This is a genomic window from Streptomyces sp. NPDC003635 (genome assembly GCF_053587635.1).
The window spans coordinates 164740-221463 of sequence record NZ_JBSFOK010000008.1; the positions used below are offsets into that span (position 1 = coordinate 164740).

Below are 56724 nucleotides of genomic sequence, written 5' to 3' on the forward strand. Positions count from 1 at the left end.
CGGCGGCCCGCCGCGGAGGGATTCGCCGCGGTGCGTTCATGTCACGAGGCACGTGGTACCCGCCAGGTCGAAGTGTCCGTGACCGGCCGCAAAACCCCCGAGGAGTCCGCTTCGGTGGCGCTCGGGCGGCTTGTCCCACACGACTGAGGCCGTGCGAGCCCGACCGGGAGATACGGCGGTCACATCATGACCGTCCGGGTTTACGCGGCTGAGGTTGCGTGACTACGGTGTCCCGGTGTCGCCACAAGGGCCGCACAGTTAACTCTTGTAAGAGGTGTTCTGCTCTGTCTGGGTTCCGTCAGGATGGGATCGCACAGCAAACGCTGCCCACGCGCAGCCTCGGACAGGCTCAGGCACCCCCCGGCGCTGACGCCGCCCCGGCCACGGAGGCCGGACGGACTGCTCGGTCGGTCAAGGAGCGGGACGCGTTCTTCGACAACGCCAAGTACCTGGCCATCGTGCTGGTGGCGATGGGGCACGCCTGGGAGCCCCTGCGCGACGGGAGCCGGACGGTCACGGCGCTGTACATGGTCGTCTACGCCTTCCACATGCCCGCGTTCATCGTCATATCCGGCTACTTCTCCCGGAGTTTCGACGCGGCCCCGGGACGCGTGAAGCGGCTGGTGACGGGCGTCGCCGTGCCGTACATCGTCTTCGAGGTGGCGTACACCTTCTTCACGCGCTGGACGGACAACGAGCCGGACCGCGACATCAGCCTGCTGGACCCGCTGTACCTGACGTGGTTCCTCGCGGCGCTGTTCATCTGGCGGCTGACGACGCCGATCTGGCGGGTCGTGAAGTGGCCGCTGCCCATCGCCCTGGGCATCGCGATGCTGGCCACCCTGACGCCGACCATCGGCAAGGAGCTCGACCTCCAGCGGGCACTGCAGTTCCTGCCCTACTTCGTGCTCGGTCTGGTCCTGAAGCCGAAGCACTTCGAGCTGGTGCGCCGCCGCGAGGTGCGGATGCTGGCGGTGCCGGTGTTCCTGTGCGCGGCCGTGGTGTCGTACTGGGCGGTCCCGCGGATGAACTACGCCTGGTTCTTCCACCGCACCAGCGCCGAGCAGTTGGGCGCGCCGCACTGGTACGGCCCGGTGATGACCCTGCTGCTGTTCGGCTGCTCGGTCGTCCTGGTCGCCTGCTTCCTCTCGCTGGTGCCCCGGCGCGGTACGTGGTTCACGGCCCTGGGGGCGGGCACGCTGTACGGCTATCTGCTGCACGGCTTCGTCATCCAGGCCGCCAACCACTGGCACTGGTCCCACCTCGAGAGCGCCCATACGCCGCTCGGGAAGATCGCGGTCACGCTGGTGGCCGGCGCGGTGGTGACGGCGCTGTGCACCGCGCCGGTGCGGCGGATGTTCCGGTTCGCGATGGAGCCGAAGATGGACTGGGCCTTCCGGCGCGATCCGGCGGACGTCGCCCGGTCCCGCTGAGACCGGGCGACGGGGGCGACGGCCACGCGGCCCGGCGGTCAGTGCCGGGCCGCGTCCTTGGTCTTCTCCTTGGCCTGCCTGACGTCGCCCTTCGCCTGTTCCACCCGACCCTCGTCGGCCATCCGCTCATTGCCCATCGCGCGGCCTGCCGCTTCCTTGGCCTTGCCCTTGGCCTGCTCCATCTTGGCCTTGGCCTTCTGCTGTCGCGCCATCTGCCTCACCCCACGCGGTGCTCTGGATCACTGTTCGGGCCCCGGGTGAACCGGCCCGCGGAACCTAAACGGGCGGATGGGGGCGTCAGCGCTCGTCGCTGACCTTGGCGACCGCCGCGGACAGCTGCTTCTGCACCGGTTCGCTCAACGCCTCGCCCCTGACCGTCGCCACCAGATCCTGGGCGAGGTGGTGGAGCTTGGTGTTGGTGTTCTGGGAGGCCATGACCAGGACCGCCCAGGCGTCCTCGGGCTTGAGACCGAAGGAGGCCATCAGGATGCCCCGGGCCAGATCGATCGTGGGGCGGGTCTGCATGGCCCGTCGCAACTGGACGACTTCGATCCGCAGGTCTTGCAGCATGATCTCGTCCTCCGTCTCGTCCGGGAAGGAGGACTCCGAATCGTCGGCGTCCTCCTCCGCCGGGGCGAAGAGGGAGAAGGTGTTGGTCAGCGTGAAGAGCCGTTCGGCCACGGGACCGACCGAGCGCACCAGGAGCGTCTTGCCCTCACGCAGGGCGCGCTGCCGCAGGCCGAGGAGGATGTTCAGCGCGGCGCAGTCCCAGAACTCCACCCCGCTCAGATCGAGGTCGACACCATGGACCGATCGGCCCATCGCCTCGCGCAGGGCGCGCTCGAGATCCGGGGCCACCTCGAGGTCGAGTTCACCTCTGACGACCACGGTCACACGGTCGCCGGCCGGCCGGAGCTGGATCTCCGGCACGTACGGCGAGCCCACCGCCGACGTCGTGTCTGTCATGACCGCCTCCCCCGGCCACCCGAGCCTTTCTCGCTTCCAGCGTCACCACTACCCAGGTAACACGTCAAGTGATACACGAAATTCTGTTCATGTTTTTGAATACGCGAATGCACAACCGTACAATCGCCGTATGGAGGGAGTCCAGGAACCACACAGCGGATGGACGTTCTTGACCAATCACGCCCGCGTCCTGGCCGCGATCGCAGACGACCACAGTGCTCGCATCAGGGACATCGCCGTGCACTGCCGGCTCACCGAGCGGGCCGTGCAGAAGATCATCGCCGATCTGGAGCAGGCCGGGTACCTCTCCCACACCCGGGAGGGGCGCAGCAACACCTACCGGATCGAACCAGGCAAGGGCCTGCGTCACCCGGCGGAAGCGGCGACGGGGGTGACGATCGCGTCCCTGCTCTCGCTGCTCGCCCAGGACGAGGCCACCCGCGCCGACCGGACTCAGTCGACGTCGACGGGCAGGACGTAGCGCCGTTTCTCCTTGGCGCGGGCGCCCAGACGGTCGTAGAACCGGATCGCGTCCGTGTTCCAGGGAGGCGTGTTCCACTGGACCTGAGCGAGTCCGCACTCGCGTGCCCGGTCCACCACCGCCTTCATGAGCAACGGCCCGACGCCCAGGCCCCGGTGGCCGTCGCGGAGGAAGAGACAGTCCATGTGGAGGTACTCCGTGCCGCCCCAGGTGGACACTTCGGGGGCACAGGAGGCGTAACCGATGAGCGCCCCGCCGTCGAGCTCCGCGACGAAGCAGGACAGCCGCGGCGGGCTCGGCGGGCCGAACAGGAGCGTTTCCAGGCGCCGGGCCAGGTCGGCCGGGGGCGGCGACGCCTTCTCGTAAGCGGCGTGCTCAGCGGCCAGGGCGGCGATGCCCGGGAGGTCTTCGGGGCGGGCGGCCCGCACCCGCACGGACCGGGCGGCCGTCACCGGACCTCACCTTCGAGCGTATCGGCGCGCCATGCGTCCAGCCGGGCGCCGAGAGCGCCGCCCCCGTCCAGCACATGGCGGCTGAACGCGTCCCGCTCATGGGCCAGTACGGCCGCCTCCCACACGCAGGGAGCCAGTCCCGCACGGCCGGGGCGCAGCGCGTCGAGGTCTCCGGCCGGGCCGGTGAAGACCGCGAGGTCGGACATGTGGCCCTCGATCCAGGTGTGCACCAGGACGTAGTCGCCATCGCCGCCCGCGTGCAGCAACAGGACGGCGAGGCCGAGGGAGCCGCGCAGACGCGCGGAACTCAGGTGGTCCTCCGCGATCCGCAACGCGGCCTGGGCGTCCCGGTCCGTCAAGGCACGTCCGGGCGCCTCGATCGCGTACGCCTTCACCAGATGCCCGGCGATCTCGTGTCCGCCCAGGGAGCGCACGGCACGCGCGTGGTGCCCCTCGGCCAGGGCCAGCAACCCGGCCGCCCGGGCGGAGGACCGCGCTTCGTCGATGTCCGTCATCCGATCATCATGCACTGCCGCTAGTCCCACCAGAAGTACCAGCTGCCCCCGAGCAGTTGGGCCTCCACCAGCGCCTCGACACTTCCGACGCCCTGGTCGACGACGTCCGAGCAGTACGCGTACTGCTCCAGCGCGGCGGTCGCCACGGACCGCGGGGTGCGGGGACGGCGGGTGATCAACAGCTCCAGGACGGAGCCCTCCAGGGTGACCAGCTCGGCCCCGTACAGCTCGTGGAAGTGGCTCAGCACCGCCTGATGCTCAGGGCCGGTGATGCCGTAGTTGCAGGCACCCAGCCAGTTCAGCAGGGCGGGCACCTCGTGGCCGTGCCGGGCCTGGGTCAGGCACAGCACCGTGCGCTCCTGGCGGAGAGCCGATATGCGGGTCCCGCCGACACGGTCGAGGTCGACCTCGGCCGCCACATGCGCCGCCAAGTGGTCCGCGGACACGGTGAAGTCGTCCGCTGCCCCGCTCGCCCAGCGGGCCAGCAGCTCGGGAGCGTCGGGCAGTTCGTCGACCGGGATGTCCTGGGCGAACTCCGGCTGGAGGCCGACCAGGACGTGGTGCAGTTCGTCGGGCGGCCCCGCGAGCACCGGCCACCAGCCCGTACGGTCGTGCAGCGCCCGGACAGCGCTCCAGATCCGGAAGGCGTCGACCCCCTCGACCTCGCCGGTGTGAACGGGCGTGCCGTCCGTCGCGAGGGCGGCGCGCCGGAGTTCGGGCAGTTCCAGGCCCTGCGCGGCGCAGAGGCTGCGTACCTCGGAGATCGTCATCGGCATGGGGGAACCGTAGCCGGTGCCAGGGGGTCCGCCGGGCTCGGTTACTCTGTGCCGCCGGGTTCGCGAGGGGAAGAAGAGAAGTGACAGTACGTCGTGCGGCTTGTGCCGCTGTGCTGGTCGCGCTGGTGACGGGGTGTTCGGAGTCGACGGCGGACAGCGGCGACGCGAAGGCGTCGGCCAGTGCGTCGCCGACCACGGCCGGCTCCTCCGCCGTCCGCAGTGGCGGATCCATCGGGGCCGAGGGCTCCGCGTGCGAGCTGCCGGTCACCTTCGACACCGCCGCGAAATGGACCTCGGAGGCCGTCGAGGCCCCGCTCGAGCAAGGCCCGGTCGCCCTGGCCTGTGAGATCGACGCCAAGCCCGCGGGCAGCATCGGCTTCCTCCGCGTCTGGACCGGCAAGCCGGGCGACGCCGACGTCCGTGGCGTTCTGCGGGCCTTCGTCGCGGCCGACGGCGAGGCGAGCGAGGAGAAGTACGCCACCTTCACCGTCGGCGGCCTCAAGGGCGTGGAGGTCTCGTACCTCTACACCAACGAGTTCCTGGACGAGACGAAGGAGGAGCGGGCCCTGGCCGTCGACACCGACCAGGGGCCCGTCGTCCTGCACCTCGGCGGCCTGGACACCGAGGAGCACCGCGCGATGCTCCCGGCGTACGAACTGGCCAAGAAGACGCTTCGCACCGGCGGGGACGCGTAGGAGCACTCAGCCCTTCTGCTCCACCCGCACCCAGTCCATCCGCCTGCACTCCCCCGGCCGCGATCCGGTCCACGCTGGACTGCGGCAGACCCCAGTAGGGCCCGTCACCTTGTTCCAGCCGGCCGGCTAGGCCCCGCCCAGGGCGAGGTTGAGGACGACGTACTGGTCGCGGTCGAGGACCCACTGACCGCGCGTGGACTCCAGCTTGTTGCGGGTCGTCTCCTCCCGCGGTCTGTGTCAGGCCGCCTTGCGGGCCTGGTTCCGGTGGTCCCGGATGATGTCGGCGTAGCGGCGTCCGGTGCCCTTGATCGTGCGCTTCTGGGTCCGGTAGTCCACGTGGATCAGGCCGAACCGCTTCTCGTAGCCGTAGGCCCACTCGAAGTTGTCCAGCAGCGACCAGGCGAAGTAGCCGGCCAGCGGGGCGCCCTTGCGGACCGCCGAGGCGCAGGCCGCGAGATGCTGGACGAGGTAGGCCTGGCGCTCGGGGTCGTCCACGGTGCCGTCGGGGCGCACCACGTCCGGGAACGCCGAGCCGTTCTCGGTGACGTACAGCTTGCGCGCCCCGTACTCCTCCGTCAGGCGCAGCAGCAGCGTCTCCAGGCCGCCCGCGTCGATCTCCCAGTCCATGCCGGTGCGCGGGACGTCCGGGCGGCGCACCATGCGGGCGTACGGGGCGGGGCCCTCGGGGTCGTCCACCAGGTACTGGGGGAAGTAGTAGTTCAGGCCCAGCCAGTCCAGCGGCGCCGCGATCGTCTCCAGGTCGCCCGGACGCTCGGGGAGGTCCACGCCGTAGGTCTCGATCATGTCGGCGGGGAAGCCGCGGCCGTGCACCGGGTCCAGCCACCAGCGGTTGACATGGCCGTCCTGGCGGCGGACGGCCGCCAGGTCCTCCGGGCGGTCGCCTCCGGCGAACATCGTGGAGAGGTTGTTGACGATGCCGACCTCGGCGCCGGGGGCGGCGGCACGGATCGCCTCGGTGGCCAGACCGTGCCCGAGCAGGAGGTGGTAGGAGGCGCGGACGGCGGCGGTCAGGTCGGTCAGGCCAGGCGCCATCTTGCCCTCCAGATGGCCGATCCAGGCCGAGCAGGAGGGCTCGTTGAGGGTGGCGAAGTGCTTCACCCGGTCGCCGAGCCGGCCCGCGACCACGGAGGCGTACGCGGCGAAGTGCTCGGCGGTCTCCCGCGCGGGCCAGCCGCCGCGGTCCTGGAGGGCCTGCGGCAGGTCCCAGTGGTACAGCGTGACCGAGGGGGTGATGCCCGCCTCGAGCAGGGCGTCGATCACCTGGTCGTAGAAGTCGAGGCCCTTGGCGTTGACCGCGCCGTCGCCGCCGGGCAGCACCCGCGGCCAGGCGACGGACAACCGGTAGGCGTCGGCGCCCAGTTCGCCCATGAGCGCGATGTCCTCACGCCAGCGGTGGTAGTGGTCGCAGGCGAGGTCGCCGGTGTCGCCGTTGGCGACCTTGCCGGGGGTGTGCGAGAAGGTGTCCCAGATCGACGGCGAACGCCCGTCCTCCGCCACGGCTCCCTCGATCTGATAGGCCGCTGTGGCCGTGCCCCACAGAAAGTCGTGCGGGAGCGCGCCGAAATCGATGGTCACGTAATTCCTTTCAGAGACGGTCACTTGACGGCTCCCGCCGTCAGGCCGGCGACGAGGTAGCGCTGCATGAGGAGGAAGCCCGCGACGACCGGGACGCTGACGACCAGCGAGGCGGCCATGACCTGGTTCCAGTAGACGTCGTAGAGCGTGGAGTAGCCCTGGAGGCCGACGGCGAGGGTGCGGGTGGTCTCGTTGGTCATCACCGAGGCGAAGAGCACCTCGCCCCAGGCGGTCATGAAGGCGTAGACCGCCACCGCGACGATCCCGGGGATCGCCGCCGGGACGACCACGCGGAACAGCGCGCCGAGTGGGCCGCAGCCGTCGACCAGCGCCGCCTCGTCGAGATCGCGGGGCACCGAGTCGAAGTACCCGATCAGCATCCAGATCGAGAAGGGCAGCGAGAAGGTGAGATACGTCAGGATCAGCCCGCCGCGCGAGCCGAACAGGGCGATGCCGGTGGCGTTGCCGATGTTGACGTAGATCAGGAACAGCGGGAGCAGGAACAGGATGCCCGGGAACATCTGCGTCGACAGGACGGTGACCGTGAAGACGCGCTTGCCGCGGAAGCTGTAGCGGCTGACGGCGTAGGCCGCGAAGACCGCGATCACCACCGAGCAGAAGGCCGCCGCGCCCGCCACGATGAGCGAGTTCACGAAGTACCGGGCGAGCGGGACGGTCGACCAGATGTCGATGTACGGGCGGATCGTCAGCTCGCTGGGCAGCCACCGGAACTGGCCGGTGACGTCGGACAGCGGCTTGAGCGAGCTGGAGACCATGACGTACACCGGCAGCAGGACGAAGCCGGCCAGCAGGGTCAGGAAGATCCGTCGGGTCCACAGGAACGAACGCGGGGGCGCCATCGGTGAGTCAGCCATGCTTGGGGCCCTTCCGTTCGCGCGAGGTGACGGCGAGGTAGACGCCCGTGACGAGCAGCAGGAAGAGCAGCAGCAGGACCGACATGGCCGAGCCGGTGCCGAAGTTCCAGCTGACGAAGGACGCCTGGTAGATGTGGACCGAGATCAGGTCGGCCGCCTCGGGCGGGGTCTTGCCGAACAGGACGTACGGCGTGTTGAAGTCGTTGAACGTCCACAGGAACAGCACGATCACCAGGACCTGGTTGACCGGGCGCAGCGACGGCAGCGTGATGCGGCGGATCTGCTGCCAGATGCCGGCGCCGTCCAGGGCGGCCGCCTCGTACAGCTCCTTCGGGATGTTCTGCAGTCCGGCCATCACGATGAGGAAGGCGAACGGCCAGCCCTTCCAGACGGACACGACCAGCAGCGCCCAGAAGCTGTTGTCGCCGATCAGCCAGAAGGACGGCTTGTCGGTGACGCCGAGCTGGTCGTGCAGGACGTGGTTCACCAGGCCGTTGTCGTGCTGGAACATGAAGACCCAGGTGATGACGGCCGCGTAGACCGGCAGCGCGTACGGCACCAGGAACAGGGCCCGCAGCAGACCGCGGCCGCGGAAGGTGTCCTGCATGCAGATCGCCGCCGCCGTGCCGATCAGCCAGCACAGGCCGACCGAGGCCACGGTGAAGCCGACGGTGACGAAGAAGGACGTCAGCAGCGCCTCTCCGACGGCGCCGTCGAAGTCGACCGACACCTGGTAGTTGTCCAGGCCCGCCCAGGGAGCGGCACCCCAGTCGCGGATGTAGAACTGGGTGAGCTCCTTGAAGCTCATCACGATGCCGATGGCCATCGGCACCAGATGGACGAGGAGTTCGAGGAGCAGTGCGGGCAGGAGGAGCAGGTAGGGCAGGCCGATGCGGCGGACGCGGTCCGGAAGGCGGCGACGCGGCTTGCGCGCCGCCGTCTTGCCGGGAGCTCCCTCACGCACCGGGAGTTCGACAGTGCTGGTCATGCGCTCACGCCGCCGGCATCTGCTGCTGGGCCTTCTCCAGGGCCGCCTTCACCGACTCCGTGGTCACCTCACGGCCGGCGGCCGCGTCGGCGAACAGTTCCTTGATGGCCGTACCCACGGCCGTCTCGAACTGGGACTCGTCGGCGACCTGGGGAGCGGCCACCGCGCTCTTGGCGAGGGTGTCCTTCAGGACGACGTTGGCCGGGGTGTTGAAGGCCTTGTCCTCCTGGGCCGTCTTGACCGGCGGGATGGAGCTGTAGGCGGTGTTGAGGATCTTCTGCTCGGCGTCGCTCGTCATGAACTTGACGAACTCCTTGGCGCCGTCGAGGTTGTCGGTGTTCTTGAAGACGGCCATGTTGATGCCCATGACCATCGAGTTGACGCCGGTGCCGGTGCCGGGGGTGCCGGACTTGACGGGCACCGGGGCGATGCCGAAGTCGTCCTCGCTCATGCCCTGCGAGATAAGGTTGGCGGAGGCGGACTGCCACAGCAGCATGCCCGTCTTGCCGGTCGCGAAGTCGCTCACCGACTGGTTCTGCGCGTACTCGGCGTTGCCGGGCGCGATGACCTTGTCCTTGGACATCAGCTCGACGAACTGCTTGACGCCGGCGACCGCCCCGTCGTTGGTGAAGTCGGCCTTGCCGTCGGGGGTGAAGAAGTCACCGCCGTTCTGCTTGGCGAAGACGACCGCGTGATGGATGTTCTCCGACGGGTTGGCGCCCTCGAATGCGGCACCCCACTTGCCGTCCTTGGACAGCTTCTTGCCGGCCGCGACGAACTCGTCCCAGGTGGCCGGCGGCTTCGCTATGCCCGCGTCGGCGAACATCTTCTTGTTGTAGTAGAGCGCGTAGGACATGGAGTACAGCGGCACGGCGGCCGGGTCCTGGCCCTCCGCGCCCGCGGAGCCCAGGGCGGAGTCGACGAAGCGGTCCTTGCCGCCGATGGCGTCGAAGTTCTTGGCGTCCCACGGCAGCAGGGCGCCGGTGGCCTGCAGGGAGGCGCTCCAGGTGTTGCCGATGTTCAGGACGTCCGGGCCCTGGCCCGAGGTGGTGGCGGTGAGGATCCGGTTGAGCAGGTCCGACCAGGGCACGACCTCCAGCTTGACCTTGATGCCGGTCTGCTTCTCGAACTTGTCGAGCTCGGGCTGGAGGACCTCCTTGTCGGCCTCGATGCTCTTGCCCTGGTTGGAGGCCCAGTAGGTGAGGGTCTTCGGCTCGGCGTTGGACCCCTCCGAGTCGGACGACCCCCCGCCGCAGGCAGCCACGGTGAGGGCGAGCGAAAGAGTAAGGGCGCCGATGGCTGCGACTCTGCTTCTGCGCATGCTTCAGAGGCCTTCCGGGAAGTGTCACTGGTCGCCCGCGGGGGATCCGGAGCATCGCCCCGTGTGCGGTCCCGTCCCCCCACGGCTTAATTTAGGACGTGAGTTAAGCGTCAAGCTAAGATCGCGTCAAGAGCCCCGGCCCAGGTGGTCGCGGCGAAGGCGTCGAGCCGAGGGAGCAGGGGTGAAGGGGCGCAGCGGCCGTACGGTACGTGACCTGCGGCGAGAGAACCGCACTGCCGTTTTGCAACGGCTCTATTTCAATGGGCCGCTGAGTCGCTTCGCGCTCGGTCCCGCCACCGGACTGAGCTCGGGTTCGGTGAGCAACGTGGTCTCCGAGCTGATGGCCGAGGGCCTGGTCGAGGAGGCCGGCAGCGTCGACTCGGTCGGCGGCCGGCCGCGCACGCTGTTGCGGGTCAGCCCGCGCAGCGGCCACATGATCGGCATCGACGTGGGCGAGACCCGGGTCCGCGTGGAGCTGTTCGATCTGGCGCTCACCGAACTGGCGCGGGTGGAGAAGCCGCTGGCGACCGACGGCCGCCGCATCGACCGCTACGACGTCGACGTGGTCGTCCGCCATCTGCGCGAGGGCATCGCCGAGGTGCTGGAGCGGGCCGGGATCCCCGCCACCGGGCTGTTGGGCGTCGGTATCGGCGTGCCCGGCATCGTGGCGCACACACCGCAGGACGGCGCCCTCGTGCACGGCCAGACGATCGGCTGGGACGCGGTACCGCTGGAACGGTATCTGCGGGAGTCGCGGCTGCTGCCCGAGTCGGTGCCGTACTACGTCGACAACGGCGCCAAGACGCTCGGCCAGGCGGAGATGTGGTTCGGCGCCGGGCGCGGGGCGCAGAGCGCGGCCGTGGTCCTCTTCGGCTCCGGTGTCGGCGCGTGCGTGGTCACCGGCGACATGGGGCCCGGCCGGGCGGTGGAGTGGGGGCATCTGACCGTCCGGGTCCGGGGGCGCCGCTGCCGGTGCGGCGCCCAGGGCTGCCTGGAGGCGTACGCGGGCGCCGAGGCGCTCCTGGAGCGGTGGGCGGAGGCCGGCGGAGCGCCGCCCGCCGGGGTGGACGAGGAGACCGCGCTGACCGCGATGCTCGCCGCCGCCTATCCGGCCGACGGCCCCGCCGACGAGACGGCGCTGGCCGTGCTGGAGGAGACCGCCGAGTATCTGGGCGCGGGCTTCTCCGATCTGATCAACCTGTTCCAGCCGGAGCGGATCCTGGTCGGCGGCTGGGCGGGCCTGCAGTTGGGCCGCCGTTTCCTGGACGCAGTGAAGGCCCACGCCACCGCCTACTCGCTGCGCCACCCCGCCGCCCACGTCCGTATCGACCTGGGCACGCTCGGCCCGGACGCGGTGACGGTCGGCGCGGCGATCCTGCCGCTCGCGGACTTCTTCGCGCGTGGCGGGCGGCCCGTGGAGGTGGAGCCGAAGGAACCGGATCCGGCCTGGCAGACCAACCTCCAGGACCGCGCCGCGCAGTAGGGGCCCTCCGGGCCGGGTGCGGGGAAGCCCCGGCCCGGAGGGAGTCGGTCACGGATAGGACGTGACGGTGGACGGCACGGTGGAGGTGCCGGAGGGGGCGGTGGAAGCTCCCGTGTCGTTGATGACGTGCTCGTAGTGGCCGTTGCCGCTGAGCGAGACCACCAGCAGGCTGTGGAACTTCACCCCCGCCTTCACCGGCGCCTTGAAGCCGTGGTCCTGGCGGATGCTCGGGTCGACGTTGTAGTAGCAGTAACTGCCCAGCCCCCACGCCTCGTGCGTGTTCACCGAGTCGTCGACGCGGTAGGCGGCGTAGCCCCTGGTGGTTCCGTTCTGGATGGCGGCCTGGTTCGGGGCGTCGTAGGCCTTCTCGTTCTGGAAGAAGATGGTCCGGCCGCGTTCGCCGTACCACTCGACGTCGTACTTGTTGAAGTGCTCGACGAACAGACCGGTCGCCAGGACGTCGTCACCGTTGACCCGTACGCCGTAGTCGGCCCGGTTGGTCTCCCAGCCGACGCCCTCGCCGTGGTCGGCACGCCACACCCAGGTGTGGTCGATGATCGTGTCGTCGTTGTTCACGACCATGCTGGTCGTGGCCTTGCCGGCGCCCGCGCCGCCGATCCGGAGGTAGACGTCCTGGACGGTGGTGGGGTTGCCCGCGTGGTCGGCGCTCGCGCCCTGCGGACCGACCTCCAGCAGCGTGGTGGAGTTGACCGAACCCGCGTCGATCAGGAAACCGGCCAGCCGGACGCCGTCGACGTCACCCACGCGCATCGCCGTGACGCCGTTGTCCGGGATGATCGTGGCCAGACCCAGGCCGAGCACGACCGTGTTCGCCCGGTCGATCTGGATCGTCTGGTCGACGTGGTACACACCCGGCGTGAACAGCAGGTGCAGGCCCTGGCGCACGGCCTGGTTGATGGTCGCCGCGCTCACGCCCGGCTTGACGACGTAGAAGTTGCTGAGCGGGATGGACTGACCCTGCGGGGTGCCGCTCTCCCACGTCGTGCCGCGCGCGTTGGTGCGCAGCGCGGGCGCGAACACCTTGTACTCGTTGCCGTCCAGGTAGAGGAACGGCTTCTCGCGCGAGAGAGGCGTGTTGGCCAGCGTGGTGTACTTCGGCTCGGGGAAGCCGGTCGCCGGGGCGCCGACCGTGCCGGAGAAGACCTGGTTCCACACCGAGTTGGACCAGCCGCCGATGGAGCTGTCCCGCGTGTACCACTGCTGCTGCGAGTAGTTGCCGACCTGACCGTCGACCTTGGAATCGGCGATGTAGCCACCGCTGGCCCAGCCGTAGCCGCTCGGGGCGAGGTTGAGCCCGCCCTTGATGTGCATCCGGCGGAACGAGGAGGCCTGGGAGACCGCCCAGCGGTTGGTGCCGTTGACCGGGTTGACGGCGAGGTTCTCGGCGGCGCGCCAGAAGTTCTGGGTGGCGTTGCCGTTGAACCAGCCGGCGTCGACCGTGATATCGCCGTTGATGGTGGTGTCGTCGGGGCGCAGGCCGAGCCCGGCGATCTGGGTGTAGAAGCCGATCTGGGCGTTGAGGCCGCTGTAGGTGCCGGGCTTGAAGAAGAAGGCGTGCCGGCCGCTGCCGAACTGGGCCGACTCCTGCTGCCGGAACACCTCGTCCAGCTTGGCCTGGATGCCGGGCGTGGACGGGTCGAAGACATGGACGTTCGGCCCGAGGTCACCGCCACCCGGGAGGGTGGGGCCGCCGTCCTGGGTGCCGTAGACCTTGAACTCCCAGAGCGAGTAGCCGTATCCGGTGGCGCGGGCCGTGCCGAGCACCCGGACGTAGCGGGCGGTGCCGGAGACGTTCAGGGTCTGGGTGCCGCCCGTGCCGGTGGTGGTGGAGTAGGCGGTCGACCAGTCGGTGCCGTTCTGCGAGATCTCGACGCGGTAGGCGGTGGCGTAGGCAGTCTCCCAGCGCAGTTCGACCTGGCTGAGCGCGGCGGACGCGCCGAGGTCGACGCGGATCCACTGCGGGTCGGAGAAGGCGCTGGACCAGCGGGTGCCGTTGTCGCCGTCGACCGCGGCGGTGGCGGGTGTGCCGGCGTTCTCCTGGCTGGAGGCGGTGACCGGCTTGCCCTGCGAGAGCAGCGTCGGGGCGGCCTCGGCCCGGGGCGCGGGCACCACGGCGAGCAGGGCCGCGGCCAGGACGAGGACCAGCACGGCGATCAGTGAGCGTCTGTGGGGAGGATCGGCGACGGACATGAATGCGGCTCCTGAGTACGAGAGTTGACGGAAAAGCGCGCGCTCTCCGGAACCCTGCCGCTGCTCCTCCAGTCCGGTCAATAACTCCGTCACGACTTTTCTTTTACCTTTCATTAAGTAGGGATCGGCGCTCGGCCGACAGGTGACCCTCACTCGACACCCCCGCGATACGAGCCAATCGACGCCCGAGCGGGCGAGACGCCGGCCGCACCACCCGCACGCCTTCGCACCACTTCACACCGCCCCCACGAATCCATCACGTGAGGATCACTTCCGGTCGATCCGGCTCCAGTGGTGCAGACGAGGTCGTCGGCGCCTGCCTAGCCTCCCGGGCCATGCGATCACCTCTGATCAGACGCTTCGGTCTCGCCGCCGTCCTCGCTTTCCTGCTCGCCGCGTTCGGCCTGGCCCCGAACGCGAGCGCGGCCGAACCCGCCCCGGCCACCCTGACGTTCGGCTCCGACAGCGCGACGACCACGCCCGGCGGCACGGTGAACCTGTCGATGACGCTCACCAACAACGCCACGTACGACATCTGGTTCACGTACCAGACGATCGACCCGACCTGGCTGACCACCCAGCGTCCGGACCTGAAGTACTCCTTCACGTCCTGCACCCTGACCACCGCCACGGGCGGCACGCCCTGTTCCGGCACCGGCCCCGCCAACCTGGGCGCCAACTACGGCGCCACCGTCCCGCCCGGCCAGAGCCGCACCGTCACGCTCACCCTCCAGGTCGCCGCCGACTCCGGCTGCAACGGCAACATCGGCTTCTACTCCTACTTCTACGCCGAGTTCAGCGACCGCACGAGCCTCAGCGGCGGCCCGGTCTACACGCCCGAGACGCGGGTCCTGTGCGCCTGATCGGCCACGGTTGACCTGAAACAGGTCTGTGATCGGCTTCCCCGCGTGGTCCAGACCTCCGGAAGAAACACCGGCGGGCCCCAGTGGCCCGCCGGTGGCGTGTTCAGGCCCCGGGCCAGCGCTCCAGCCGCTTCGCGCCCCCCTTTCACCACCCCTTCGGCGAGGCGTCGGCGCGTCATGTACCGCCCGGTCATGACCAGTTGGCCACCTGTGCTTTTCCGTCATGTTTCGCAAGATGACCACGAAAGCTACACAGAGACACCACCATGTGACGCGACGGATGCGTCGGCGACCGGCTACTGAGGGGGGCTCGGCGTCGCGCAAGGGGGTGCGTCCGCTCGTCTGCGAGCCGTGCCCACCCCCGCCCGGGGAGGGGACAAAGCCGCATGAAGCGGATGTTATGCACGACCGCGCTGACGGTGGGCGCGCTCATCGCCGCACTCGGCCTGCCCGCCGGAGCGGCGGCCGCCGACAGCGCGCCACGCGTCGATCTACGGGTCCTGGTCGTGAGCGACGGCGGCCCGTCGACGGACGCGATCGCCGCCGAACTCGACGTGGCGGGAACGCCGTACACCGAAATCGACCTCACGCGGACCGACCGTCCCGTGATCGACGCGGACCTGCTCGCGGACACCGTCGACGGGCGGCCCCGGGCCAGGTTCCAGGCGGTCGTCCTGCCCAGCGACAACCCGTTCGCGGCCGGCTCCGCCGAGATGGCGGCCCTGGTCGCCTACGAGCAGACGTACGGCATCCCGCAGGTCGACGCCTACACCTACGCGCGTCCCGAGGCCGGGCTGAAGTACCCGGTCGAGGGCGGCTACTCCGGCAGCCTCGACGGGGCGCGGGCCGAGGTCACCGCGGCCGGGCTCGCCGGCCCCTTCGGCTACCTCGACGGCGCGGTTCCCTTCGAGGATAACTCCCCCACCGTCGGCGAGAGTTACGGCTACCTCTCGACCCCGGTCGCGGGCGCCGACTTCACCCCGTACGTCGAGGCGACGGTCCCCGGGACGACCCGGCGCGGCTCGCTGGTGGGCGAGTACCGGCACGACGGGCGCCGCGAGCTGGTCGTCACCTTCGTCTACAACCAGCACCAGCAGCAGTTCCGGCTGCTGGCCCGCGGGATCGTCCAGTGGATGACGGGCGGCGTGCACCTGGGCGCGTCACGGAACTACTTCGCCGTCCACGTGGACGACGTGTTCGCCGCCGACGACCGCTGGAACACCGAGCTCAACTGCACGCCGGGGGACGTCGACTGTCCCGAGGGGGCGGGCACGCCCGACCCGATCCGGATGACACCCGAGGACGTCACCTACGCCGCCGACTGGCAGGACGACCACGGCTTCACCCTCGACATGGCCTACAACGGCGCCGGGAGCGTCGAGCACCGCGAGGACAACGGCGGCGCCGACCCGCTCGCCGACCGCTTCCTGAACGAGCGGGCCCGCTTCCGCTGGATCAACCACACCTACACCCACGCCTTCCTCGGCTGCGAACAGGACACCACGGTCGTGCCGTGGCGCTGCGCCACCGAGACCGACGGCAGTGTGCGCTGGGTGAGCCGGACCGCCATCGCCGACGAGGTCGCCGCCAACGAAGCCTGGGGCACGAACGCCGGACTGCCGCTGGAGAAGGACGAGTTGGTCACCGGGGAGCACTCGGGTCTGAAGGTGCTGCCGCAGCAGAGCGCGGACAACCCGAACCTGGCGCTCGCCCTGGACGACACCGGCATCGAATGGCTCGCCTCGGACAACTCCCGCGAGCCGGACCAGCGCCAGGTCGGCCCCGCGGTCACCGTGCCCCGCTACCCCATGAACGTCTTCTACAACGCGGGCCGGGCGGCCGAGCAGGTCGACGAGTACAACTGGATCTACACCAGCCGCGCCCAGGGCGGCAGCGGCATCTGCGAGGACAACCCGGCCACCTCCACCTGCCTGACCGAACCGCTGAACACGGCCACCGGCTACGGCGACCACATCGTTCCGCTGGAGACGAAAACGGCCCTCGGCCATGTGCTCTCCGGCGATCCCCGGCCGCACTTCATCCACCAGTCCAACCTCGCCGAGGACCGCATCGCCTACCCGGTCCTCAACGGCGTCCTGGAGGGGTACGCGTCGCTGTTCGCCGCCGACACCCCCGTGGTGAACCCGCGGATGAAGGACATCGGCGTCGAACTCCAACGGCGCGCGGCGTGGCGGACGGCACTGGACGCCGGGCAGGTCACCGCCTACCGCATCGGCGACACGGTGACCGTCGAGGCCCCCGAGGGTGTCCCGGTCACCGCGACCATGCCGGACGGCACCACCCTGGCCGGCGCCGCGTTCGGCGAGGCGTACGCGGGCGAGCGGTCCGGGTGGACCGCCGCCGCGGGCGCGCCGATCTCCCTCGGCCTGCCGTCTTCGGCGGCCGCGGTCAGCGGCGGTACGGCCGACTCGGCGCCGGTCACGAGCCCGGCGCCGGAGACCTTCGTCCCGGAGGGGACGAAAGAACCCTCGGTGAACTGAGCGGCGCACCGACCCACGGTCCCGGCCGCCCCCCTGCGCGGCTGCCGGGACCGGCACCACCACCCACTTCCCGGCCGTGGAGCACATCGATGCACGTTCCCCACGGCGCGCGACGCCTCGACGCGACGCGCGTCACCCTGCTCACCGAAGGCACCTATCCGCACAGCCACGGAGGCGTCAGCGTCTGGTGCGACCAGCTCGTCCGTGGCATGCCCGACCTGGAGTTCGACATCGTCGCCGTCACCGGCACCGGCCACGAACCCGTCGTATGGGAGCTGCCCTCCCACGTGTCGCACGTCTGGTCCGTCCCCATGTGGGGCGCGCCCCCGGAGGGCGACCCGCCCCGAGGACGCGCCCGCCGCCGGCTCACCCACGCCTACGAGCGGTTTCTGACAGCGCTGCTGGACCCCTGCGCCGAGGACGGCTTCGCGCCCGCCCTGTACGTGATGGCGCGGGCCGCGGCGGACGGCACGCTCAGCCCCTTCCTCCGCGGTGACGGGGCGGTCGCCGTGCTGGCGTCCGTGTGGAACCGGCCCGGGCTCGTCGTCCGGGAGGCCCGGCCGTCCCTGCACGACGCGCTCACCGCGACCGGGCTGCTGGAGCACGCCCTGCGGCCGCTGACCGCTCCGGTGCCGAGCGCCGGGGTCACGCACGCGGTGAGCGGCGGCGTCGCCGTGCTGCCCGGCCTCGCCGCGCTGGAACGTTACGGCATCCCCCTGCTCCTCACCGAGCACGGCGTCTACCTGCGCGAACGCTATCTCGGCTACCGCACCGCCCCCTACCGCTGGCCGGTGAAGGCGGTCGTCCTTGGCTTCTTCCGGCTGCTGGCCGAGGAGACCTACCGCAGGGCCGCCCTGATCACCCCGGGCAACCGCTACAACCGGCTGTGGGAGGAACAGGGCGGCGCGGCACCGGAGTCGATCCGTACCGTCTACAACGGCGTGGACCCGGCCGCCTTCCCGCCCGCCGGGCCCGAACCGGAGGGGCTGACCCTCAGCTGGGCGGGCCGGGTCGACCCGATCAAGGACCTGGAGACCCTGATCCGCGCCTTCTCGCTCGTACGGGAGCAACTGCCCGACGTACGCCTGCGGTTGTTCGGCGGGACACCCCGCGGGGGCGAGGCCTACCGGGAGCGCTGCGAGGCGCTGGCCGCCGAACTGGGGCACGCGGACGCCGTCACCTTCGAGGGGCGGGTGGACGACATCAAGGACGCCTACGCCGCGGGCACCGTGGTGATGCTCTCCAGCATCAGCGAGGGCTTCCCCTTCACGCTGATCGAAGCCATGTCCTGCGGCCGGGCGACGGTCTCCACCGACGTGGGCGGGGTACGGGAGGCCGTCGGCGACACGGGGTTGGTGGTGCCGCCGAGGGATCCGGCCGCGATGGCCGCCGCCGCAGTGGAGCTGCTGAGCGATCCGGCGCGGCGGACGGCGATGGGCGAGGCGGCCCGGCTGCGGGTGATCGAGCAGTTCACCCTGCGCCAGACCATCGACACCTTCCGCGCCATATACCACGAACTCCCCGCCATGGAACGGCAGTCGCCCGCGGCGCCGAGAGTGGCCGTGGCCCTGTGAGCGGCCCCATGGCACTCGAGCCCGGCGGCATCGAGCAGGACACGCTCGCGCTGCGCCTCGCCGACGACGCCACCCTCGCCCTGCGGCTGCCGGGCGGCGGTACGCACCGGGCCGAGGTCGACCGCCTCGCCGCCGAGCTGGCCGACCGCATCGGACCGGCCGTCCATCCCTACGAGGTGGCGGCCCTGCTGGAGTCGGAGGGGCTGTCCCCGGCGGTGGTCGAGGAGCGGTACGGGCATCCGACCGTCTTCTCGCTCGCCTCCGCCCTGTACGAGCGGGTTCCCCGGGTCTTCCCCGAGCCGGTGCCCGCGCCGGATCCCTGGCGTCCGGACCATGTGCGCTGTCTGCTGCGCGGGGCGCTGTTCGCGCTCCCCGGGCTCGCCTATCTGCTCACCGCGCCGCTGTGGCACGCCGAGCGGCATGTCGCCGCGCTGATCGTCGCCGGACTCGTCTCCTGGGCGTGGGGCCAGGCCTTGGGCCACCGGGCCCATCTGCGCCTGGCGGCGGGCCGTCGCGAGGCGGGCCGCACGCTGCTCCTCGGCGCTCCCCTGGCCGCCGCCCTGGCGACGGGCTGCGCCGCGGTGCCCGCCCAGGGCGGCCCGGTGACCCTGGTGGCAGCCGCGCAGTCCGTCTATCTCGCCGCCGCGGGCGTACTGCTGGTGCTCGGCGCCGAACGGCTGCTGCTGGCCGCGCTCACTCCCCTGGTGGCCGGGGCCGCGGTACTGCCCTGGTGGGAGCCGGGCACGGCGCTACGGGCCACGCTGCCCCTGCTGGCCCTGCTCGCCACCCTCGCCGTCACGGCCCACACCCTGCGCACGGCCCTGGCCGCACCCCCCGGACCCGCCGCTCCCCCGCCCGCGGCGCACCGGTCGCTGCCGTACGGCCTGTTCGGGCTCGCGGCCGGGATCCTGGTACTGATGGAGGGCCGGGAGCATCCGTACGCGGTGATCGCGCTGACCGTGTCCATGGGTCCCGCCGAGTGGTTGCTGTACCGCTACCGGGGCCTGTCCGTCGGCGCGCTGCGCGCCGCCCCCACGCCCACCGCGTTCCTGTGGCGCTCGGCCGGAGTCCTCGGCCTGTGCCTGCTGGCCTACCTCCTGCCCCTGCTGCCCGCCGCGCTGCTCACGGGCGGCGACCCCGGCGCGTTGCTGCCGCTCGCGGCCACCTTGTGGACCGCGCTGCTGCTCCAGGCGTTCGGCATCGCCTGGCCGCCTGCGGCGATCTGCCTGACCGCCGCGGCCGGCGCCGCCGCCTCGCCCGACCACCTCTTCCTGCCTTACGGGGCGGCCGCCCTGTGTCTCACGGTCTGCGTGCTGTGGACCCTCGGCCGCCCCGCGCTCCATGTCTGATCCCAGGCTCGACCATCCGGAAGGACACCAGAGTTGACCTCCGCACCGCTCGCCGCCGTCACCGGAGCCGAAGGTTTCATCGGCTCGCACCTCACCCAGGCGCTCGTCGCCTCCGGGCACCGGGTCAGGGCGATGGCCCAGTACAACTCCTTCTCCTCCTACGGCTGGCTGGAGACCCTGTCGCCGGACGTCCTGGAGCACGTCGAGATCGTCCTCGGCGACGTCCGCGACCCCGGCTCGGTCCGGGGCCTGATGGAAGGCGCCGAGTCCGTCTACCACCTGGCCGCGCTCATCGCGATCCCGTACTCCTACCAGGCGCCGCACAGTTACGTGGACACGAACGTGACCGGCACCCTCAACGTCCTCGAGGCCGCCCGCTCCCTGGGCACCCCACGGCTGGTGCACACCTCCACCAGCGAGACCTACGGCACCGCGCGGACCGTGCCGATCACCGAGGACCACCCGATCAACACCCAGTCGCCGTACGCCGCTTCGAAGGCGGGCGGCGACCGGCTGGCCGACAGCTACCACGCGAGCTTCGCCACCCCCGTGGTGACGCTGCGGCCGTTCAACACCTTCGGACCGCGCCAGTCCATGCGCGCCGTGATCCCCACGGTGATCGGGCAGGTGGCCGCCGGGGAACGGACGATCACGCTCGGCGATCTGCGGCCCACCCGGGACTTCACCTACGTCAAGGACACCGCGCAGGCCTTCCTCGCCGTCGGCACCGCGCCCGCCGAGCAGGTGGTGGGCCGCACCTTCAACGCCGGTACCGGCGGCGAGATCTCGGTCGGCGACCTGGTCGCGCTGATCGGCAAGGTCATGGACACCGCCCTCGACGTCCGCGAGGACCCCGAGCGGCTGCGGCCCGCCGCCTCCGAGGTGATGCGGCTGGTCGCGGACGCCTCCCGGCTCACCGCGGCCACCGGCTGGCAGCCCGCCCACACGCTGGAGGAAGGCCTCGCCCACACCGTCGAGTTCTTCCGCGACCCGGCCAACCTGGCCCGCTACAAGACCGGCATCTACAACATCTGACCCCCTCGGCACGTCACTAAGGAGCACCCCATGCACGCAGTGATCCTGGCGGGAGGCAAGGGCGTCCGGCTGCGGCCCTACACCACGGCCCTGCCCAAGCCGCTCGTCCCCATCGGCGACCAGCACGCCATCCTGGAGATCGTGCTGCGCCAGCTCTCGGCGGCCGGTTTCACCCACTGCACCCTCGCCATAGGCCATCTCGGCGAGATCATCCGCGCCTACGTCGGCGACGGCTCCCAGTGGGGTCTGCACGTCACCTACGCCACCGAGGACAGCCCCCTCGGCACCATCGGCCCGCTGCTGTCGCTGCGCGACCGACTGCCGGAGAACTTCCTGGTGATGAACGGCGACATCCTCACCGATCTGGACTACGCCGACGTGCTGCGCCGACACCAGGAGTCCGGAGCGCCGCTGACCATCGCCACGTACGTCCGCAAGGTGCGCATCGACTTCGGGGTGCTGACCACCGACGCCAGCAAGGTGGTCGCGTTCACCGAGAAGCCGAGCATGGACTACCGCGTCTCCATGGGCGTCTACGGCCTCTCCCGCGACACCCTCGACACCTACACCCCCGGCCTGCCGCTCGGCTTCGACGAACTCGTCCTCGACCTGCTCGCCGCCCAAAGCCCGCCGCACGCCTACGAGTTCGACGGGTACTGGCTGGACATCGGCCGCCCGGACGACTACGACCGGGCCAACGCGGAGTTCACCAGCCGCAAGTCGCTTCTGCTCAAGGGAGCCTGAGCACCGTATGCGCCTTCTCGTCCTGGGCTTCACCGGCTATCTGGGCGGACACGTCGTCGAGCGACTGCGGGCCCTGCCGGGCACGCGGGTGCTCGGCGGCGGTCGCTCGCCGGACGCCGACCATCACATCGACCTCGCCACGGCCGACCCCGAGCGGCTGGCGAAGACCCTCGCGTCGGCGGCCCCCGACGCCGTCGTCAACTGCGCGGGCGCCACCGCCGGTGACGCCGTCACTCTCGCCGAGGTCAACGCCCGCGGCCCCGCCGTCCTGTGCGCGGCCCTGCGGGAGGCGGCCCCGGCGGCCCGTCTGATCCATCTGGGCTCGGCCGCCGAGTACGGCCCCGGCACCCCCGACGTCCCGGTCACCGAGTCGGCGCCGACCAGTCCGGTCGGCCCTTACGGCGCGACCAAGCTCGCGGGCACGGTCGCGGTGACCGCCTCGGGGCTGGACGCGGTGGTGCTGCGCGTGGGCAACCCGGTGGGGCCGGGGGCCCCGGCGACCGGACTGCCCGGCCGGGTCGCCGCCCTGCTGCGCGAGGCGGGCGAGGACCCGGAGGCGGTCCTGCGGCTGGGGGACCTGTCGGCCTACCGCGACTTCGTCGACGTACGCGATCTGGCGCGGGCCGTGGAAATGGCGGTGGCGTCTGCCCGCCCCCTGCCGCGGGTCCTGAACATCGGCGGCGGAGCCGCGGTGCGCGTGCGCGACGTCGTGGACCGATTGGCCAAGGCGGCGGGATTCCGTGGCCGCATCGAGGAGGCCGCGGCCGGCTCGGCCCGTTCGGCGCGGGTGTCGTGGCAGTGCTCGGACATCGCGGCCGCGCACGACGCGCTCGGCTGGCGGCCGGTCCACACCCTCGAGGACTCACTGGGCGCGCTGTGGGACGGCGGCTGAGCACCGTGAGCCTGCTGATTCCGCTGTATGTCCATCCCGCCGAGGATCCCGGCGCCTGGCACCGGCTGATCTCGGGCGCCGCCCGCACCTACGGGGTGATCCTCAACCCGGCGAGCGGACCCGGCCGGGAAGCCGACCCGGCGTTCACCGCGGCGGCCGGGGCGCTGCGCACGGCCGGGGCGCGGCTGCTCGGGTACGCGGACACGGCGTACGGGCGCCGGGATCCGGCGGAGGTCGTCGAGGACGTGCGCCGGCACCAGGAGTGGTACGCGGCCGACGGGTGCTTCCTGGACCGGGTACCGGCGGACCGGGCCGGGCTCGCCGGGTGCCGGAAGCTGGTCCGCTCCCTGCGCCGGACCGGCGCCGGCACCGTGGTGCTCAATCCGGGCGTCCACCCGGCGCCCGGCTACACCCGGCTCGCCGATCTGACGGTCACCTTCGAGGGCCACTGGTCGACGTACGTCTCGGCCTTCAGCCGCCCGGCCTGGACCGCGCGGCACCCGGCCGAACGGTTCTGCCATCTGGTGTACGGGGTGCCGGAGGCGCTCGTCCCCCTGGCCGTGCGGACCGCGCGCGACCGGGGCGCCGCGGTCTCGGGGCCGGTCACGGGGGAACAGCCCAATCCCTGGGCGGGACTGACGCCCGCGCTGACAGGGGTCGAGTGATGCGAAGGCTGTTCACGGCGCTCCTCGCGCTGGGGCTGCTCACCGGCTGCTCCGGCACGGACGGCGCCGCACCGGGCGGCGACGGCACGAAGGTCCCGCCCGCCGCGTCCGCGGGCCCCACCGCCTCCGCGAGCCCCACCGTCTCCGAGGGCCCGTCGCCGTCCGCCACCACCCCGAGCCCGACCGCCTCCGCGAGCCCGACCGCCTCCGCCGGCTCCACCGCCTCCGCCCGCTGGAAGCCGCGGCCCGGTCTCGCCTGGCAGTGGCAGCTCGACGGCCGCGTCGAACCGTCGGTGGACGTGCCGGTCTACGACATCGACGGCTTCGAGAACTCCAGGGCGGACGTGGCCCGGTTGCACCGCGACGGACGCAGGGTGATCTGCTACGTCAACGTCGGCGCCTGGGAGGACTTCCGCCCCGACAAGGATGCCTTCCCCGCCTCGGTCCTGGGCCGGCCCAACGGCTGGCAGGGCGAGCGCTGGCTGGACATCCGCCGGCTGTCCGTCCTCCGGCCGATCATGGAACGCCGCTTCGACATGTGCCGCGACAAGGGCTTCGACGCCGTCGAGCCCGACCTGATGGAGGGGTACGGCAACGACACCGGCTTCCCGCTCACCGCGCGCCACCAGCTCCGCTACAACCGCATGATCGCCGACATCGCCCATCGACGAGGCCTGTCCGTGGGGCTCAAGAACGACCTGCCCCAGATCCCGGAGCTGGTGCGCCACTTCGACTTCGCCGTCAACGAGGAGTGCGCGCAGTACGACGAGTGCGAGGAGCTGAGGCCGTTCATCGCGGCGGGCAAGGCCGTCTTCCACGTGGAGTACGCCGTACCGCCGGACGCCTTCTGCGCCGACTCCCGGCGCCTGAAGCTGTCGTCGATGCGGAAGAAGCCGGAGCTGGGGGTGTGGCGGGCGCCGTGTTGACCTGGGGGGGTCGTCCGTAGGGTGAGGGCATGCGGATAGACGTGGTGCAGTTGCTGGTCTCCCCCGAGCACCGGCTGGCCGGGCGGCCCGCCGACGGGCTGCCGGCAGAGCGGGAGGGGGAGCTCGTGGAGCGGGCCGAGGTGCGCGCGGGGCTCGGTCTGGTCGGAGACCGGTACTTCGGGCAACGGGCGCACCGGGATGCGTCGGTGACGCTGATGAGCGCCGAGAACCTGCCGGACCCTTCGGCCGATCTGCGCAGCACTCGCCGCAATGTCCTGCTGCGGGGCGTCGACGTCGACTCCCTCGTCGGCTCGGTCGTCAGCCTGGACTGCGGTGAGGGGCCGGTGACCTTCGCGGTGAACCGCCCGGCCCGGCCCTGCGCCTGGATGGACGCGACCATCGGGCCAGGTGCCCAGCGCGCGCTGCGCGGGAAGGGCGGTGTGCGATGCACCCCGCTGTCGGACGGGGTGCTCGCCGTCGGACCGGCGACGTTTCAGGTGCGGTGACGCGGGTCGACAGAACGCGGCGCAGGAACCCGGCACCGGCGCCGCGCTCCCAGGTGGGCGGGCCGTTCCGGGTTGCGGAGACCTTCTGCGCGGGACGACGAGTCAGGAAGGGGATTCGGCGCCCGTGTAGAAGGCGATGGTCGCCGCCGTGGTGGACGCGACGACGTCCGGGTCCGCGCCCGAGGCGGTGTACGCCGCGCCCCACAGCTCGCCCGACCGGGTGTGGGCCGCCTTGCCCTCGTCGGACAGCGCCCACTCCTGCGCCTTCTCGGGGCTGCTGAATCCGCCGCCCGAGAGATGCATGCCGAGTCCGAGGAGGACCATGTCCCAGCCGACGCCGGTGGCCCCGGGCCCGTACTGGCCCCAGAACTCCTCCGGGACGACCGCCACATGCTCCAGTTCGAGGACCGTGCGCTCCTCGCCGTCCGGGGTGAGGCGCAGGACGACCTCACTGAAGCCGGGGTCGGGGCCGAACAGCCAGCTCACGCGCAGCAGGTTCGGCTCGTCGCACTGGAGGATCTCCCCTCCGGCCTGCCCCTGCAGCTGGTAGCGGCCGCCGACCTTGAACTCCCCGCTCACCGGCAGGAACCAGCGGGCGATGCGCTCCGGGGAGGTCACCGCGTCCCACACGTCGGCGACGTCGGCGTCGTAGGACCGGCGCAGCAGTACGGTCCGGGCGTCTCCCGCCTCCACCCGCCTACTGCCGACCTCGCGGTGCAGCCGGTTGATCTCGTCGACGATGTCAGTCATCCCTGCTCCCTTCATTGAGTCTGCGCGCGCGTTTGCCGCGCGCCAGTTCCGTCCCGAGCGCGTCGAGCCGCTGTTCCCAGAAGCCCCGGAACCGTTCCAGCCAGTCGTCGACCTGGCGCAGCGGGGCGGCGTCGACGGCGTACAGCCGCCGGGTGCCCTCCGCGCGCACGGACGCGAAGCCGTTCTCCCGCAGCACTCTCAGGTGCTGGGACACGGCCGGCTGCGAGATCCCGAACTCCTCCTGGATGGCGGCGCTGATCTCGCCCGATGCCTGCTCGCCCGTGGCGAGCAGCTCCAATATCCGGCGCCTGACCGGATCCCCCAGAACATCGAAGGCGTGCACACGACCGACTATGCCAGCTGGGACTTATATAAGGCAACTCTTAAATAGAACGCCGCGGCGACGTGGCCCTCGACGTCAGCGGCGGCCCACGATGCCCACGACCGGCGCCGACCGGATCACCTCGGGGGTGAATCCGGCCGCCTCGAAACCGGCCGACACCTTCGCGGCGACCTCCTCCTCGCGCCTGCCGGGAGGTGCGTAGAACGCGTAGAGGGCACCGCCGGGAGCCAGCAGCGAGAGCGCGAGGGCCAGTTCGGCGCGGGCCGGGCCCGTCCAGAAGAGGTTGACGTTGATGGCGAAGATCTTGTCGAAGCGCCGGCCGGAGAGGCCGGCGGCCGACAGCTCAGGTCGGGTGAAGGAGGCCTGGGCGCATTCGGCCCGTCCGGCCTCGATCGCGCCGGTATTGCGTCCGACGGCCCGTTCCACGGCCTTCGCCGAGCGGTCGACGGCCACGATCGTGCCCGTTCCCAGCAGCGGGCAGACCAGCTGGACGGCGACTCCGCCGCCGCAGCCGATCTCCAGGAGGCGGTCGGCCGGGCGCACGTCGAGCATGGCCACCGCCTGAGCGATGCGTGCGGGGACCGCCATGGGCCTGCCTTTCAGACGGGCGTCGGCGCCGTCACGAAGGAGTCGATCGCCGTGGTGAGTTCCCTCGGCCGCTCCACGGGGAGTTCATGGCCTGCGTCGATGATGCGCACCACGGCGTCGGGGTACGCCTTCGCCATCCGCAGCATCTGGGTGACCGGCAGCTGGATGTCGTGGTAGCCGTGCACGATCAGGGTGGGGGTGCGGATCTCGCCCAGACGATCGAGGACGTCGAACGCGCGCATGGCGCCGTACAGCGTCATCACGACCTCGCGCGGGGTGCCCGCGGAGGCGCGGATGTACTCGCGGACCTGCTCCTTGGGGTGGCCGGGGGCGAACGCGCGCTGGATGTTCGCGGCCACGAAGAGCTTGTAAGGCGCCAGCGTCGAGGCGGCCATCAGCAGGCCACGGGCGCGGCTGTACGTCATCCGGCCGATGGAGTTCACCAGCACCAGCCGCTCGACGCGGTCGGGGTGGGCGAGGGTGACGGTCTGGGCGATCATGCCGCCCATGGAGTGGCCGACCAGGACGCACCGGTCGATCTCCAGGTGGTCCAGGAGCGCGAGGACGTCCGCGGCCAGCTCCTCGATCGTGCGGACGCCCGCCCCGCCACTCTCGCCGTGTCCGCGCAGGTCGAGCCGGACCACCCGGCGCCGCTCGGCGAAGTGGGACATCTGGTGGTCCCAGCGGTGCCGGTTCGCCGTCCAGCCGTGGATGAACACCAGCGGTGCCTCGGCGCTGTCGCGGGGGCCCTGGTCGTCGTACGTCAGCGCTGCGCCCTCGACTTCGAGTTGCGGCATGGAGGCCTCCTGCGTGCAGTCCGGTTACTGGCCGGTACGGTAACCGGTCACCGGCCCCGGCGTCACTGGTCCGCGGCCCTCAACGTCGCTGGGTGTTGAGCCTGGCCGCCTGCCGGGTCAGGTGGTCGACCTCGGCGAGGTTGGACGCCTTGTGGGCCGCCTCGGCGTACAGCCGTGCCGCCGTCGCCAGGTCGCCGTCGCGTTCGTGGAGGTAGGCGGCCACCGCGGTGTAGCGAGGCAGGGAGTCGTCCAGGGCCGCGAGTTCGGCCAGTCCGGCGCGCGGGCCGTCGGCCTCGCCCACGGCCACGGCTCGGTTGAGGCGGACGACCGGGCTGTCGGTCAGCCGGGCCAGCTCGTCGTACCACTCCACGATCTGCACCCAGTCGGTCTCCTCGGCCCTGGGCGCGTCGGCGTGCAGGGCGGCGATCGCCGCCTGGGCCTGGAACTCGCCCAGCCGGTCGCGGGCGAGAGCCGCCTGGAGGATCTCGACTCCCTCCGCGATCAGCTGGGTGTCCCAGCGGCCGCGGTCCTGCTCGGCGAGCGGGACCAGGCTGCCGTCGGGCGCGGTGCGGGCGGCGCGGCGCGCGTGGTGGAGCAGCATCAGGGCGAGCAGCCCGGACACCTCGGGGTGGACGATGGCGGCCGCGAGCTGCCGGGTGAGCCGGATGGCCTCGGCGGCGAGGTCGACGTGGCCGGAGTAGCCCTCGTTGAAGACCAGGTAGAGCACGCGCAGCACGGTGGCGACGTCGCCGGGCCGGTCGAACCGGACGCCGGAGACGGTGCGCTTGGCCCGGCTGATGCGCTGCGCCATGGTCGCCTCGGGGACCAGGTAGGCCTGGGCGATCTGGCGGGTGGTCAGGCCACCGACGGCGCGCAGGGTGAGCGCGACCGCGGAGGACGGGGTCAGCGAGGGATGGGCGCACAGGAAGTACAGCTGGAGGGTGTCGTCGGCCGCGGGCGCGGGACCGGGCGCGGGTTCCTCGTCGAAGCGGTCCTCACGGCGGCGGCGGGCGGTGTCGGCCCGGGTCGCGTCGAGGAACTTGCGCCAGGCGACGGTGACCAGCCAGCCCTTCGGGTCCCGGGGCGGGTCGTCGGGCCAGACGCGGACCGCCTCCACCAGCGCCTCCTGCACGGCGTCCTCGGCCGCCGCGAAGTCTGCTCCGCGGCGGACGAGGATCGTGAGCACGCTCGGGGTGAGGCTCCTGAGGAGGGCCTCATCCATGGCAGTCCGCGGTGGTGGGCGGCGCGGCGAGGAAGGGGCGCAGCTCGAGCCACTCGTGGATCGGCTTGCCGCCCGCGCCGGGGGCGGCGGACAGTTCGCCCGCCAGCTCGACGGCGCGGTCGTAGCTGTCGACGTCGATCACCATCCAGCCGGCGATGAGGTCCTTGGTCTCGGCGAACGGGCCGTCGGTGACCGGGGGGCGCCCCTCGCCGTCGTAGCGGACCCAGGTTCCCTCGGGGGCGAGGGCCTGGCCGTCGACGAACTCACCCGTCTTCTCCAGGCGCTGCGCGAAGTCCCGCATGTACTGGACGTGCGCCGAGATCTCCTCGGGCGTCCACCGCTCCATGGGGATGTCGTTGGCGGGGGCCGGGGCGCCGCGGTAGTGCTTCAGCAGCAAGTACTTGGCCATGGTGTGTCTCCTGGGTGCTGGTGCGACCCATTGTGGTCGCGTTCACCCCGGGGACGGAGCGGATCACGGGTTCTCGACATCGCCGGGGGAGATTTTTTCCGGGAATCCCGGCGGGGCACGGACACGGGCCCGGACACCGCGTGCCGCGCGATGTCCGGGCAGGTCCGCGGGGCGGGTGTGGTCAGCCGCCGCTGAGGCGGCTGCGCAGCAGTTCCTTTCCCAGTTCCGCGCCCTTGCGGCTGTCCGCCTGGGCCTTGCGGAACAGGTCAGCGACCTCGCTGTCCTTCTCGCGCTCCGCGTCCTGGATGTACGTCTCCAGGCGCAGCGCGTTGTTGAGGCACGCTTCGACGTACCAGATCAGGTTGTAGTCCTTGTCCGCCGTACCGGTCACGCCGCCGGCCTCGGCACTGCTGGCCATTCGGGCCTCCTTCCTCGGTCGGGCCGGATCTCCCGGCCCACTCTTTGGATGCGGGCCGAGTACCCGGCGTGGTGGTGGCCAGTCAGCACCGATCCAGCCATGTCCCGCCGGGACTCGTGTCCCATTGGGACATGATGGGTGTACCGTGAAAGCATGAAGGCAACGGAGCCCCCCGAGGACCGCAGGCAGCGCAAGGCCAGACAGACCCGCGACGCGCTGGCCACGGCCGCCTTGGACCTGATCCTGGAGCGCGGCCTGGCCGGGACGACGGTGGAGGAGATCGCCGAGCGCGCGGACGTCACGCGCCGCACCTTCAGCCGCCATTTCACCGGCAAGGAGGACGCGGCCCTGGACTTCGTCCGGGGTGACGGCGACCGGATCAACGCCCTGCTGCGCACCCGCCCGGCCGCCGAACCGCCCCTGCTGGCCTACCGGCTCGCGGTGCGCGCCTGGCTCGCCGACCAGCAGAACCCTGCCTGGCATCTGCGCCCGCGGATGCGTGAGCTGCTGGCCCTGGTGGACCGCGAGCCCGCTCTGTTCGCCGCCTACGAACGCATCCGGGTCGACGCCCAGGAGGAGTCGATCCGGATCATCGCCGACCGGCTCGGCACCGACGACGTCCGGGACGTGCGCCCGGCCGTCGTGGTCGACGCCGCCGCCGGCGTTCTCACCGCCGCCCTGCGCAACTGGGCGCGGCGCGGCGACGACCCGGAATCGGGAGCCGCGGACCTCGCCGCCCTGGTGGAGCAGGCCTACGACGCCCTCACCTCGCAGGCCGCCGCCGCGGTCTCGCACAGCACCACCGAAAGGCCCACAGCATCATGAGCACTCCCCGCCTCACCGACTCCTCCACCGAATTCGCCGGACAGACCGCCCTGGTCACCGGCGCCGCCTCCGGTATCGGCCTGGCCACCGCCCGCCGACTCGGGGCCGGCGGCGCGCGGGTCGTCATCGCCGACTTCGACATCGAGGGCGCCGAGAAGGCCGCCGCCGAACTGGCCGCCGAAGGGATCACGGCCGCGGCCGTGGAACTGGACGTCACGCGCCCGGAGTCCGTCGAGGCGGCCGTGCGGTTCGCCGTGGACACCTTCGGCGGCCTGGACCTGGCCGTGAACAACGCCGGGATCGGCGGCCCGAGCGCCCCGACGGGCGAGTACGACATCGCCGCCTACGACCGCGTGGTGCGCACCAACCTCGACGGCGTCTTCTACTCGCTGCGCCACGAGCTGCCCGCCATCGAGGCCGGCGGCAGGGGCGGCGCGATCGTCAACGTCGCCTCGATCCTCGGCTCGGTCGCCTTCGCCGGCTCCCCCGCGTACGTCGCCGCCAAGCACGGCGTGGTCGGCCTGACCAAGTCCACCGCCGCCGAGTACGCCGCCAAGGGCATCCGCGTCAACGCCGTGGGCCCCGGCTTCATCGACACCCCGCTGCTGAAGACCATGGACCAGGACGCCTACGCCGGCCTCGTCGCCCTGCACCCCGCCGGCCGCCTCGGCCGCCCCGAGGAGGTCGCCGAGCTGATCGCCTTCCTGCTGTCGGCGCGCGCCTCCTTCGTCCACGGCAGCTACCACCTCGTGGACGGCGCCTACACCGCCGTCTGACCACCCCCCGCACGAACCCATCGGACGAAGGAGTCCGGCCTTGAAGGCACTGCAGTACCGCACCATCGGCGCCCCGCCCGAGGTGGTGACCGTCCCCGATCCCGAACCCGGCCCCGGCCAGGTCCTGTTGAAGGTCACCGCCGCCGGTGTGTGCCACTCCGACATCGCCGTGATGAGCTGGCCCGCCGAGAACTTCCCGTACGCGCTTCCGCTCACCCTCGGCCACGAAGGCGTCGGCACCGTCGCCGCGGTGGGCGCCGGGGTGACCGGCGTGCGCGAGGGCGAGTCGGTGGCGGTGTACGGGCCCTGGGGCTGCGGCACCTGCGCCAAGTGCGTTGAGGGCAAGGAGAACTACTGCCTGCGCGCACAGGAGCTGGGCATCCTCCCGCCCGGACTCGGTGCGCCGGGGTCGATGGCCGAGTACCTGCTCGTCGACGATCCGCGGCATCTGGTGCCCCTGGACGGTCTCGATCCGGTGGCGGCGGTCCCGCTCACCGACGCGGGCCTGACGCCCTATCACGCGATCAAGCGGTCGCTGCCCAAACTGGTGCCGGGGTCGACCGCGGTCGTCATCGGCACCGGCGGGCTCGGCCATGTGGCGATCCAGCTGCTGCGCGCGCTCACTCCGGCCCGCGTGATCGCCCTGGACGTCAGCGCGGACAAGCTGCGCCTCGCGCGGGAGGTCGGCGCCCATGAGGCGGTGCTCTCCGACGAACGGGCGGCGGCTGCGGTGCGGGAGCTGACCGGCGGGGTCGGCGCCGAGGCGGTGTTCGACTTCGTCGGAGCGCAGCCGACGGTCACCACCGCGGGCGCCGTCGCGGCCGTCGAGGGCGACGTCACCATCGTCGGCATCGGCGGCGAGGCGCTGCCGGTCGGGTTCGGGCAGCTGCCGTTCGAGGTGTCGGTGAGCGCGCCGTACTGGGGCAGCCGCGGCGAGCTGGTGGAGGTGCTGGCGCTGGCCCGATCCGGGGCGGTGTCGGTGCACACCCAGACGTTCTCGCTGGACGAGGCCCCGCTCGCCTACGAGCGACTGCACGCGGGGAAGATCAGCGGGCGTGCGGTGATCCTCCCGAACGGCTGACTTCCGGTCAACTCACCTTGACCGTACGGAAATTCAGACAGTTGACGCAGAAGTGAACAGAGAGCGGGCAGATTCGGAGCGAAGTACCCCCGGACCGTGCGAGCACGGTCGATGACGGTGTGTACTGTGCTGCGAGCGCCTCGTGAGGGGATCTCGCACTCACCCCTGCCCACTTCTCTGGATACCGATTCGATGATCGAATTACCGGACCTGGCCGTCGGCGGCCTCGCCGCCGGCACACTGTCCGCGCTCGCCCTCGGCGGCGGGCTGCTCCGGTCGCGACGGCAACGGGCCGCGCAGCGAGACGAGATCGCCGCGCTGCGCGCCCATCTCGACGGCGTGGTGCAGACGTTCGCCGCCGAGGTCGAGCATCTGGCCGCCAAGCGCGTCCCCGCCGCCGCCCGCCGCCTCGCACACCCGCATGTCGCGGTGCCCGGCCCGCTCCAGCTCCGGGCCGCCGGATCCTCGCTCGGCGTCGCGATGGAGAACGTCCTCGACCAGCTGCGCGTCGAACTCACCGCGCAGCACCTGCGGGTCGACGCCGCCGCCCAAGCCGGGATGCGCGGCGCCACCCGGGAGATCCAGGCCGCGCTCTACCGGCTCCAGGACGCCCTGCGTGGCCTCCAGCAGCGCTACGACGACCCCGAGTTGACGCAGACCCTGTTCGAACTCGACCACGAGAACGAGCAGTCGCTGCGGCGCGCCCAGGTCGCCGCGGTGGTGTGCGGGGCCTGGGTGGGTCTCGCCCGTGAGGAGTCCCACCTCGTCGACGCGGTGACCGGCGGCCAGGCCCGGCTCGCCGGGTATCACCGGGTCCGGGTGCACAACCACTGCCGGCCGGGTACCGCCCTGGTCTCGCACGCCGTCGAGCCGGTCGCGATCATCGTCGCCGAGCTGCTGGACAACGCGCTGCGGCACTCCGCCCCCGACATGGACGTCGTGGTCAACCTCGAGCACGTCCACCACGGCGTCTGCGTCACCGTCGACGACGCGGGCCTCGGTATGACGCAGGACGAACGCGAGCGCGCCCAGCGGATGGTGGCCGGTTCCGAGCCGATCCTCCTCACCGACCTCGGCGACCCGCCGCGTATGGGACTCGCCGCGATCGGGCAGCTGACCCGGCAGTTCGACCTGACCGTGGACCTGTCCTCGCCCTCGCCCTACGGCGGTGTCCGGGCGGTCCTGCGCGTCGACAGCCATCTGCTGACCCGGATCGACCCCGCGGAGCAGCCGCCGGCCGCCAGCGCCCCGCGCCCGACCCGCCGGGCGACCACCGAGGACCCGCCCGCCCGGGCGGCCGGCACCGGGCACGACTACGTCCCCGAGCCGGACGACGCCGCGCCCGCCTCCGGGCACGCCGACGGGCTGCCGCAGCGCCGGCGCCGTACCCGCGCGGCCGCCGCCGACCCGGCAGTACCCGAACAGCGTCCGCCCGCACGGCGTCCGGAGGAGGCCGCCGCCGCGCTCGGCGCGCTCCAGGCCGCCACCGCCGCGGCCCGTGCCACCGCCGGTGAGAACACCGACGACGAAGACCACGAAGGGGGAACGGCCCGATGACCGGCCGCGAAGCAGGAGACACGGCGTGGGTTCTGGAACCGATCCTGCAGGTGCCGCACGTGGTGGCCGCCGTGCTGCTCACCCGGGACGGGCTCGTCACCGGCTACACCGACGCACTCACCCAGCCCTCGGCGGAGCGGGTGGCCGCGATCACCAGCACCGTGCAGGGGGCCTGCCGTACCGCCGCGGCCGCCTTCGCGGACCGGGAGCGGGCCGAGGTGCGGCAGGTCGTCATCGAGTCGGACCACGGGTACGTGCTGATCGTGCCGACGGACCACGGCACCTGTGTGGCGGCCTACGGCGACGGCGAGGTGCGTCTCGAGCTGCTCGCGCACCGGGTGCACTCGCAGGTGGCCCGGCTCGGTGAGAAGGCGATGGCCGCCGCGCCCCGAGGAGGCGACTCAGGCGCGCCGGCATGACCGCACGCCCGGGCGGCCGTCCCCTGGTCCCGGCGTATCTGTCGACCGGCGGCGTGGCCCGGCCCAGCCGCCCCCACCTGGAGCGGCTCTCGGTGCTCTCCGCCAGCGACGAGCCCGCCCCGGCGGGACTGCCCGCCGCGGAACTCGCCCTGCTGGACGCCCTGGACGGCGGTTCCCTGACGGTGGTGGAGGCGGCGGCGCACCTGCGGCTGCCGGTCTCCGCCGTACGGGTCCTGGCCGGCGCCCTGCTCGACCGGCAACTGGTCCTCGCCCGCGCCCCCATCCCGCCCGCCGAACGCTTCGACCCCGACCTGCTGAAGAGAGTGGCCGATGGCCTTCGCGCCCTCAAGCACGACTAGCACGACCAGCACGACCAGCGGCATCCACCTGCCCGACAGCGCCCGCGACCTGGTGAAGATCCTGGTCGCGGGTCCGTTCGGGGTGGGCAAGACCACGCTGATCGACTCCGTGTCCGAGATCCGGCCGCTGCACACCGAGGAGCGGCTCAGCGAGGCGTCCGCCCCGGTGGACGACCTGGCCGGGGTGCGGGACAAGGCGACGACCACGGTCGCCATCGACTTCGGGCGGATCAGCCTGAACGACGGAATCGTGCTCTACCTGTTCGGCACGCCCGGCCAGGAGCGGTTCCGCTCGCTGTGGGACGACATCGCCTACGGGGCGCTCGGCGCGCTGGTCCTGGTCGACAGCCGCCGCATCGACGCCTCCTTCGACGTGCTCGGCCTGGTGGAGGAGAGCGGACTGCCGTACGCCGTCGCCTTCAACGCCTTCCCCGACGCACCGAGCCACTACAGCGAGGAGCAGTTGCGCGCCGCGCTGGACCTGGAGCCGGGCACGCCGATGGTGACCTGCGACGCGCGGGACGCGAACTCCTCGATCGACGCACTGCTCGCCTTGGTCCAGCACCTGATCGACCGCCACCCCCCGGAGACCCGGTGACCACCTACCCCGCAGCCCAGCAGACCTTCTCCCGCTCCGCGCCCGTACGGCTGTGGGAGGACGGCTTCGCGCTGGACCCCTACCGCTACTACGCCGATCTGCGCGCCCAAGGCCCGGTCGGCTGGGCCGAGTTGGCACCGGGCGTGCCCGCCTACGTCGTCACCGACCGGCGGGCGGCGCTGGACCTGCTGCGCGACACCGAGACCTTCTCGCACGATCCGCGGCCCTGGGAGGCGACGGTCGCCGACGACTCGCCGGTGCTCGGCATGATGCGCTGGCGGCCCAACACCCTGTTCGCCGACGGCGCCGCGCACGTCCGCTACCGGACCACCCTGATCGACACCTTCGACCGGGTCGAGCCGCACGATCTGCGCGCCCGCGTGCACCGCGCGGTGCGGCTGCTCGTGGGGCGGATCGGACCGCGCGGACAGGCCGACCTGGTGGGCGGGTTCGCCCGGCCGCTGATGGCGCTCGTCTTCAACGACCTGTTCGGACTGCCCGACAGCGCGAGCGACCGCCTCAACACGGCACTGGGCAAGATGATGGAGGGCGGCGCCGAAGCGGCCGAGGGCGAGGCGGAGTTCGGCGGCTACGTGCTGGAGCTGATCGCGGCCAAGGCCGAGCGGCGCGGCGAGGACCTGCCGAGCTGGCTGCTGGACCATCCGGCCGGGCTCACCCCGGAGGAGGTCACCTGGCAGGTGTTCCTCACCCTCGGCGCGGGACACGAACCGACCGCGAACCTGGTCTCCAACGCCCTGTCCCGCATCCTCGGCAACCCCTCCTACTACTCCACGCTCACCAGCGGGGCCCGCCCGGTGATGGACGCCGTGGTCGAGGTGCTGCACCACGAGACACCACTCGCGAACTACGGCATCCACTACGCGCGCCGGCCGGTGACCTTCCACGGCGCGTGGATCAGGGCCGCGGTCCCGGTCGTCATCTCCTACGGCGCCCTCGCGCACGCCGCCGAACAGGACGACGACGGCCGCCGCCGCCCCGGGGACGCCTCGCATCTGTCCTGGTCGGCGGGCCCGCACGCGTGCCCGGTCAAGCAGCACACCCTGCTCATCGCGACCGAGGCGATCGAGCGGCTCACCCAGTGGCTGCCCGATCTCGAACCCGTCCTGCCCCGCGAGCGCCTCACCTGGCGGCCGGGCCCCTTCCACCGTTCGCTGACCTCCCTTCCCGTGCGGTTCAGCCCCCGCTCCCCCGATCTGCCTGGAGGCCCGTCGTGACCGTCACCGACCGCACCGAACGCTTCGCCCTCGACCCGTTCGGCTCCGACATCGCCGCCGAATCGGCCCGGCTGCGCGCCCTCGGCCCGATCGTCCCCGTCGACCTGCCCGGCGGCATTCCCGCCTGGGCACCCACCGGCTACGACACCCTCAAGGAACTGATCCTCGACCCGCGGGTCAGCAAGGACCCCCGCAAGCACTGGCGGCTGTGGCCCGAGATCGGCGAGCACCCCTCCTGGGGCTGGATCCTGGGCTGGGTCGGCGTGGTCAACATGCTCTCCACCTACGGCCCCGACCACGCGCGGCTGCGCAAGCTGGTGGCGCCCAGCTTCACCCAGCGGCGCACGGAGGCGATGCGGGCCCGGGTCGAGGCCATCACGGCGGAACTGCTGGACCGGCTCGCCGAGTCGGACGACGCCGTCCTCGACATCAAGGCCGCGCTCGCCCACCCGCTGCCGCTGCGGTTCATCTGCGAACTCTTCGGCGTGCCCGACCCGCTGGTGGCCGACACCACCCGGCTGATCGCGGCCATCATGGACACCTCGGACCCCTCCCCCGAGCACGCCGCGTCCGTGCAGCGGCAGATCGGCACCGTGCTGCCCGCGCTGATCGCCCACCGCACCGAGCACCCCGGGGACGATCTGACGACCGAGCTGATCCGGGTGCGCGACGAGGACGGCGACCGGCTCAGCGACGAGGAGCTGCTGTACACCCTGCTGCTGGTGATCGGCGCCGGGTTCGAGACGACGGTGAACCTCATCGGCAACGCGGTCGTGGCGCTGCTCGGCGATCCCGAGCAGCTGGCGGCCGTACGGTCCGGGGAGATCGGCTGGGACGCGGTGGTCGACGAGACCCTGCGGGTCCACCCGTCGATCGCCTCGCTGCCGCTGCGGTTCGCGGTGACCGACGTGGAGGTCGCGGGCGTCACGATCCCGGCCGGGGACGCCATCATCACCACGTACGCCGCCGCGGGCCTCGATCCGGCGCACTACGGTCCGGACGCCGACGCCTTCGACGCCCGGCGCGGAGCCGACGACCACATGGCGTTCGGGATCGGCGTGCACCGGTGCATCGGCGCCCCGCTGGCCCGGGTGGAGGCGCTGACCGCGCTGCCGGCGCTGTTCGAGCGGTTCCCCGGGATGCGGCTCGCGGTCGACCCGGGCGAGCTGAAGCAGGTGCCGTCGTTCATCGCCTTCGGCTGGCGGGAGATCCCGGTCGTCCTGCGCGGCTGAGCCGCCTCGGGGCGCGGGGGCCGACCGGTCCCCCGTTCCGGTCGCGCCCCCGCGGCTCGTCGAACCTACGCGGACCGCGGGGGGCTTGGGAACCGTGTCGATGCCCAGCTGCGGGGCGTTCGGGGCTCACCTGTGCACAAGCGAGTCCGGTTCGCCCCCCTTCACTCCGTGCAGGACGGGCTGATCGAGGTCCCCGACCGCCAGATGAGCGAGCACGACCTCGTACAGATCGCCGCCCCCGGCGAGGAGCTGCCGCTCCAGGATCGGCTCCGCGGCGCGGACGTGCTCGCGCACGGTCTGGGCGTGCACGCCCAGAGTCTGCGCGGCGCGTTCGGCGTTGCCGCCGACCGCGATCCAGGTACGCAGGGTGCGGCGCAGGTCCCGGGCGTCGGCGTCCAGCCGGGCCAGCAGGTCGTTCGCCCAGGCCCGCAGCGCGGGTCCGGTCAGCAGCGCTCCGAGGTCGGCGGGCACGGCGGCCCCGTCGCCCGGGTCGTGCTCCAGGCTCTCCTGCGCGTTGAGGGCGAGATGGACGACCGCACGAGCGGTGAGGTCGGCGAGATCGGTGCCCAGCAGGCCCTCCACCCGCTCCATCCGGGCCCGGACCGTGTTGCGGCTGACGCCGAGGACCTTCGCCGCGCTGACGGCGGTGAACTCCAGGCCCAGACGGGTCGTGGCCAGCAGTTCCGCGCGGGTGTGGTGGGACAGACCCTCCAGGGGACGCAGCACCCGGGCCGTCCAGCCGCGCAGGGCCGCGGGCTCCATCATGCGCTCGGGGTGGCTGCGCTCGGCGTACACCGCCGCCTGGTCCGGCCTGAAGCGGGCCAGGGCCAGCGCACTGACCGCCTGTCCGTAGGCGGTGGCGGTCCTGGCCAGGTTCTGCCGGGCGCTGCCGCCGAGGTAGACACGCGGGTGGGACCCGATCAGGGAGCGCAGCGCTCCGGCCACGCTGTCCCGGGGCGTCACCACGATGACGTGCCCTTCCATCGCCGGGCAGCGCACGACCAGCGCCTGCTCCCCGGTCACGTCCCGGCACTCCTCGGCGAGCCGGTCACGTTCCTCGGGATGGCTTTCCACGACGTAGACGCAGGTGGTGTCCGTGTCCAGCAGTCCCGGCCACAGGCCCGCGGCGACCCGGCGGGCGGCGATGGTGTCCTCCACCATCAGCAGCTGCAGGATGGCCAGCCGCAGATCGGAGGTGGCCCGCTCGAGACGGCGCCCGGCGAAGGCCGACTCCTCGGCCCTGAGCAGCACTTCGAGGACATGGACGGTGTGCGTGACGATCTCGGAGGCGCGCCGGTCGAAGGCCTCCGTACGGGACACGGCCAGCACACCCGCACGCGCCGTCACCCGCACGAGCCGCAGATGCCGGCCCGGCCCCTCCCACGCGGCGGAGGCGATCCGGCCCGTCGCGATGTCCCCCAGCAAGTCCGCGAACGGACCGCTGTCCAGGGGCGTTCCGGCACGCACGGTACCGCTGTCGTCCTGCAGACAGGCCGTGCCGCCGACGGCGTCGCCGAGCCACTCGACGACCCGCCGGACCCGCTGCGCGCCCGGCCGCAGCAGTTCCAGCAGCTCCCGCTCCCACGCCCGCCCGTCGGCATCCTCTTGGCCAGCCACCTTCGGCCTTCCTCACCCTTCGTCCCGTTCTCGACGTACCGGTCCGGGACGTTACCGCACACCGGCCGGACCGGCAGCCGACGCTCACAGCCAGGACGAGTGCCCAGCGCCCCGGGCTTCAGGCACCTCGGGTACGGCGGTGCGGGCGCCCTTGACGGCAGGCCGGGGCGGCGCCACCGGAGGCCACGCCGGTTGCTCAGGTCGGTGCGGCGGGCCTGCCGCGTGCGGCGTGCGGGCTCGCAGGGCATACGCTCGACGGATGGCGAAGTACTTCGATGTGCACCCCGACAATCCCCAGCCGCGTGTCGTCTCCCAGGTCGCCGACAGCGTCCGTGCCGACGCGCTGATCGCGTACCCGACGGACTCCTGCTACGCCCTGGGCTGCCGGCTCGGCAGCAAGGACGGCATGGAGCGGATCCGGGCGATCCGCCGTCTCGACGACCGGCACCACTTCACGCTCGTGTGCCAGGACTTCGCGCAGCTCGGGCAGTTCGTGCGGGTGGACAACGACGTGTTCCGCGCGATCAAGGCCTCCACGCCGGGCAGTTACACCTTCATCCTGCCCGCCACGCGGGAGGTCCCGCGCATGCTCCAGCACCCGAAGAAGAAGACGGTCGGCGTGCGCATCCCCGACCACATCGTCACCCAGGCGCTCCTCGCGGAGCTCGGCGAGCCCCTGCTGTCCAGCACGCTGCTGCTGCCGGACGAGGACGAGCCGTTGACGCAGGGCTGGGAGATCAAGGACCGCCTCGACCACGTGCTGGACGCGGTCGTCGACTCCGGGGAATGCGGCACCGAGCCCACCACGGTCATCGACTTCTCCGGTGGCGAGGCCGAGATCGTACGGCGGGGCGCCGGGGACACCGCACGCTTCGAGTGAGGGCGCGAGGGTCGGCCTCGGGGCTTTCGGCGACGCGTGCCACGATGGCCGTCGCCGAACTCCCCACACAGGAGGCGAACCCCACGTGACCGCCGTACAGGGAACGTCCGTCGACATCGTCACCGCGGACGGAACCGCCGACGCCTATCTGGTGCACCCGGGTGACGGAGCCCCCCGTCCCGGGGTCCTGCTCTACATGGACGCGTTCGGGATCCGGCCGCGACTGCGGGGCATGGCCGACCGGATCGCCCAGGCCGGTCACACCGTCCTGGTGCCGAACGTGTTCTACCGTCACGGGCGCAGCCCAGTCGTCGACTTGCCCGAGTTCATCGATCCCGCGGCCCGTCCGGACATCTTCGAGCGGCTCGGGCCGATCATCCACTCCCTGACGCCGGAGCCCGCGATGCGAGACGCGGGCGCCTATCTGGACTGGCTGGCCGCCAGCCCCCTCGTCGCCGACGGTCCGGTCGCGACGACCGGCTACTGCATGGGCGCCCGGCTCTCCCTGCTGACGGCCGGCACCTATCCGGAGCGGGTCGCGGCGGCGGCCGGTTTCCACGGCGGGCGACTGGCCACCGAGACCCCGGACAGCCCGCACCTGGTCGCCGAACGCGTCACCGCGGAGCTGTACTTCGGACACGCCGACCAGGACCCCTCGCTGCCCGTGGAACAGATCCGGCGCCTGGAGAACGCGCTGACGGCGGCGGGCGTACGGCACCGCTGCGAGGTCTATCCGGGCGCGCAGCACGGGTTCACCCAGGCCGACACCGCCGCGTACGACAAGGAGGCCGACGAGCGGCACTGGGCCGCGCTGCTGGACCTGCTCGAGCGCGCGTTCTGATCCGATGATCTAGGGTGCGGCCATGACGTCGCAGGCCTATCTCTCCGAACTGTTCTCCCTCGACGGCCGGGTCGCCCTGGTGACCGGCGGCAGCTCCGGCATCGGGCGTGCGATCGCGGGGGCGCTCGCACGGGCCGGGGCGAATGTCGTGGTCGTCGCCCGCAAGGAGGCGGAACTGGCGGCGACGGTCGAGGAGTTGACGGCCGAGGGCTGCCGGGCCGCCTGGGTGAGCGCCGATCTGAGCACCCGTGAGGGCGTACGGGCGGGGGCGGAGGCGGCGGCCGAGGTGTTCGGGGAGCCCGACATCCTCGTCAACTGCGCGGGGATCAACCTGCGGCCGCCGATGGGCGAACTGGACGAGGACGTCTGGGACGCGACGATGGCGGTGAACCTGGAGGCGCCCTATCTGCTGGGCCGCCGGTTCGGGCCAGGGATGGCCGAGCGGGGCTTCGGGCGGATCATCCACATCACCTCACAGCAGGCGCACCGCGCGTTCGTGCAGAGCGGCGCCTACGGCGTCTCCAAGGGCGCGCTGGAGTCGCTGGCCCGCTCGCAGGCGGAGGCCTGGTCGCCGCACGGCGTCACCTGCAACACGCTGGTCCCGGGATTCGTGCTGACACCGCTGAACCAGCGGCTGCAGTCCGACCCCGAGAAGGTGACGGCGCTCGCCGCCCGCACGATGGTCGGCCGCAACGGTCTGGCGGAGGACTTCGCGGGGGCGGCGGTCTTCCTCGCGAGTGCGGCCTCCGCGTATGTCACCGGCCAGGCGCTCTTCGTGGACGGCGGGTTCTCCGTCCACTGACCCGTCCACCGACCCGTCCCGCGACCCCGCACCGTCGTCGCCTCGGACGGCGGCGTCTGAGCGCGGCCGAAGGCCTGACCGCCCACGACCTCGACGACGCGGCGGTGAAGAGGGCCGTCCTCGCCTCCCCCCGCCGCACCGTCGTCGCCTCGGACGGCGGCGTCTGAGCGCGGCCGAAGGCCTGACCGCCCCCGACCTCGACGACGCGGCGGTGAAGAGGGCCGTCCTCGCCTCCCCCCGCCGCACCGTCGTCGCCTCGGACGGCGGCGAGCCCGGCCGCAAGGCCCTGTGACCTCCGGCCGGTCCCGGGTCAGGCCCCGACGTACTCCGCGAGGTGCTCACCGGTGAGGGTGGAGCGGGCGGCGACCAGGTCGGCGGGCGTGCCCTCGAAGACGACCTTGCCGCCGTCGTGTCCCGCGCCCGGGCCGAGGTCGATGATCCAGTCCGCGTGGGCCATGACGGCCTGGTGGTGCTCGATGACGATGACCGACTTGCCGGCGTCCACGAGCCGGTCGAGCAGGCCGAGCAGTTGCTCGACGTCGGCGAGGTGCAGACCGGTGGTCGGCTCGTCGAGGACGTAGACCCCGCCCTTGTCGGCCATGTGCGTGGCCAGCTTCAGCCGCTGGCGCTCACCGCCGGACAGCGTGGTCAGCGGCTGGCCGAGGGTGAGGTAGCCGAGGCCGACGTCGGCGAGCCGGCTGAGGATGGCGTGCGCGGCCGGGGTGCGTGCGTCGCCGGAGCCGAAGAACTCCTCCGCCTCGGTCACCGACATCCCGAGCACCTCGCTGATGTCCCGGCCGCCGAGGTGGTACTCCAGCACCGAGGCCTGGAACCGCTTGCCCTCGCAGTCCTCGCACGGGGTCGCGACGCTCTGCATGATCGCCAGGTCGGTGTAGATGACGCCGGCGCCGTTACATGTGGGGCAGGCGCCCTCGGAGTTGGCGCTGAACAGGGCGGGCTTGACGCCGTTGGCCTTCGCGAAGGCCTTGCGGATCGGTTCGAGCAGCCCGGTGTACGTCGCCGGGTTGCTGCGCCGGGAGCCGCGGATGGGGCTCTGGTCGACGGAGACCACGCCCTCGGCGGCGGGGATCGAGCCGTGCACCAGCGAGCTCTTGCCAGAGCCCGCGACTCCGGTGATGACGGTCAGCACGCCGAGCGGGATGTCGACGTCCACGTCCCGGAGGTTGTTGGCGCTCGCGCCGCGGATCTCCAGGGCGCCGGTGGACTTGCGCACCTCGTCCTTGAGGGCGGCGCGGTCGTCGAGGTGGCGGCCGGTGACGGTGCCGGAGGAGCGCAGGTCCTCCAGGGTGCCCTCGAAGCAGACGGTTCCGCCGGCCGATCCGGCGCCGGGGCCCAGATCGACGATGTGGTCGGCGATCGCGATGGCCTCCGGCTTGTGCTCCACGACCAGCACGGTGTTGCCCTTGTCGCGCAGCCGCTGGAGCAGGTTGTTCATCCGCTGGATGTCGTGGGGGTGCAGACCGATGGTGGGCTCGTCGAAGACGTAGGTGACGTCCGTGAGCGAGGACCCGAGGTGGCGGATCATCTTCACGCGCTGGGCCTCGCCGCCGGACAGGGTGCCCGAGGGCCGGTCGAGGGCGAGGTAGCCGAGACCGATCTCCACGAACGAGTCGAGGGTCTGCTGGAGCGCGGTGAGCAGCGGGGCCACCGAGGGCTCCTTGAGACCGCGCACCCACTCCGCCAGGTCGCGGATCTCCATCGCGCAGGCGTCGGCGATGGAGATGCGCTTGATCTTCGAGTTCCGGGCGCCCTCACTGAGCCGGGTGCCGTCGCACTCGGGGCAGGTGGTGAAGGTGACGGCGCGCTCCACGAAGGCGCGGATGTGCGGCTGCATCGCCTCCTTGTCCTTGGACAGGAAGGACTTCTGGATCTTCGGGATGAGGCCTTCGTAGGTGAGGTTGATGCCGTTGACCTTGACCTTGGTCGGCTCGCCGTAGAGGAAGGCGTGCATCTCCTTCTTGGTGAACCTGCGGATCGGCTTGTTCGGGTCGAGGAACCCGGACTGGGCGTAGAGGCCGACGGTCCACTGGCTGTCCGACTTCCAGCCGGGGATGGTGAACGCGCCCTCGGCGATCGACTTGGAGTCGTCGTAGAGCTGCGTGAGGTCGATGTCGGAGACCTTGCCGCGGCCCTCGCAGTGGGTGCACATGCCGCCCGTGCGCTCGAAGGTCGCCTTCTCGGCCTTGGTCTTGTCGCCGCGCTGCACGGTGATCGCGCCGCTCGCCTTCACCGAGGCCGTGTTGAAGGAGTACGCGCTGGGCGGGCCGATGTGCGGCTTGCCGAGGCGGCTGAAGAGGATGCGCAGCATGGCGTTGGCGTCGGTGGCGGTGCCGACCGTGGAGCGCGGGTCGGCGCCCATGCGCTGCTGGTCGACGCTGATCACGGTGGTCAGACCGTCCAGCACGTCGACCTCGGGGCGGGCCAGGTTCGGCATGAAGCCCTGCACGAAGGCGGGGTAGGTCTCGTTGATCAGCCGCTGCGACTCGGCGGCGATCGTGTCGAACACCAGAGAGCTCTTGCCGGAGCCCGACACGCCGGTGAACACCGTCAGCCGGCGCTTGGGGATCTCGATGTCGACGTCCTTGAGATTGTTCTCGCGGGCGCCGTGCACGCGGATCAGGTCGTGGCTGTCGGCGACGTGCGGCTCGGGCGACGGTGTGTCTTTCCTGGTGGCCCTGCTCATCGTGTCTCCGTCTCCTCGGGGTCGCCTGGCCGGATCCGACCGGCTTCGAACAGTAATCGAAGGGCTGCTTGATCGCCGCGAGAAACGGCGACGCCCGTCAGGCCTGCTGCTGGATGCGGATCATGTTGCCCGAAGGGTCGCGGAAAGCGCAGTCGCGGCTGCCCCACGGCTGGTCGACGGGTTCCTGGACGACCTCGGCGTCGGTGGCCTGGAGCCGGTCGAAGGTGGCGTCGACGTCGGCGGCGGCGAGCAGGACGAGGCCGTAGGTGCCCTTGTCCATCATCTCGGTGATGGTGCGGCGCTCCTCCTCGGAGACGGCGGGGTCGGCGGCGGGCGGCGTGAGCACGATCGAGGTGTCGGGCTGTCCGACGGGCCCGACGGTGATCCAGCGCATCGCGCCCTGGCCGACGTCCTTGCGGACCTCGAAGCCGAGGATGTCGCGGTAGAAGGCCAGGGAGGCCTCGGGGTCGGTGTGCGGAAGGAAGCTGGCGTTGATGGTGATGTCCATGGCCGCCACGCTAGCCAGGGCCGCGCGGCGCACGCTTCTCCGATCCTGACCGGTTCAGCCACCGCAGGCGGCCGTTGTCGGCGCACTTCTTGATGATCGGCACGCCGCTACGGGGCGTTCGGAGAAGGTCTCCAGGACGACGAAGGCCCGGGTGCCGCTCGCATCATCGACGGCGTCGCCGAATCGACGTCAACGGCTGTCCCCGGAACGAGGATCGACCGCCGGACCGGCGGACGCGGGCCGCGCCCGCCGGTCCCCTCGCCCGCTAGGCAGGCAAGGTCAGCAGGACCAGTGCGCCCGCCAGGACGGCCAGTCCGCCCCAGGACGCGGCCGGGAGGCGTTCGCCGAGCACGCTGACACCCAGGACCGCCGCCACCGCGGGCTCGGCCAGCGTCAGTGCGGTGGCCACGGACGCGGACGTACGGCGCAGTCCGCGCCCGAACAGCCGGTAGGCCAGGTACACGGTGAACAGGGCGAGATACCCGGACACCGCCGCACCCCGGCCGGTGACGAGCCACGCGGTGCCGGCGAACAGGACGACGGGCAGCACGAGCAGCCCGGCGGCGCCGAACAGGACGCCCATCACCGCGTCCGAGGAGTGTCCTCGGCCGATGAGCCCGCCGCCGATCAACGAGTAGGCGGCGTAAGACAGTCCGGCCGCCGCGGCGAGCGCGATGCCCGTCGGGTCGGCCGGCGTGGCGTGGCCCGTGAGCCCGGGGCCCATCACCAGCAGCGCGCAGCCCAGTACGGCGGCCGCGGTGGCGGCCGTCCAGCGTGCGGTGGGCCGGGCCTGTCCGGTGATCCAGGCGAGCAGTCCGGCGAAGACGGGCGCGCCGCCCAGCGCGATCACCGTGGCCACGGCCACGCCGGTGGACGCCACCGCCGGGTAGAAGGTCACCGGGTACCCGGCCACCGCCAGTACGCCGAGGAGCAGCAGCCCCCGCTCACGGCGCGTGCAGGCGGACAGCAGCGTGAGCGCGCCGCCGGAGGTGAGGAACAGCAGGATTCCGCCCAGGGTGAGTCCGGCGCAGCCGATGGCGGCCGCCGGGGCGCCGGCCGGGGCCAGCGAACTCGCGGTGCCGGTCGTGCCCCACAGCACCGCCGAGGCGAGGATGGGGGCGGGACCGCCCAGGAACCGGGAACGGGTGGGGCGCCGGCCGAAAACGGCCGGGCGCGCGGGAGTCAGCGAAGAAATGCGGTTCGGCACTGTCGTGTGGTCTTCCGTCGTCGAATGCGTCTGGGAGTCGATTCGAAACGGGCGCACGACACGAGCCCTGGACCGCCCTCAGGCCGGTCGGGGCCGGGAATCGAGCCGCAGGTGTCCGCGCCCGTCAGGCGCGGAGCGGCGGCAGAACGACGTGCCAGTAGGCATTCACTCGGCGGATCTTATCCGATCACCAGACGGCCTCGAATCCGTGCAGAATGGCCCACAAGCACAGCTGTATTGGGGGGTCCGTGCTGCTCTTGGATCTTGCGACAGTGCCGCCTCGCGAGCGGCCAGAGGCATTCCGCCATGCCCTGACGAACGATCTGGTGCCCAACGACGTGCTCCACGAGGAACCCGAGACGGGCATGCACGCGCGCCTGCACCTTTGGCAGGTGGGCGACCTCGCTCTGCTGTCCGCCCGCAGCTCGGGCTTCGAGGTGAGGCGGACCGAGCGTCATGTGCACCACCATCGGAGCCATCCGGTGGTGGCCGTCTCGCTCCAGCCCGAGGGCACCCACCGCGCCGAGGTGGCCGGCCGGCGCCGACTGCTGGGCCCCGACGACATCTGCGTGTTCCACGAGCTGTCGGTCCGCAACTACGGCTGGTCCGGCGACGGTGCCTCCCACTCGATGATGATCGACATGAACCGCCTCGACGTCCCCGTGGACACGGTGGAGAAGGCCTCGCTGCGACTTCGCGCGAGCCCGATGCACGACCTCGTCCTGAACCATCTGCGGACGGTGTTCCGGGATCCGGGCCGACTGCAGAGCGACCCCGGCGCCGAGGCGCTGGCCAACGCCACCACCGAGCTCGTCCGGGCGCTTCTGCTGTCCGCCGCACACGCCGAGGACAGCGAACCGGTCCGCTCGGTCATGGACGACACCCTCCTCACCCGCGTCATGGCCTACGCCCGCCGGCACCTCGCGGACCGCTCGCTGACGCCCGAGCGGATCGCGGCCGAGCACGCCGTCTCGGTGCGCGGGCTCTATCTCCTGCTCAGCGCGGCCGATATCAGCCTGGAGCAGTGGCTGATCACCGAACGGCTCGCGAAGGCACACCGGATGCTGGCCTCCACACGCTACGACCGGCTCACCGTCGCCGCCGTGGCCACGCGCTGCGGGTTCAGCAGCCCCAGCCACTTCAGCCGCCGCTTCCAGGCGGCGTACGGGGTGACGCCGAGCGAGTGGCGGGCGAACCGGAGCCGGAGCGTCTGACTCACACGGAGTGCAGGGCGGCGTGCAAGGTGTCCGTCACCTGGATCCGTGCCGCCCTGGACGCGTCCGTGTCGCGCAACCGGTCGAAGAGCACGAACCCGTGGATCGTGCCGTGGTACCGCACGCACACGACCGGGACGTCCGCCGCCCGCAGCCCCGCCGCGTACGCCTCTCCCTCGTCGCGCAGCACATCGGCCTCCGCGGTGAGGACGAGCGCCGGCGGCAGCCCGCGCAGCGTGTCGCCGGTGGCGCGCAGCGGTGAGACGGTGGCCCGCTTCCGGGATTCCGGGTCGGGCGCGTACCGCCGCCAGTAGGCCGACATGGCGGCCCGGCTCAGGAAGTACCCGGTGGCGAACTGGCGGTAGGAGGGGGTGTCCATCGCCGCGTCGGTCACGGGGCAGACCAGCACCTGGTGGCGGAAGTCCGGTCCGCCGCGCTCTCGCGCCACGAGGGTGAGGGCGGCGGCCTGGTGGGCGCCCGCGCTGGCGCCCACGACCGCCAGCCTGGTGCCGTCCAGGCGCCATTCCTCACCGTGCCGAGCCAGCCAGCGGACGATGGTGTGCGCCCGTTCGACGGCGCCCGGGTATCGGGCGTCCTCCGGCAGGTCGTACTCGGGCACGACGACGGCGGCGTCCGCGCCGAGGACCAGATCGGCCAGGAGGCGCCGGTGCGCGTGGGCGTCGGTCAGCATCCAGCCGAGGCCGTGCAGGTACAGCACCACCGGCAGGTCCTCACCGCTGCCCGCCGGGCGCAGGATGCGCACCCGGATCCTGCGGCCGCCGTCACCGGGCAGGGCCAGCCACTCCTCCTCGACATCGGGCTCCTCTGCGCCGTCGCCGTTCCACAGGGCGGCCATGTGCGCCCGGGAGTCCGGCCAGGGATGCCGCCGGAGAAAGTCCCGTGCCGGCCGTTCCAGGACAGGCTCCCGCTGCGCGGCGCGAACGTCGTCAACCACCGGAGCTCCTGGGCGTGGGGGGGCGATAACGAGTGCACAGCCTAGAGGCCGCGGACAGGCGCACGAGCGACGTTCTGGCACCGATCCGTGCCGCTGCGTGCACACTTCGCGCGCCGCGCACGGGAAGTGCAGTCATTTGACCTAATGCCCCCGCACAGGGTCGCCACAGACTCGTGTCAAGGACCGGGGAACACCTCCCCACCGCAGAACGCCTGAAAGGGGCCTTCGTGAACGCTCTGTCCGGGACGACCCTCGCGCCGGGTAGCGGGGTGACGGCCGCGCTGTCGGCTTGGCTCGCGCCGGTCGAGGCCGAGGAGACGGAGCAGGACGACCGCGTCGACGGGTTCGTGACGCTGCATCACTTCGGCTACGTGCGCATGGTCACCTGCGTGGCGGGGCCGCTGCGGTTGCGGCGACGGCCCGCGGCCGGGGACGCGGAACCCGCGGTGGCCCTGGTGGTACCTCGCTCGGGGACCGTGGAGGTGTCCCAGGACGGCCGCACGATCTGCCTGGAGAGCGGGCAGATGTCCGTGCTCGATCTGCGCCGTGCCTTCGGTGTACGCCTGCGGGACCGGGCGGCGCGGCTGCTGCTGTTCCGTCTGCCCGGCCACGCGCTGCATGTCCCGGCGGCCTCGCTGCGGTCCGCGACCGCGCGCCCGCTCACGTCGTCGACGGGCCCGTTGACGCTCGTGCTTCGGCACCTGGACGAGACGGCCGCCCGGTTGCCCGCCCTGGTGGGTGAGCGGCTCGGCGGCATGATCACCGACCTGGTGGCGGGTCTCGTCGACGAGCTCGCCGAGGAGGCCGACGGACCGGGGCAGCCGGGTCAGTCGCATCTGCGCCTCGCCGTGCGCCTCTACGTCGAGCGCCATCTGGGCGACCCCGACCTGTCCGCCGAACGCATCGCGCGGGCGCATCTGATCTCGGTGCGCTACCTGCACCGCCTGTTCGAGGGCGAGGGGATCACGGTGGGCCGGCTGATCCAGCGGATGCGGGTCGAACAGTGTGCGCGGGAACTGAGCCGACGCGGCAGGGTCAGCCCCTCCATCGCGGTGGTGGCGGCCCGCTGGGGCTTCGGCAGCGCGGCGCACTTCAGCCGCGCCTTCAAAGCGGTCCACGGCTGCTCACCCCAACAGTGGCGGAAAACCGCGAACGCGGAATCGCCCTGAGCGCGGAATTTACGGTGGCGGAGACCCTGAGCCCGGCCGGGGAGCCCGAACCCGGCGGGCAGCCTAGACCGGCCTGACCTGCAGTCGCGGAGCCCGGACTCAGCGGGCACCGGGGACCGTCCAACCCGCAGCCGGGGGACCGGACCCAGCAGCACCGGAGACCCCTGGCCCATAGCAGCGGGGACCGGACCCGGCGGGCACCGGAGACCACTGGCCCGTAGCCGCGGGGACCGGACCCGGCGGGCACCGGAGACGACCTGACCCGCAGCCGCGCACAACTACCCCAGAAGTCCCGGTGACCACCCGACCCCCAGCCGCGCAGCCGAACCCAGAAGCCCCGGAGACCACCCGACCCCCAGCCGCGCAGCCGACCCCAGAAGCCCCGGAGACCACCCAACCCCCAGCCGCACACACCTAACCCAGAAGCCCCGGAGACCACCCCACCCCCAGCCGCGGAGACCGAACCCGGCAGCACCGGAAACAACTTGACCCGCGGCCGCGCGGACCGACCCCGGCGGGTGCGGATGCAGCCTGCGACGCGAACCGGCGGGTGGAGCTTGCCGCCTCGGCGGCAGTGACCGGCGGACCCGGACCGCCAGCCAGGCCGACCCCCGGTGGCAAGCCGCACGGCAGTCTCGGAGGGTTGACGCGGCAGACGGTCCGGATCGGCGTCAGCGTGGGCCACGTACCGGCGGACCGGTCCGGGGCACGGTGTCAGCTCGATGGGTGGATCCGGCCGTCCCGCCAGTCGCTCGGGGACATCCCGTACGCGGCGCGGAAGCTGCGGCTGAAGTGCGTGGCGCTGGCGAAGCCCCAGCGTCGTGCCACCGCCGACACCGTGAGGTCGGCCCGCCCGGGCCGGGCCAACTCCCGCCGGGCCTCCTCCAGGCGGCGGTGCTGGATCCATCGGCCGATCGTGCTGCCCTGGCCCTCGAAGAGCCGGTGCAGGTAGCGCACCGAGATGTGCTGCGCGGCCGCCACGCTCGCGGGCGTCAGCCGCCGGTCCCACAGATGCGCGTCGACATGCGCCCGCACCCGCCGCACCAAGTCCTCCCGCTGCTGCCCTCCGTGCGCCGAAGCACCGTCCTGTCGCCCGCCATGCGTCGGAACACCGTCCCGTCGCCCGCCGCGCGTCGGAGCACCGCCCTGCCGCCCGGCATCCCCAAGCCCGCCGTACGCCTGCCCACTGTCCCGCAGCCCCGTCTCCCACGGCCCGCCGTCCTCCGTGGCCAGCAGAACCGTCAGCTCGGCCACACTGCCCGCCAGATGAAGGCCAGCCCGCTCGCCGCGCACGTCCGTGAGTTCGCGCAGGACGCCGCCGAGGAGCGGCGCCACCGGGCCCTCGGCCGACGGCGCCCGGGCGGTCAGCGCCTGTTCCTGCCGGTCCGTGAGCGCGAGCGTGCGTCGGGGCAGCCGTACGAGATGGAGCGTGTAGGGCTCGGACTCGTGCAGGACGAAAGGGCCCGCGCAGACGAAGAGGTCACCGGGGCGGCAGGGCTCGGGGTTCCCGTCCCGGATCAAGGTGGCCCGGCCGACGGTGTGGAGGCCGATCACGAGGTGGCCGGCGTCGGGTTCGTGGGCGACGGTCCCCGCCGCTCCCCCTGTCGTGCTCACCCTGAGGAACCCGATGGTGCGGTCCTGTGGTGTGGAGTTCATGGGGCCCCCTGGTCCGTGCGTGTGCTCCACGTCAGCTTGCGGCCCGCTCCACCGCCGGTGAGAGAGGGTTCGGCGAGCTGTGCGGGCAGGGGCAAGAGCCCTGCGCGGTGAGGCAAGCCGTCGCTGCCACCGTGGTGCCGAGGGCACGCGGAGCGGTCGCGGCCCCGTGGCTGAGGGGCGGCCTTGGGGAACTCACCGGACGACACGACGCTCGTCGGGCGACGGCGCGAGCGGCAGCTGCTGGAGGAGTCCCTGGAGAACGCACGGTCCGGAACGGGCGGTTCGGCGACCGTGCTGCGCGGTGACCCCGGCATCGGGAAGACCGCGCTGCTGGACTGGACGGCGGAGTGCGCAGGGCGGGCCGGGTTCACCGTGTTGCGCGCGGCCAGCGGGGAGTCGGAGCTGGGCATCGCCTTCGGCGTCCTGCGCCAGGTGCTGCGGCCGCTGCGGGGGAACTCACGGGCGCTGCCCCCGCGCCAGCGCCTCGCCCTGGAACGGGCTCTCGGGCTACGGGAAGGGCTGCCCCCGGACGGCTTCATGGTCGGCGCCTCCGCGCTGGCCCTGCTCGCCGAGGAGGCGCGCCACCGCCCGGTGCTGGTGCTGGTGGACGACCTGCACTGGGTGGACTCCTCCAGTGCGGCCGTCCTGGTCTTCCTGCACCAGCGGATGGCGGGCCTGCGGGCGGTGATGGTGTGCGCCAGTCGGCCGGAGGGCTCCGCGCTGGATGGTTGGCCCGCGCACCCGGTGGACGTGGAGGCGCTGTCCGACGAGAACGCCCGGGCGCTGCTGCGGCAGTGGCATCCGGGGCTCGCGGCGGTCACCGCGGAGCGGGTGATGACCGAGGCCGCGGGCAATCCACTGGCCCTGGCCGAGCTGCCCGGCCAGTTGGCGCACGAGCACCGCGGGGGCATCGCCCCGCTGCCGGAGCGACTTCCGCTGGGCCAGCGGCTCGAGGCGCTGTTCGCCCGGCGGCTGCGGGCACTGCCCCCGGAGGCGGCACGGCTGCTCCTGCTCACCGCGCTGGACGGCACCGCGGGCTCGGTACGCGACCGCGGCGAGCCGGAGCTGGACCGGGTGGAGGCCGAGGGGCTCGCCCGTCTCGACGACACCGGGCGGCTGGTCTTCCGGCATCCGCTGGTGCGCAGTGCCGTGATCGCCTCCGCCTCCGAGGCGGACCGGCGGGCCGCCCACCGGACGCTGGCCGACCGGCTGCGCGAGGACGATCCCCGCCGGCTGCTGCACGAGGCGTCCGCCGCCGAGGGCCCGGACGAGACGCTGGCCGCCCGATTGCAGGAGGCCGGCACCCGGATCGCCCTGCGTGGCGGTGACGCGGAGGGCGCGCTGCTGCTGGACCGCGCCGCCGCCCTCGGCGTCGACCCCGCTCACCGGGCCCGCCGACTGACCTGGGCGGCGGCGATGTCGGCCCGGGGCGGCCGGCTGGCGTACGCGGCGGAGCTGGTCGAGGAGTTGAAGCGGGCACCGGTGCCGCGGGACATCGCGCCGCTGTTCGCCTACACGGTGGTGTACGTCGACCAGAGCCACCATGTCGACTTCGCCTCCTCCTTCGAGCTGCTGCCCGACGCGCTGGACGCGCTGACCGCCCCCGGTGCCCCGGCGTACGGCGACCTCGTCGAACAGATGGCCTTCAAGCTGCTGCTGGCCTCCGCCTACACCGGCGACCCGCGCGGCTGGCGGACCCTCGAACGGCACCGGGAACGCCTGTCCCCCGCCGCCCGGCTCTGCCACCGCGCCTGGGCGGACCCGCCGCGCACGGCCCACGGCGCGGAGGCGGAACTGCGGGCACTGGTGGCCCGTACGACCGCCGGGGACGAGGCCGGGAAGGCGTGGCTGCTGCTGTGGACGGCGACCGCGGTGGACGCGGCCGACGCGGACCTGCGCCGCCCCTTCGCCCAGGACCACGCCTACGCCACCCAGGGGTCGGTGGCGAAGGCCCGCTGCTACCAGGCGTTCCTGCGCGGCGAATGGAACACCGCCGAGGACTGTCTGCGCGAGGCGGACACCGCCGACGAACTCGGCTACCACTGCAACGCGCTGCTGTTCCGGCACTACCACGCCCACTTCCTGGCCGGACGCGGCGACGAGCGGGGGCTGCGCGCGGCACGGGCCCGGATCGAGCCCTTGGCGGCGCGGGCCCGGATGCGGTTCGTGACGGATCACCTCCAGCGGCTCGAGGCCCTCGCCGCGCTGGCGCACGGACGGTACGAGGAGGCGTACGACCGGCTGCGCGGCCTGCTGGAACCGGGCGCGCTGCCCGAGGGACTCACCTGGTTCCATCTGCCGTTCTTCGACTTCGTCGTGGCGAGCCTCGGCTGCGGTCGGCGGGCTGAGGCACGGGCACGGGTCGCGGCCGGGCAGGCGGCCCGGATGGACGGGATCAGCGCCCACCACGCCTTCCTGCTGGCCGCGGCGGCCGCACTGACGGCGACCGACGAGAAGGCGGACGCTGCCTACGCGGCGGCCTACGCGGTGCCGGGCTCCGGTCAGTGGGTCTTCGACCTGGCGCGGCTGCGCCTGGGGCACGGCACCTGGCTGCGCCGGCAGGGGCGCCGGGCCGAGGCGGACGACGTGCTGCGCGCCGCGGCCCGCACCTTCCGGGAACTGGGAGCCGCTCCCTGGGCCGAGCGGTGCGAGGACGAACTGCGCGACGGGGACGGCGTGCTGACGGCGCAGGAACTGCGGATCGCCCGGCTGGTCGCGACCGGGCTGACGAACAAGGAGGTGGGCGCCGAGCTGCGGCTGTCCCCGCGTACGATCTCGGCGCATCTGTACCGGATCTTCCCCAAGCTCGGCATCACTTCGCGGGCGGCTCTGGCGCGGGCGCTGCCGGGCGGCGGTTCTGTTGAAGCGCGCGAGCGACTCCGGCCCGGGTGGTGATGCTCAGCTTGGGAAAGATCCGGTACAGGTGGGCGCCGACAGTGCGCGGGGACAGGCCCAGCCGCTCCCCTATCTGACGGTTGGTCAGTCCCTCCGCGGCGAGTTCGGCGATCCGCAACTCCTGGGCGCTCAGCCGGGCGTCGCTTCCGGCCGCCGCCAGATCCAGCTCCCGGCCGGCCTGTCGGGCCCATGGCGTGGCGCCGAGGCGGGTGAAGAGCCGTCGCGCTTCCGTGCCGTGGGCGGCCGCCTGTTCGGGGCGGCCGTGGCGGCGAAGCAGACGAGCGTGCGCGAGGTGGGCGCGGGCGAGCGGGAAAGGCCAACTCCCGGATCCGGGACAGCCGTACACGGCGGCGAAGTGTTCCTCGTCCTGCGCCACCAGCGCCTCGGCCACGGCGACGAGGAAGGAGTGATGCGGCGAGGCGGCGGCGAGCCCCGCCTCCCGGACGCCGCGCAGCCGCTCCCGCGCCTCGTCGTGCCGCCCGTTGTCCACGGCCGCCTGCACCCAGTCCACGAGCGAGAGGTGGGACCAGGGCGCGGTGGCCGGGGGGAGCGCCCGCGCGTGGTGCCACGCCTCCTGCGTCCGCCCGTGGCCGAGAGCGCCCAGCACCTTCAGCGCCTGGAAACGCTCGGCGACGAGGCGCAGCTGACGCTCCCGGGCCGCCGTGCCGAGGACGGGCTCCAGCTCGGTGAGGCCGGTGAGGTCCCCGCGAGCGGCGAGGATCTGCGCCGTGTTCAGCAGGAACAAGGTCTCGTTGAGGGCGTGCCGGTACGCGGCGGCGGTCTCGGCGCCCTGGCGGGAGAGGGCGAGCGACTCCTCCCAGCGGCCGTGCAGGTAGTCGTCGTGGGCGCGGAGGCTGTCGAGGAAGGCCTGGGGCGCGTAGGCGCGACTGCGTGCCAGGCAGCCGTGCAGGGTGTCGTGCTCCCCGACGGCGTCGACGGCGGCAGCAGACCACAGCAGGATCCAGGCGGTGGCGGTCTCCCGGTCCCGGGGCAACTCCCCCACAGCTCGGCTCAGTTCCCCGTACGGACCGGGATGCGGGCCGGTCCACGCCCGCAGGCACAGCGTGGCCGGCCCGCCGGTGTCCGCCGTGTGCCGCTCGACGGCGGCCCGGGCCCGTTCGTCGCCGGTGTGGACGGCGGCCAGGAGGAGCAACAGCAGCATGGCGTCGCGCAGTTCGGCGGCCTCGTCCAGGAACCCGGGCAGCAGTTCGACCGTGGGCAAGGGGTCGCCCGCGAGCTGGAAGCGGGTGCAGGCGAGGACGTAGGCATACGCGGCGCCCGGTTCGGGGCGGCCGGGGCGGGCCTCGGTCTCCGCCTCGGTGAGGAGTTCCGCCGCGAGGCGCATCCGGCCGCCGCGGGTGGCCATGACCGCGGCGGCGACCAGGCGTGCGGACCGGGTCGCCGGGTCCGGGCTGAGCCCTGCCGCTCTGCCCATCAGCCGTGCCGCCGCCGCGTCCTCGCCTTCGGCGGCGATGCGGTCGGCCTCCTGGTGGACCAGGTCGGCCAGTCCGGCGTCGGTGCCGACGGCGGCGGCCGCCAGGTGCACGAGCCGGTGCGGGCTCGTCGCGGGCAAGGACTCCGCGAGGAGCCGGTGGGCGGCGCGGCGTTCGCCCGGGGTGGCCAGGTGGATCAGGCCCGCGCGGACCAGTGGGTGGCGGAAGGCGAGGCGGTCCCCGTCGAGGTGGGCGAGCGCCGAGGCCTCGACGCTCTGCCGGGTGCGTGAGTCCATGTTCCGCACCAGGTCGGCGTGTTGGCCGGGCGGACCGCCGAGGGCCACCGCCAGCAGCAGGTGCCGGGCCGCCGCCGGGAGGGCGCGCAGGCCGTCCTCGTAGAGCCGTCCGAGCCGTTCGCCGAGGGGCAGTTCGACGAAGAGGTCGGGGGTTCCCGCCGTGCGGGGGCCCGCCAGGTAGGCGGGATGGTCGGTGGCCGCTTTGCGGATGCGGGCCGGGAGCTCGTGCAGGGCGAGGGGGTTGCCGCCGGCCGCCCGCAGCACCCGCTCGCGCGCCCCTTCGGGGAGCCAGGGATGCAGGGCGCGCAGCAGCCGCTCGGACTCGATCTCGGTCAAGGGAGGGAGGTCGATCGCGCCCTCGGCCGCCGGGTCCCGGGTCGCGCCGATGATCACCACCGGCAGTGCGGCCGTAAGGCGGCGCAGTCGCTTGAAGACGCCGAGGCTCGCCGGGTCGGCCCACTGGAGGTCGTCCTGGAGGACCACGACGGGCCGGTCCGCGGCGGCGCGGGCCAGCAGGGCGAGGGCGGCGCCGGCCACGGCATCGGTGTGGGGGGCGGCGCCGTCGTGGAGGCCCAACGCACTCTCCAGGGCGTCGCGCTGCCCGGCCGGAAGGTCAGGTACGTGCTCCAGCAGAGGCCAGAGCACCTGGTGGAGGGCGGCGTGGGCGAGCGAGGACTCCGCCGCCGCACCGGTCATCCGCAGGACGCGCAGTCCGGCGCCGCGAGCGACCGTCCCGGCCTCCTCCAGCAGCGCGGTCTTGCCCATACCGGGGTCGCCGCGCAGCAGCAGGGACGTTCCTGCACTCCGGATGCCCGCGAGGGCCGCGCGGATCACGGTGAGCTGCTCGTCGCGTCCGGACGGCGTCATGCGGTGCCCCTACCCCCTGCCCCTCCCGCTGACCTGCCGGCATGCGGGACGGCCCACGATACCCAGCGGTGGCGGACCGGTACGGCTCCCCGCACTGTGGGGAGCAGCGCATGTCCATGCACTGTCGGGAGGGTGCCGGTGCACTCAGGGACAATTCCTGCGGCCCTCCCGTCCCTAGCGTGGTGACGCCCCGCCGGAGAGACCGGCGCACCTTGCACAACCCG

Annotated in this window: 53 protein-coding genes and 1 pseudogene; 29 read left to right on the forward strand and 25 right to left on the reverse strand. The window is 72.3% G+C overall.

The features are described from left to right. The first annotated feature begins 308 nt into the window (after positions 1-308). Complete coding sequence (locus tag ACWDRW_RS10875) at positions 309-1433, forward strand: acyltransferase family protein (protein WP_451722145.1); 1125 nt, start codon at positions 309-311, stop codon at positions 1431-1433. 38 nt (positions 1434-1471) lie between these two features. On the opposite strand, the gene ACWDRW_RS10880 is transcribed toward ACWDRW_RS10875, so the two are convergent. Together ACWDRW_RS10880 and ACWDRW_RS10885 are read right to left on the reverse strand one after the other, a co-directional pair. After that, positions 1472-1645: a CsbD family protein gene (locus ACWDRW_RS10880; RefSeq protein WP_451722041.1), complete on the reverse strand. Its 174-nt coding sequence runs from the start codon at positions 1643-1645 to the stop codon at positions 1472-1474. Between the two features lie 85 nt (positions 1646-1730). Then, on the reverse strand, positions 1731-2399 hold the full coding sequence (locus tag ACWDRW_RS10885; protein ID WP_451722042.1) for an ANTAR domain-containing protein: 669 nt from the start codon (positions 2397-2399) through the stop codon (positions 1731-1733). A 130-nt stretch (positions 2400-2529) separates the two neighbouring features. Here ACWDRW_RS10885 and ACWDRW_RS10890 point away from each other — a divergent pair, with 130 nt between their 5' ends. Next, a complete protein-coding gene (locus ACWDRW_RS10890; protein WP_451722043.1) occupies positions 2530-2880 on the forward strand; it encodes a MarR family transcriptional regulator in 351 nt (116 codons plus the stop codon). On the opposite strand, the gene ACWDRW_RS10895 is transcribed toward ACWDRW_RS10890, so the two are convergent. From ACWDRW_RS10895 to ACWDRW_RS10905, 3 genes are read right to left on the reverse strand one after another with little or no spacing between them, the layout of a single operon-like run. Beyond that, positions 2853-3332: an N-acetyltransferase family protein gene (locus ACWDRW_RS10895; protein WP_451722044.1), complete on the reverse strand. Its 480-nt coding sequence runs from the start codon at positions 3330-3332 to the stop codon at positions 2853-2855. The genes ACWDRW_RS10890 and ACWDRW_RS10895 overlap by 28 nt on opposite strands. Next, positions 3329-3847, reverse strand: coding sequence for a hypothetical protein (locus ACWDRW_RS10900; RefSeq protein ID WP_451722046.1), 519 nt, complete (start codon positions 3845-3847; stop codon positions 3329-3331). Before ACWDRW_RS10900 ends, ACWDRW_RS10895 begins: the two co-directional genes overlap by 4 nt. A gap of 20 nt (positions 3848-3867) precedes the next feature. Continuing rightward, positions 3868-4623, reverse strand: a complete 756-nt coding sequence (locus ACWDRW_RS10905) for a DUF4253 domain-containing protein (protein ID WP_451722047.1) — start codon at positions 4621-4623, stop codon at positions 3868-3870. 80 nt (positions 4624-4703) lie between these two features. Between ACWDRW_RS10905 and ACWDRW_RS10910 the strand changes: the two genes are divergently transcribed. After that, entirely contained in the window at positions 4704-5318 is a 615-nt protein-coding gene (locus ACWDRW_RS10910) for a lipoprotein (RefSeq protein WP_451722049.1), read from the forward strand. 6 nt (positions 5319-5324) lie between these two features. Here ACWDRW_RS10910 and ACWDRW_RS10915 read toward each other — a convergent pair. The 5 genes and pseudogenes from ACWDRW_RS10915 to ACWDRW_RS10935 all read right to left on the reverse strand — a co-directional run. Then, a pseudogene (locus ACWDRW_RS10915) lies at positions 5325-5543 on the reverse strand (discoidin domain-containing protein); the annotation flags it as partial. Between the two features lie 12 nt (positions 5544-5555). Next, positions 5556-6914, reverse strand: a complete 1359-nt coding sequence (locus tag ACWDRW_RS10920; protein WP_451722051.1) for a GH1 family beta-glucosidase — start codon at positions 6912-6914, stop codon at positions 5556-5558. A gap of 20 nt (positions 6915-6934) precedes the next feature. Beyond that, on the reverse strand, positions 6935-7774 hold the full coding sequence (locus ACWDRW_RS10925) for a carbohydrate ABC transporter permease (protein WP_451722146.1): 840 nt from the start codon (positions 7772-7774) through the stop codon (positions 6935-6937). A 7-nt stretch (positions 7775-7781) separates the two neighbouring features. After that, positions 7782-8777, reverse strand: coding sequence for a carbohydrate ABC transporter permease (locus tag ACWDRW_RS10930; RefSeq protein WP_451722053.1), 996 nt, complete (start codon positions 8775-8777; stop codon positions 7782-7784). Positions 8778-8781: 4 nt separating this feature from the next. Further along, positions 8782-10098 (reverse strand): ABC transporter substrate-binding protein, encoded by a 1317-nt coding sequence (locus ACWDRW_RS10935; RefSeq protein ID WP_451722054.1) that lies wholly within the window; start codon positions 10096-10098, stop codon positions 8782-8784. Between the two features lie 181 nt (positions 10099-10279). On the opposite strand from ACWDRW_RS10935, the gene ACWDRW_RS10940 reads away from it, so the two are divergent. Next, positions 10280-11581: an ROK family protein gene (locus ACWDRW_RS10940; RefSeq protein ID WP_451722056.1), complete on the forward strand. Its 1302-nt coding sequence runs from the start codon at positions 10280-10282 to the stop codon at positions 11579-11581. 48 nt (positions 11582-11629) lie between these two features. Here ACWDRW_RS10940 and ACWDRW_RS10945 read toward each other — a convergent pair whose 3' ends face one another. Then, complete coding sequence (locus tag ACWDRW_RS10945; protein ID WP_451722058.1) at positions 11630-13792, reverse strand: discoidin domain-containing protein; 2163 nt, start codon at positions 13790-13792, stop codon at positions 11630-11632. Positions 13793-14127: 335 nt separating this feature from the next. Here ACWDRW_RS10945 and ACWDRW_RS10950 point away from each other — a divergent pair, with 335 nt between their 5' ends. The 10 genes from ACWDRW_RS10950 to ACWDRW_RS10995 all read left to right on the forward strand — a co-directional run bounded on the left by ACWDRW_RS10950 (position 14128) and on the right by ACWDRW_RS10995 (position 24847). Beyond that, a complete protein-coding gene (locus ACWDRW_RS10950; protein WP_451722060.1) occupies positions 14128-14655 on the forward strand; it encodes a hypothetical protein in 528 nt (175 codons plus the stop codon). A 386-nt stretch (positions 14656-15041) separates the two neighbouring features. Further along, entirely contained in the window at positions 15042-17156 is a 2115-nt protein-coding gene (locus ACWDRW_RS10955; RefSeq protein WP_451722062.1) for a hypothetical protein, read from the forward strand. Positions 17157-17245: 89 nt separating this feature from the next. Continuing rightward, positions 17246-18730: a GT4 family glycosyltransferase PelF gene (pelF, locus tag ACWDRW_RS10960; protein ID WP_451722064.1), complete on the forward strand. Its 1485-nt coding sequence runs from the start codon at positions 17246-17248 to the stop codon at positions 18728-18730. After that, positions 18727-20079: a hypothetical protein gene (locus ACWDRW_RS10965; RefSeq protein WP_451722066.1), complete on the forward strand. Its 1353-nt coding sequence runs from the start codon at positions 18727-18729 to the stop codon at positions 20077-20079. Before pelF ends, ACWDRW_RS10965 begins: the two co-directional genes overlap by 4 nt. Positions 20080-20112: 33 nt before the next feature. Next, complete coding sequence (locus tag ACWDRW_RS10970) at positions 20113-21114, forward strand: GDP-mannose 4,6-dehydratase (protein WP_451722068.1); 1002 nt, start codon at positions 20113-20115, stop codon at positions 21112-21114. Between the two features lie 30 nt (positions 21115-21144). Next, positions 21145-21858, forward strand: coding sequence for a nucleotidyltransferase family protein (locus ACWDRW_RS10975; RefSeq protein WP_451722070.1), 714 nt, complete (start codon positions 21145-21147; stop codon positions 21856-21858). A gap of 7 nt (positions 21859-21865) precedes the next feature. Beyond that, entirely contained in the window at positions 21866-22750 is an 885-nt protein-coding gene (locus tag ACWDRW_RS10980) for an NAD-dependent epimerase/dehydratase family protein (RefSeq protein WP_451722072.1), read from the forward strand. A 5-nt stretch (positions 22751-22755) separates the two neighbouring features. After that, on the forward strand, positions 22756-23415 hold the full coding sequence (locus tag ACWDRW_RS10985) for a spherulation-specific family 4 protein (protein WP_451722074.1): 660 nt from the start codon (positions 22756-22758) through the stop codon (positions 23413-23415). Continuing rightward, positions 23415-24341, forward strand: coding sequence for an endo alpha-1,4 polygalactosaminidase (locus tag ACWDRW_RS10990; RefSeq protein WP_451722076.1), 927 nt, complete (start codon positions 23415-23417; stop codon positions 24339-24341). Before ACWDRW_RS10985 ends, ACWDRW_RS10990 begins: the two co-directional genes overlap by 1 nt. Positions 24342-24370: 29 nt before the next feature. Further along, the gene (locus ACWDRW_RS10995; RefSeq protein ID WP_451722078.1) at positions 24371-24847 is read left to right on the forward strand and encodes a molybdenum cofactor biosysynthesis protein; all 477 of its coding nucleotides are present in this window, start codon (positions 24371-24373) and stop codon (positions 24845-24847) included. Between the two features lie 102 nt (positions 24848-24949). Here ACWDRW_RS10995 and ACWDRW_RS11000 read toward each other — a convergent pair whose 3' ends face one another. From ACWDRW_RS11000 to ACWDRW_RS11030, 7 genes are all read right to left on the reverse strand, one after another. Further along, a complete protein-coding gene (locus ACWDRW_RS11000) occupies positions 24950-25597 on the reverse strand; it encodes an SRPBCC family protein (protein WP_451722080.1) in 648 nt (215 codons plus the stop codon). After that, entirely contained in the window at positions 25590-25940 is a 351-nt protein-coding gene (locus ACWDRW_RS11005) for an ArsR/SmtB family transcription factor (RefSeq protein WP_451722082.1), read from the reverse strand. Before ACWDRW_RS11005 ends, ACWDRW_RS11000 begins: the two co-directional genes overlap by 8 nt. A gap of 75 nt (positions 25941-26015) precedes the next feature. Further along, on the reverse strand, positions 26016-26528 hold the full coding sequence (locus ACWDRW_RS11010) for an SAM-dependent methyltransferase (RefSeq protein WP_451722084.1): 513 nt from the start codon (positions 26526-26528) through the stop codon (positions 26016-26018). A gap of 11 nt (positions 26529-26539) precedes the next feature. Next, on the reverse strand, positions 26540-27325 hold the full coding sequence (locus tag ACWDRW_RS11015; RefSeq protein ID WP_451722085.1) for an alpha/beta fold hydrolase: 786 nt from the start codon (positions 27323-27325) through the stop codon (positions 26540-26542). Positions 27326-27404: 79 nt separating this feature from the next. Next, a complete protein-coding gene (locus ACWDRW_RS11020) occupies positions 27405-28547 on the reverse strand; it encodes an RNA polymerase sigma factor (protein WP_451722087.1) in 1143 nt (380 codons plus the stop codon). Beyond that, positions 28540-28956 (reverse strand): YciI family protein, encoded by a 417-nt coding sequence (locus ACWDRW_RS11025; RefSeq protein WP_451722088.1) that lies wholly within the window; start codon positions 28954-28956, stop codon positions 28540-28542. Before ACWDRW_RS11025 ends, ACWDRW_RS11020 begins: the two co-directional genes overlap by 8 nt. Before the next feature lie 181 nt (positions 28957-29137). Beyond that, positions 29138-29374, reverse strand: coding sequence for a hypothetical protein (locus ACWDRW_RS11030; protein ID WP_451722089.1), 237 nt, complete (start codon positions 29372-29374; stop codon positions 29138-29140). Positions 29375-29527: 153 nt separating this feature from the next. On the opposite strand from ACWDRW_RS11030, the gene ACWDRW_RS11035 reads away from it, so the two are divergent. The 9 genes from ACWDRW_RS11035 to ACWDRW_RS11075 all read left to right on the forward strand — a co-directional run bounded on the left by ACWDRW_RS11035 (position 29528) and on the right by ACWDRW_RS11075 (position 37456). Continuing rightward, positions 29528-30199 (forward strand): TetR/AcrR family transcriptional regulator, encoded by a 672-nt coding sequence (locus tag ACWDRW_RS11035; protein ID WP_451722090.1) that lies wholly within the window; start codon positions 29528-29530, stop codon positions 30197-30199. Continuing rightward, complete coding sequence (locus tag ACWDRW_RS11040; protein ID WP_451722092.1) at positions 30196-30975, forward strand: SDR family NAD(P)-dependent oxidoreductase; 780 nt, start codon at positions 30196-30198, stop codon at positions 30973-30975. The genes ACWDRW_RS11035 and ACWDRW_RS11040 overlap by 4 nt, the downstream gene beginning before the upstream one ends. A 40-nt stretch (positions 30976-31015) precedes the next feature. Continuing rightward, a complete protein-coding gene (locus tag ACWDRW_RS11045) occupies positions 31016-32056 on the forward strand; it encodes an NAD(P)-dependent alcohol dehydrogenase (RefSeq protein ID WP_451722094.1) in 1041 nt (346 codons plus the stop codon). Positions 32057-32248: 192 nt separating this feature from the next. Next, on the forward strand, positions 32249-33613 hold the full coding sequence (locus ACWDRW_RS11050) for an ATP-binding protein (protein WP_451722095.1): 1365 nt from the start codon (positions 32249-32251) through the stop codon (positions 33611-33613). Further along, the gene (locus tag ACWDRW_RS11055; protein WP_451722096.1) at positions 33610-34032 is read left to right on the forward strand and encodes a roadblock/LC7 domain-containing protein; all 423 of its coding nucleotides are present in this window, start codon (positions 33610-33612) and stop codon (positions 34030-34032) included. Before ACWDRW_RS11050 ends, ACWDRW_RS11055 begins: the two co-directional genes overlap by 4 nt. Continuing rightward, positions 34029-34391 carry a DUF742 domain-containing protein gene (locus ACWDRW_RS11060; protein WP_451722098.1) on the forward strand — a complete coding sequence of 121 codons (363 nt, stop codon included), beginning with the start codon at positions 34029-34031 and terminating at the stop codon, positions 34389-34391. Before ACWDRW_RS11055 ends, ACWDRW_RS11060 begins: the two co-directional genes overlap by 4 nt. After that, entirely contained in the window at positions 34363-34989 is a 627-nt protein-coding gene (locus tag ACWDRW_RS11065) for a GTP-binding protein (RefSeq protein WP_451722099.1), read from the forward strand. The genes ACWDRW_RS11060 and ACWDRW_RS11065 overlap by 29 nt, the downstream gene beginning before the upstream one ends. Then, positions 34986-36224: a cytochrome P450 gene (locus tag ACWDRW_RS11070; RefSeq protein WP_451722100.1), complete on the forward strand. Its 1239-nt coding sequence runs from the start codon at positions 34986-34988 to the stop codon at positions 36222-36224. Before ACWDRW_RS11065 ends, ACWDRW_RS11070 begins: the two co-directional genes overlap by 4 nt. Continuing rightward, complete coding sequence (locus tag ACWDRW_RS11075) at positions 36221-37456, forward strand: cytochrome P450 family protein (RefSeq protein ID WP_451722101.1); 1236 nt, start codon at positions 36221-36223, stop codon at positions 37454-37456. The genes ACWDRW_RS11070 and ACWDRW_RS11075 overlap by 4 nt, the downstream gene beginning before the upstream one ends. A 126-nt stretch (positions 37457-37582) precedes the next feature. Here ACWDRW_RS11075 and ACWDRW_RS11080 read toward each other — a convergent pair whose 3' ends face one another. Next, complete coding sequence (locus ACWDRW_RS11080) at positions 37583-39073, reverse strand: helix-turn-helix domain-containing protein (RefSeq protein WP_451722102.1); 1491 nt, start codon at positions 39071-39073, stop codon at positions 37583-37585. A gap of 259 nt (positions 39074-39332) precedes the next feature. Between ACWDRW_RS11080 and ACWDRW_RS11085 the strand changes: the two genes are divergently transcribed. The 3 genes from ACWDRW_RS11085 (at position 39333) to ACWDRW_RS11095 (ending at position 41596) form a co-directional block, all read left to right on the forward strand. Next, positions 39333-39953, forward strand: coding sequence for an L-threonylcarbamoyladenylate synthase (locus ACWDRW_RS11085; RefSeq protein ID WP_451722104.1), 621 nt, complete (start codon positions 39333-39335; stop codon positions 39951-39953). Between the two features lie 85 nt (positions 39954-40038). Beyond that, on the forward strand, positions 40039-40794 hold the full coding sequence (locus tag ACWDRW_RS11090) for a dienelactone hydrolase family protein (RefSeq protein WP_451722105.1): 756 nt from the start codon (positions 40039-40041) through the stop codon (positions 40792-40794). A 22-nt stretch (positions 40795-40816) separates the two neighbouring features. After that, entirely contained in the window at positions 40817-41596 is a 780-nt protein-coding gene (locus ACWDRW_RS11095) for an SDR family NAD(P)-dependent oxidoreductase (protein ID WP_451722107.1), read from the forward strand. Between the two features lie 310 nt (positions 41597-41906). Here the strand turns inward: ACWDRW_RS11095 and ACWDRW_RS11100 are convergent, their stop codons facing one another. The 3 genes from ACWDRW_RS11100 to ACWDRW_RS11110 form a co-directional block, all read right to left on the reverse strand. Further along, positions 41907-44300, reverse strand: coding sequence for an ATP-binding cassette domain-containing protein (locus ACWDRW_RS11100; protein WP_451722109.1), 2394 nt, complete (start codon positions 44298-44300; stop codon positions 41907-41909). Positions 44301-44397: 97 nt separating this feature from the next. Further along, a complete protein-coding gene (locus tag ACWDRW_RS11105; protein WP_451722110.1) occupies positions 44398-44808 on the reverse strand; it encodes a VOC family protein in 411 nt (136 codons plus the stop codon). A gap of 265 nt (positions 44809-45073) precedes the next feature. Then, positions 45074-46015, reverse strand: a complete 942-nt coding sequence (locus ACWDRW_RS11110; RefSeq protein WP_451722111.1) for an EamA family transporter — start codon at positions 46013-46015, stop codon at positions 45074-45076. A gap of 215 nt (positions 46016-46230) precedes the next feature. Here ACWDRW_RS11110 and ACWDRW_RS11115 point away from each other — a divergent pair, with 215 nt between their 5' ends. Beyond that, a complete protein-coding gene (locus ACWDRW_RS11115) occupies positions 46231-47229 on the forward strand; it encodes an AraC-like ligand-binding domain-containing protein (RefSeq protein ID WP_451722112.1) in 999 nt (332 codons plus the stop codon). 1 nt (position 47230) lies between these two features. Here ACWDRW_RS11115 and ACWDRW_RS11120 read toward each other — a convergent pair whose 3' ends face one another. Next, positions 47231-48184 carry an alpha/beta hydrolase gene (locus ACWDRW_RS11120; RefSeq protein WP_451722114.1) on the reverse strand — a complete coding sequence of 318 codons (954 nt, stop codon included), beginning with the start codon at positions 48182-48184 and terminating at the stop codon, positions 47231-47233. Between the two features lie 227 nt (positions 48185-48411). Between ACWDRW_RS11120 and ACWDRW_RS11125 the strand changes: the two genes are divergently transcribed. Further along, positions 48412-49353, forward strand: coding sequence for a helix-turn-helix domain-containing protein (locus ACWDRW_RS11125; RefSeq protein WP_451722115.1), 942 nt, complete (start codon positions 48412-48414; stop codon positions 49351-49353). A gap of 714 nt (positions 49354-50067) precedes the next feature. Here ACWDRW_RS11125 and ACWDRW_RS11130 read toward each other — a convergent pair. Next, positions 50068-51009: an AraC family transcriptional regulator gene (locus ACWDRW_RS11130; protein WP_451722116.1), complete on the reverse strand. Its 942-nt coding sequence runs from the start codon at positions 51007-51009 to the stop codon at positions 50068-50070. Between the two features lie 183 nt (positions 51010-51192). On the opposite strand from ACWDRW_RS11130, the gene ACWDRW_RS11135 reads away from it, so the two are divergent. Further along, positions 51193-53904: an AAA family ATPase gene (locus tag ACWDRW_RS11135; protein WP_451722117.1), complete on the forward strand. Its 2712-nt coding sequence runs from the start codon at positions 51193-51195 to the stop codon at positions 53902-53904. Here ACWDRW_RS11135 and ACWDRW_RS11140 read toward each other — a convergent pair. Further along, positions 53822-56500 (reverse strand): AAA family ATPase, encoded by a 2679-nt coding sequence (locus ACWDRW_RS11140; RefSeq protein ID WP_451722119.1) that lies wholly within the window; start codon positions 56498-56500, stop codon positions 53822-53824. The two genes, ACWDRW_RS11135 and ACWDRW_RS11140, sit on opposite strands and share 83 nt — an antisense overlap. Between the last annotated feature and the right edge of the window lie 224 nt (positions 56501-56724).

Coding starts and splice junctions, on each gene's coding strand:
- ACWDRW_RS11000 (WP_451722080.1), bottom strand. CDS start 25,597: ATGACTGACATCGTCGACGAGATCAACCGGCTGCACCGCGAGGTCGGC.
- ACWDRW_RS11025 (WP_451722088.1), bottom strand. CDS start 28,956: ATGGCCAAGTACTTGCTGCTGAAGCACTACCGCGGCGCCCCGGCCCCC.
- ACWDRW_RS11115 (WP_451722112.1), top strand. CDS start 46,231: ATGGCCCACAAGCACAGCTGTATTGGGGGGTCCGTGCTGCTCTTGGAT.
- ACWDRW_RS10955 (WP_451722062.1), top strand. CDS start 15,042: ATGAAGCGGATGTTATGCACGACCGCGCTGACGGTGGGCGCGCTCATC.
- ACWDRW_RS11065 (WP_451722099.1), top strand. CDS start 34,363: ATGGCCTTCGCGCCCTCAAGCACGACTAGCACGACCAGCACGACCAGC.
- ACWDRW_RS10885 (WP_451722042.1), bottom strand. CDS start 2,399: ATGACAGACACGACGTCGGCGGTGGGCTCGCCGTACGTGCCGGAGATC.
- pelF (WP_451722064.1), top strand. CDS start 17,246: ATGCACGTTCCCCACGGCGCGCGACGCCTCGACGCGACGCGCGTCACC.
- ACWDRW_RS11130 (WP_451722116.1), bottom strand. CDS start 51,009: ATGAACTCCACACCACAGGACCGCACCATCGGGTTCCTCAGGGTGAGC.
- ACWDRW_RS11100 (WP_451722109.1), bottom strand. CDS start 44,300: ATGAGCAGGGCCACCAGGAAAGACACACCGTCGCCCGAGCCGCACGTC.
- ACWDRW_RS10905 (WP_451722047.1), bottom strand. CDS start 4,623: ATGCCGATGACGATCTCCGAGGTACGCAGCCTCTGCGCCGCGCAGGGC.
- ACWDRW_RS10975 (WP_451722070.1), top strand. CDS start 21,145: ATGCACGCAGTGATCCTGGCGGGAGGCAAGGGCGTCCGGCTGCGGCCC.
- ACWDRW_RS11035 (WP_451722090.1), top strand. CDS start 29,528: ATGAAGGCAACGGAGCCCCCCGAGGACCGCAGGCAGCGCAAGGCCAGA.
- ACWDRW_RS10980 (WP_451722072.1), top strand. CDS start 21,866: ATGCGCCTTCTCGTCCTGGGCTTCACCGGCTATCTGGGCGGACACGTC.
- ACWDRW_RS10880 (WP_451722041.1), bottom strand. CDS start 1,645: ATGGCGCGACAGCAGAAGGCCAAGGCCAAGATGGAGCAGGCCAAGGGC.
- ACWDRW_RS11020 (WP_451722087.1), bottom strand. CDS start 28,547: ATGGATGAGGCCCTCCTCAGGAGCCTCACCCCGAGCGTGCTCACGATC.
- ACWDRW_RS10935 (WP_451722054.1), bottom strand. CDS start 10,098: ATGCGCAGAAGCAGAGTCGCAGCCATCGGCGCCCTTACTCTTTCGCTC.
- ACWDRW_RS10930 (WP_451722053.1), bottom strand. CDS start 8,777: ATGACCAGCACTGTCGAACTCCCGGTGCGTGAGGGAGCTCCCGGCAAG.
- ACWDRW_RS10890 (WP_451722043.1), top strand. CDS start 2,530: ATGGAGGGAGTCCAGGAACCACACAGCGGATGGACGTTCTTGACCAAT.
- ACWDRW_RS10900 (WP_451722046.1), bottom strand. CDS start 3,847: ATGACGGACATCGACGAAGCGCGGTCCTCCGCCCGGGCGGCCGGGTTG.
- ACWDRW_RS11050 (WP_451722095.1), top strand. CDS start 32,249: ATGATCGAATTACCGGACCTGGCCGTCGGCGGCCTCGCCGCCGGCACA.
- ACWDRW_RS11040 (WP_451722092.1), top strand. CDS start 30,196: ATGAGCACTCCCCGCCTCACCGACTCCTCCACCGAATTCGCCGGACAG.
- ACWDRW_RS11105 (WP_451722110.1), bottom strand. CDS start 44,808: ATGGACATCACCATCAACGCCAGCTTCCTTCCGCACACCGACCCCGAG.
- ACWDRW_RS10990 (WP_451722076.1), top strand. CDS start 23,415: ATGCGAAGGCTGTTCACGGCGCTCCTCGCGCTGGGGCTGCTCACCGGC.
- ACWDRW_RS11015 (WP_451722085.1), bottom strand. CDS start 27,325: ATGCCGCAACTCGAAGTCGAGGGCGCAGCGCTGACGTACGACGACCAG.
- ACWDRW_RS11010 (WP_451722084.1), bottom strand. CDS start 26,528: ATGGCGGTCCCCGCACGCATCGCTCAGGCGGTGGCCATGCTCGACGTG.
- ACWDRW_RS10945 (WP_451722058.1), bottom strand. CDS start 13,792: ATGTCCGTCGCCGATCCTCCCCACAGACGCTCACTGATCGCCGTGCTG.
- ACWDRW_RS11030 (WP_451722089.1), bottom strand. CDS start 29,374: ATGGCCAGCAGTGCCGAGGCCGGCGGCGTGACCGGTACGGCGGACAAG.
- ACWDRW_RS10925 (WP_451722146.1), bottom strand. CDS start 7,774: ATGGCGCCCCCGCGTTCGTTCCTGTGGACCCGACGGATCTTCCTGACC.
- ACWDRW_RS11060 (WP_451722098.1), top strand. CDS start 34,029: ATGACCGCACGCCCGGGCGGCCGTCCCCTGGTCCCGGCGTATCTGTCG.
- ACWDRW_RS10995 (WP_451722078.1), top strand. CDS start 24,371: ATGCGGATAGACGTGGTGCAGTTGCTGGTCTCCCCCGAGCACCGGCTG.
- ACWDRW_RS11085 (WP_451722104.1), top strand. CDS start 39,333: ATGGCGAAGTACTTCGATGTGCACCCCGACAATCCCCAGCCGCGTGTC.
- ACWDRW_RS10950 (WP_451722060.1), top strand. CDS start 14,128: ATGCGATCACCTCTGATCAGACGCTTCGGTCTCGCCGCCGTCCTCGCT.
- ACWDRW_RS11140 (WP_451722119.1), bottom strand. CDS start 56,500: ATGACGCCGTCCGGACGCGACGAGCAGCTCACCGTGATCCGCGCGGCC.
- ACWDRW_RS11095 (WP_451722107.1), top strand. CDS start 40,817: ATGACGTCGCAGGCCTATCTCTCCGAACTGTTCTCCCTCGACGGCCGG.
- ACWDRW_RS11055 (WP_451722096.1), top strand. CDS start 33,610: ATGACCGGCCGCGAAGCAGGAGACACGGCGTGGGTTCTGGAACCGATC.